Annotated in this window: 50 protein-coding genes and 1 tRNA gene (1 of these 51 only partly in view); 25 read left to right on the forward strand and 26 right to left on the reverse strand. The window is 69.7% G+C overall.

Features of this window, described 5'->3' with window-relative positions; genetic code table 11:
- Positions 1-211: 211 nt before the first annotated feature.
- Complete coding sequence (locus LZ199_RS38240; RefSeq protein WP_253998740.1) at positions 212-4,036, forward strand: DEAD/DEAH box helicase family protein; 3,825 nt, start codon at positions 212-214, stop codon at positions 4,034-4,036.
- Positions 4,037-4,039: 3 nt separating this feature from the next.
- On the opposite strand, the gene LZ199_RS38245 is transcribed toward LZ199_RS38240, so the two are convergent.
- The 3 genes from LZ199_RS38245 to LZ199_RS38255 all read right to left on the reverse strand — a co-directional run bounded on the left by LZ199_RS38245 (position 4,040) and on the right by LZ199_RS38255 (position 5,495).
- Complete coding sequence (locus LZ199_RS38245; protein WP_253998741.1) at positions 4,040-4,570, reverse strand: ester cyclase; 531 nt, start codon at positions 4,568-4,570, stop codon at positions 4,040-4,042.
- Positions 4,541-4,613 (reverse strand) — tRNA-Phe (locus LZ199_RS38250). Before LZ199_RS38250 ends, LZ199_RS38245 begins: the two co-directional genes overlap by 30 nt.
- Positions 4,614-4,700: 87 nt before the next feature.
- Positions 4,701-5,495: a sigma-70 family RNA polymerase sigma factor gene (locus LZ199_RS38255; protein ID WP_253998742.1), complete on the reverse strand. Its 795-nt coding sequence runs from the start codon at positions 5,493-5,495 to the stop codon at positions 4,701-4,703.
- A 121-nt stretch (positions 5,496-5,616) separates the two neighbouring features.
- Between LZ199_RS38255 and nhaR the strand changes: the two genes are divergently transcribed.
- The gene (gene nhaR, locus LZ199_RS38260) at positions 5,617-6,516 is read left to right on the forward strand and encodes a transcriptional activator NhaR (protein ID WP_163863185.1); all 900 of its coding nucleotides are present in this window, start codon (positions 5,617-5,619) and stop codon (positions 6,514-6,516) included.
- 12 nt (positions 6,517-6,528) lie between these two features.
- On the opposite strand, the gene LZ199_RS38265 is transcribed toward nhaR, so the two are convergent.
- Positions 6,529-8,118 (reverse strand): amidohydrolase, encoded by a 1,590-nt coding sequence (locus LZ199_RS38265; protein ID WP_253998743.1) that lies wholly within the window; start codon positions 8,116-8,118, stop codon positions 6,529-6,531.
- Positions 8,119-8,278: 160 nt separating this feature from the next.
- Positions 8,279-8,500 carry a hypothetical protein gene (locus LZ199_RS38270; RefSeq protein WP_253998744.1) on the reverse strand — a complete coding sequence of 74 codons (222 nt, stop codon included), beginning with the start codon at positions 8,498-8,500 and terminating at the stop codon, positions 8,279-8,281.
- Positions 8,501-8,736: 236 nt separating this feature from the next.
- Between LZ199_RS38270 and LZ199_RS38275 the strand changes: the two genes are divergently transcribed.
- Positions 8,737-10,101, forward strand: a complete 1,365-nt coding sequence (locus LZ199_RS38275; protein ID WP_407667309.1) for an NfeD family protein — start codon at positions 8,737-8,739, stop codon at positions 10,099-10,101.
- Positions 10,098-10,943: a slipin family protein gene (locus tag LZ199_RS38280; protein WP_253998745.1), complete on the forward strand. Its 846-nt coding sequence runs from the start codon at positions 10,098-10,100 to the stop codon at positions 10,941-10,943. Before LZ199_RS38275 ends, LZ199_RS38280 begins: the two co-directional genes overlap by 4 nt.
- Before the next feature lie 9 nt (positions 10,944-10,952).
- On the opposite strand, the gene LZ199_RS38285 is transcribed toward LZ199_RS38280, so the two are convergent.
- Positions 10,953-11,438, reverse strand: coding sequence for a DUF2721 domain-containing protein (locus LZ199_RS38285; protein WP_253998746.1), 486 nt, complete (start codon positions 11,436-11,438; stop codon positions 10,953-10,955).
- A 198-nt stretch (positions 11,439-11,636) separates the two neighbouring features.
- Between LZ199_RS38285 and LZ199_RS38290 the strand changes: the two genes are divergently transcribed.
- From LZ199_RS38290 to LZ199_RS38305, 4 genes are all read left to right on the forward strand, one after another.
- Positions 11,637-12,134, forward strand: a complete 498-nt coding sequence (locus LZ199_RS38290; protein ID WP_253998847.1) for a helix-turn-helix domain-containing protein — start codon at positions 11,637-11,639, stop codon at positions 12,132-12,134.
- Complete coding sequence (locus tag LZ199_RS38295; protein WP_253998747.1) at positions 12,131-14,746, forward strand: VIT domain-containing protein; 2,616 nt, start codon at positions 12,131-12,133, stop codon at positions 14,744-14,746. The genes LZ199_RS38290 and LZ199_RS38295 overlap by 4 nt, the downstream gene beginning before the upstream one ends.
- Positions 14,747-14,842: 96 nt before the next feature.
- On the forward strand, positions 14,843-15,973 hold the full coding sequence (locus LZ199_RS38300; protein ID WP_253998748.1) for a hypothetical protein: 1,131 nt from the start codon (positions 14,843-14,845) through the stop codon (positions 15,971-15,973).
- Between the two features lie 37 nt (positions 15,974-16,010).
- Positions 16,011-16,655, forward strand: coding sequence for a phospholipid scramblase family protein (locus tag LZ199_RS38305; protein WP_253998749.1), 645 nt, complete (start codon positions 16,011-16,013; stop codon positions 16,653-16,655).
- A gap of 20 nt (positions 16,656-16,675) precedes the next feature.
- On the opposite strand, the gene sitI6 is transcribed toward LZ199_RS38305, so the two are convergent.
- Positions 16,676-17,398 carry a SitI6 family double-CXXCG motif immunity protein gene (gene sitI6, locus LZ199_RS38310; protein WP_253998750.1) on the reverse strand — a complete coding sequence of 241 codons (723 nt, stop codon included), beginning with the start codon at positions 17,396-17,398 and terminating at the stop codon, positions 16,676-16,678.
- 102 nt (positions 17,399-17,500) lie between these two features.
- On the opposite strand from sitI6, the gene LZ199_RS38315 reads away from it, so the two are divergent.
- The gene (locus tag LZ199_RS38315) at positions 17,501-17,893 is read left to right on the forward strand and encodes an SRPBCC family protein (RefSeq protein WP_253998751.1); all 393 of its coding nucleotides are present in this window, start codon (positions 17,501-17,503) and stop codon (positions 17,891-17,893) included.
- Positions 17,894-17,897: 4 nt separating this feature from the next.
- Here the strand turns inward: LZ199_RS38315 and LZ199_RS38320 are convergent, their stop codons facing one another.
- From LZ199_RS38320 to LZ199_RS38340, 5 genes are all read right to left on the reverse strand, one after another.
- Complete coding sequence (locus LZ199_RS38320; protein WP_253998752.1) at positions 17,898-18,728, reverse strand: SDR family oxidoreductase; 831 nt, start codon at positions 18,726-18,728, stop codon at positions 17,898-17,900.
- Positions 18,729-18,841: 113 nt separating this feature from the next.
- Complete coding sequence (locus LZ199_RS38325) at positions 18,842-19,147, reverse strand: YkvA family protein (RefSeq protein WP_240356151.1); 306 nt, start codon at positions 19,145-19,147, stop codon at positions 18,842-18,844.
- An 89-nt stretch (positions 19,148-19,236) separates the two neighbouring features.
- Positions 19,237-20,292: an ABC transporter ATP-binding protein gene (locus LZ199_RS38330; RefSeq protein ID WP_253998848.1), complete on the reverse strand. Its 1,056-nt coding sequence runs from the start codon at positions 20,290-20,292 to the stop codon at positions 19,237-19,239.
- A gap of 267 nt (positions 20,293-20,559) precedes the next feature.
- Entirely contained in the window at positions 20,560-22,125 is a 1,566-nt protein-coding gene (locus tag LZ199_RS38335; RefSeq protein ID WP_253998753.1) for an ABC transporter permease, read from the reverse strand.
- Between the two features lie 10 nt (positions 22,126-22,135).
- Positions 22,136-23,119: an iron ABC transporter substrate-binding protein gene (locus tag LZ199_RS38340; RefSeq protein ID WP_253998754.1), complete on the reverse strand. Its 984-nt coding sequence runs from the start codon at positions 23,117-23,119 to the stop codon at positions 22,136-22,138.
- Between the two features lie 234 nt (positions 23,120-23,353).
- Here LZ199_RS38340 and LZ199_RS38345 point away from each other — a divergent pair, with 234 nt between their 5' ends.
- The gene (locus LZ199_RS38345; RefSeq protein WP_253998755.1) at positions 23,354-24,025 is read left to right on the forward strand and encodes a nuclear transport factor 2 family protein; all 672 of its coding nucleotides are present in this window, start codon (positions 23,354-23,356) and stop codon (positions 24,023-24,025) included.
- Positions 24,026-24,032: 7 nt separating this feature from the next.
- On the forward strand, positions 24,033-24,869 hold the full coding sequence (locus LZ199_RS38350; protein ID WP_253998756.1) for a PfkB family carbohydrate kinase: 837 nt from the start codon (positions 24,033-24,035) through the stop codon (positions 24,867-24,869).
- A gap of 156 nt (positions 24,870-25,025) precedes the next feature.
- Here the strand turns inward: LZ199_RS38350 and gyrA are convergent, their stop codons facing one another.
- Positions 25,026-27,815, reverse strand: coding sequence for a DNA gyrase subunit A (gene gyrA / locus LZ199_RS38355; RefSeq protein ID WP_253998757.1), 2,790 nt, complete (start codon positions 27,813-27,815; stop codon positions 25,026-25,028).
- Between the two features lie 232 nt (positions 27,816-28,047).
- Positions 28,048-28,821 carry a tetratricopeptide repeat protein gene (locus tag LZ199_RS38360; RefSeq protein ID WP_253998758.1) on the reverse strand — a complete coding sequence of 258 codons (774 nt, stop codon included), beginning with the start codon at positions 28,819-28,821 and terminating at the stop codon, positions 28,048-28,050.
- Between the two features lie 171 nt (positions 28,822-28,992).
- On the opposite strand from LZ199_RS38360, the gene LZ199_RS38365 reads away from it, so the two are divergent.
- Together LZ199_RS38365 and LZ199_RS38370 are read left to right on the forward strand one after the other, a co-directional pair.
- Entirely contained in the window at positions 28,993-30,354 is a 1,362-nt protein-coding gene (locus LZ199_RS38365) for a M24 family peptidase (RefSeq protein WP_253998759.1), read from the forward strand.
- Positions 30,355-30,428: 74 nt separating this feature from the next.
- The gene (locus tag LZ199_RS38370; protein ID WP_253998760.1) at positions 30,429-30,797 is read left to right on the forward strand and encodes a response regulator; all 369 of its coding nucleotides are present in this window, start codon (positions 30,429-30,431) and stop codon (positions 30,795-30,797) included.
- Between the two features lie 55 nt (positions 30,798-30,852).
- Here LZ199_RS38370 and LZ199_RS38375 read toward each other — a convergent pair whose 3' ends face one another.
- The 5 genes from LZ199_RS38375 to ung form a co-directional block, all read right to left on the reverse strand.
- Positions 30,853-32,034, reverse strand: a complete 1,182-nt coding sequence (locus LZ199_RS38375) for a tetratricopeptide repeat protein (RefSeq protein WP_253998761.1) — start codon at positions 32,032-32,034, stop codon at positions 30,853-30,855.
- The gene (locus tag LZ199_RS38380) at positions 32,034-32,981 is read right to left on the reverse strand and encodes a hypothetical protein (protein WP_253998762.1); all 948 of its coding nucleotides are present in this window, start codon (positions 32,979-32,981) and stop codon (positions 32,034-32,036) included. Before LZ199_RS38380 ends, LZ199_RS38375 begins: the two co-directional genes overlap by 1 nt.
- An 89-nt stretch (positions 32,982-33,070) precedes the next feature.
- Complete coding sequence (locus LZ199_RS38385; protein ID WP_253998763.1) at positions 33,071-33,565, reverse strand: DUF3592 domain-containing protein; 495 nt, start codon at positions 33,563-33,565, stop codon at positions 33,071-33,073.
- A gap of 60 nt (positions 33,566-33,625) precedes the next feature.
- Entirely contained in the window at positions 33,626-34,429 is an 804-nt protein-coding gene (locus tag LZ199_RS38390; RefSeq protein ID WP_253998764.1) for an acyl-CoA thioesterase, read from the reverse strand.
- A gap of 62 nt (positions 34,430-34,491) precedes the next feature.
- Positions 34,492-35,169, reverse strand: a complete 678-nt coding sequence (gene ung, locus LZ199_RS38395) for a uracil-DNA glycosylase (RefSeq protein ID WP_253998765.1) — start codon at positions 35,167-35,169, stop codon at positions 34,492-34,494.
- A 168-nt stretch (positions 35,170-35,337) separates the two neighbouring features.
- On the opposite strand from ung, the gene LZ199_RS38400 reads away from it, so the two are divergent.
- The 4 genes from LZ199_RS38400 to LZ199_RS38415 all read left to right on the forward strand — a co-directional run bounded on the left by LZ199_RS38400 (position 35,338) and on the right by LZ199_RS38415 (position 41,853).
- On the forward strand, positions 35,338-37,092 hold the full coding sequence (locus tag LZ199_RS38400; protein WP_253998766.1) for a CpaF family protein: 1,755 nt from the start codon (positions 35,338-35,340) through the stop codon (positions 37,090-37,092).
- A gap of 229 nt (positions 37,093-37,321) precedes the next feature.
- Positions 37,322-38,203 carry a hypothetical protein gene (locus LZ199_RS38405; protein ID WP_253998767.1) on the forward strand — a complete coding sequence of 294 codons (882 nt, stop codon included), beginning with the start codon at positions 37,322-37,324 and terminating at the stop codon, positions 38,201-38,203.
- Between the two features lie 14 nt (positions 38,204-38,217).
- Positions 38,218-39,921, forward strand: a complete 1,704-nt coding sequence (locus LZ199_RS46540; protein WP_267145176.1) for a hypothetical protein — start codon at positions 38,218-38,220, stop codon at positions 39,919-39,921.
- A 144-nt stretch (positions 39,922-40,065) separates the two neighbouring features.
- A complete protein-coding gene (locus LZ199_RS38415) occupies positions 40,066-41,853 on the forward strand; it encodes a serine/threonine-protein kinase (RefSeq protein ID WP_253998768.1) in 1,788 nt (595 codons plus the stop codon).
- Positions 41,854-41,893: 40 nt separating this feature from the next.
- Here the strand turns inward: LZ199_RS38415 and LZ199_RS38420 are convergent, their stop codons facing one another.
- Positions 41,894-42,664 carry a transglycosylase domain-containing protein gene (locus LZ199_RS38420; protein WP_253998769.1) on the reverse strand — a complete coding sequence of 257 codons (771 nt, stop codon included), beginning with the start codon at positions 42,662-42,664 and terminating at the stop codon, positions 41,894-41,896.
- Positions 42,665-42,722: 58 nt separating this feature from the next.
- On the opposite strand from LZ199_RS38420, the gene LZ199_RS38425 reads away from it, so the two are divergent.
- Entirely contained in the window at positions 42,723-43,415 is a 693-nt protein-coding gene (locus LZ199_RS38425; RefSeq protein WP_253998770.1) for a ferredoxin reductase domain-containing protein, read from the forward strand.
- Here the strand turns inward: LZ199_RS38425 and LZ199_RS38430 are convergent.
- The 4 genes from LZ199_RS38430 to LZ199_RS38445 all read right to left on the reverse strand — a co-directional run bounded on the left by LZ199_RS38430 (position 43,409) and on the right by LZ199_RS38445 (position 49,201).
- Positions 43,409-45,034 (reverse strand): WD40 repeat domain-containing protein, encoded by a 1,626-nt coding sequence (locus LZ199_RS38430; RefSeq protein WP_253998771.1) that lies wholly within the window; start codon positions 45,032-45,034, stop codon positions 43,409-43,411. The two genes, LZ199_RS38425 and LZ199_RS38430, sit on opposite strands and share 7 nt — an antisense overlap.
- Positions 45,031-47,196 (reverse strand): ABC transporter substrate-binding protein, encoded by a 2,166-nt coding sequence (locus LZ199_RS38435; RefSeq protein ID WP_407667316.1) that lies wholly within the window; start codon positions 47,194-47,196, stop codon positions 45,031-45,033. The genes LZ199_RS38430 and LZ199_RS38435 overlap by 4 nt, the downstream gene beginning before the upstream one ends.
- A 253-nt stretch (positions 47,197-47,449) precedes the next feature.
- Positions 47,450-48,583, reverse strand: coding sequence for a molecular chaperone DnaJ (gene dnaJ, locus LZ199_RS38440; protein ID WP_253998773.1), 1,134 nt, complete (start codon positions 48,581-48,583; stop codon positions 47,450-47,452).
- Positions 48,584-48,760: 177 nt separating this feature from the next.
- Positions 48,761-49,201 carry a hypothetical protein gene (locus tag LZ199_RS38445; RefSeq protein WP_253998774.1) on the reverse strand — a complete coding sequence of 147 codons (441 nt, stop codon included), beginning with the start codon at positions 49,199-49,201 and terminating at the stop codon, positions 48,761-48,763.
- Positions 49,202-49,358: 157 nt separating this feature from the next.
- Here LZ199_RS38445 and LZ199_RS38450 point away from each other — a divergent pair, with 157 nt between their 5' ends.
- From LZ199_RS38450 to LZ199_RS38460, 3 genes are all read left to right on the forward strand, one after another.
- The gene (locus LZ199_RS38450; protein ID WP_253998775.1) at positions 49,359-51,122 is read left to right on the forward strand and encodes an ABC transporter ATP-binding protein; all 1,764 of its coding nucleotides are present in this window, start codon (positions 49,359-49,361) and stop codon (positions 51,120-51,122) included.
- Between the two features lie 113 nt (positions 51,123-51,235).
- Complete coding sequence (locus LZ199_RS38455) at positions 51,236-51,613, forward strand: hypothetical protein (RefSeq protein WP_253998776.1); 378 nt, start codon at positions 51,236-51,238, stop codon at positions 51,611-51,613.
- Between the two features lie 92 nt (positions 51,614-51,705).
- Positions 51,706-52,707: a hypothetical protein gene (locus LZ199_RS38460; RefSeq protein ID WP_253998777.1), complete on the forward strand. Its 1,002-nt coding sequence runs from the start codon at positions 51,706-51,708 to the stop codon at positions 52,705-52,707.
- Here LZ199_RS38460 and LZ199_RS38465 read toward each other — a convergent pair.
- Positions 52,599-53,249, reverse strand: a complete 651-nt coding sequence (locus LZ199_RS38465) for a hypothetical protein (RefSeq protein WP_253998778.1) — start codon at positions 53,247-53,249, stop codon at positions 52,599-52,601. The two genes, LZ199_RS38460 and LZ199_RS38465, sit on opposite strands and share 109 nt — an antisense overlap.
- Before the next feature lie 175 nt (positions 53,250-53,424).
- On the opposite strand from LZ199_RS38465, the gene LZ199_RS38470 reads away from it, so the two are divergent.
- The 4 genes from LZ199_RS38470 to LZ199_RS38485 all read left to right on the forward strand — a co-directional run bounded on the left by LZ199_RS38470 (position 53,425) and on the right by LZ199_RS38485 (position 55,521).
- Positions 53,425-53,649, forward strand: a complete 225-nt coding sequence (locus LZ199_RS38470) for a hypothetical protein (protein ID WP_163863263.1) — start codon at positions 53,425-53,427, stop codon at positions 53,647-53,649.
- A 46-nt stretch (positions 53,650-53,695) separates the two neighbouring features.
- Entirely contained in the window at positions 53,696-54,457 is a 762-nt protein-coding gene (locus tag LZ199_RS38475) for a hypothetical protein (protein WP_253998779.1), read from the forward strand.
- Between the two features lie 3 nt (positions 54,458-54,460).
- The gene (locus LZ199_RS38480; RefSeq protein WP_253998780.1) at positions 54,461-55,021 is read left to right on the forward strand and encodes a hypothetical protein; all 561 of its coding nucleotides are present in this window, start codon (positions 54,461-54,463) and stop codon (positions 55,019-55,021) included.
- Between the two features lie 125 nt (positions 55,022-55,146).
- On the forward strand, positions 55,147-55,521 hold the full coding sequence (locus tag LZ199_RS38485) for a VOC family protein (RefSeq protein ID WP_253998781.1): 375 nt from the start codon (positions 55,147-55,149) through the stop codon (positions 55,519-55,521).
- Positions 55,522-55,537: 16 nt separating this feature from the next.
- Here the strand turns inward: LZ199_RS38485 and LZ199_RS38490 are convergent, their stop codons facing one another.
- On the reverse strand, positions 55,538-56,091 hold the 3' portion of the coding sequence (locus LZ199_RS38490; RefSeq protein WP_253998782.1) for a superantigen-like protein SSL4. 304 nt of this gene lie beyond the right edge of the window; 554 of the gene's 858 nt are visible here — the last part of the coding sequence; its start codon lies off the right edge, out of view; the stop codon is at positions 55,538-55,540.

A 56,091-nucleotide genomic window follows, 5' to 3' on the forward strand; every position in this document is an offset into this window, starting at 1 on the left:
GGCCCTCCGAAGCCCCAGGCCCTTCCGAACGCCGTCTGGATAAACAACCCCGCGCAGCTCCCCAGCTCACAGACAGCTGCGCACTAATCTCTCAGTTTCACTGTCTCATTCACGTTGACAGGTTCCGAGCCCTGAGCCCGTCCTCGCGGCGACGGTGCGCCGCACACCAGGTCCGCCCTGAAAAACCAGGTGGCTGGGATAGGGTGTCGAGGTGTCCTCCCCGTTCCTGCTGATTCCAGAATCCGAGTGGGTCGCCTCGAACACGCTCGCCTTCGCCATCCGGGATGCATCCCCCGCCAGTCCCGGTCACACGCTGGTGATTCCCCGGCGGCCCGTGGCCACCTGGTTCGACGCCACGGCCGAGGAGCAGCGCGCCCTTTTTTCGCTGGTGGACGAAGTGAAGCGGGGGCTGGACGCGGAGCTGAAGCCGGACGGCTACAACCTCGGCGTCAACGTGGGCGCGGCGGCCGGGCAGACGGTGTTCCACCTTCATGTGCACGTCATCCCCCGGTTCCAGGGTGACGTCGCGGACGCACGAGGCGGCATTCGCCACGTCATCCCAGGCAAGGGCAACTACCTGGCCACGCAGGCGAAGCCCCTCGCCACGGGTGGGATGGAGGACCCGTTCCTTCATCACCTGGAGCCGCTGTTCTCCCGCGCGTTGGACATCGCGGTGCTCGCGGCCTTCGTGCAGGACAGCGGGCTGGAGGTGCTGCGGCAGTCCGTGGATGCAGCTCTCGCGCGAGGGGCACGGGTGCGCATCCTCACGGGCGACTACCTGACCATCACCCAGGCCGAGGCCCTGCGCCGTTTGCTCGATTGGATGGACGAGGACAGCGTCCTGCAGGGAGGCGCCCGGGGCCACTTCGAGGCGCGCGTGGTGGAAGTGGAGAAGGCACGCGTGTCCTCCTTCCATCCGAAGTCCTGGCGCTTCAAGGGTCCGGGGCTCGCGGTGGCCTACGTGGGTTCGAGCAACATCTCGCGGTCCGCACTGAAGACAGGCATCGAGTGGAACCTGCGCGTCGAACAGGACCGGGACCCGAGGGCCTGGCGGGAAGTGGTCGACGCCTTCGAGGTGTGGTGGGAGCGGGCGGCGCCACTGGAAGCGGACTGGGTCGAGCAATACGCGCGCCGAGCTCGCATCACCGAGCGCGTTGTCGCCACCGTAGAGCAGGAACCCGCGCTCCCGCCACGCCAGCCGCACCTCCTCCAGCAGGAGGCCCTGCGTGCGCTGAGGAGCAGTCGAGGAGAAGGTCGTCGGCGCGCGCTCGTGGTGCTCGCGACGGGGCTCGGCAAGACGTGGCTGGCCGCGCTGGACGTCGCGGCCTTCGGCGAGGAGCGTGCCGCGCAGCCACGCGTCTTGTTCCTGGCCCATCGAGAGGAGCTGCTCGTCCAGGCCGCGGAGACGTTCCGCCGCCAGTTCCCGTCGCTGCGCTTCGGTTGGTATGTCGGAGCGAAGTCGTCACTCGCGGGCGAGCTGGTGTTCGCCTCGGTCCAGAAGCTCTCGAATCCCGACGGACTCCAGGCTCTGCGGGAAGCGGCGCCCTTCGACTACGTCATCGTGGACGAGGTGCACCATGCCGCCGCCGCGAGCTACCGCGCCATCCTCTCGCGCCTCGACCCGGCGTTCCTGCTCGGACTGACGGCGACTCCCGAGCGCGCGGACGAGGGTGATGTCCTGGGGCTGTTCGATGACCACCTGGCCTATCGAGCCGACCTGGGCGAAGGCATCCAGCAAGGGTTGCTCACACCCTTCGCCTACTTCGGGCTGAAGGACGACATCCCGTACGAGAACATCCCGTGGCGCAGCCGGAGCTTCGACCCGGAGGCGTTGACGTTGGCGGTCCAGACGGAAGCGCGCATGAAGACGCTGTGGCGCGCCTGGGAGGAACACGCGGCGAGCAGGACCCTGGTGTTCTGCGTCTCCGTCTCCCATGCGAACTATGTCCAGCAGTGGCTGAGCACGCAGGGCGTGCGGGTGGCGGCGGTGTACTCGGGGCCTGGCTCCGCGGACCGGGCACAAGCGCTGCGAGAGCTGGGGAACGGCACGCTGGACGCGGTGTGCGCGGTGGACCTCTTCAACGAGGGCGTGGATGTGCCAAGCATCGACCGTGTGGTGATGCTCAGGCCCACCGAGTCCTCCGTGGTCTTCCTTCAGCAGTTGGGCCGAGGCCTGCGGAAGCACGACGGCAAGCAGCGCGTCACCGTCATCGACTTCGTGGGCAACCATCGGATGTTCCTCGACCGGGTGCGCACCCTGCTGGCGCTGGGCCGGAGCTCCATCTCGCTGCGGGACTTCCTGGTCCATGGCAAACAGCCCGAGTTGCCTCCGGGCTGCTCGGTACAGGTCTCGCTGGAGGCCAAGAAGCTGCTCCAACACTTCCTGGCCCCGGGGGAAACGGATGCCGCACGCGCCTATCGCGAGCTGCGAACCCTGCGGGGGCAGCGTCCCACCATTGGTGAGCTGTATCGCTCGGGCCACTCCCCTGCCTCTCTACTCAAGCGGGATGAGTACGCGGGTTGGTTCCACTTCGTGGGAGCGGAGCGGGACCTGACGGAAGCGCAGGCACGCGCCCTGAAGCAAGAGTCGGGTTGGTTCCGGAACCTCGAACTCACACCGATGAGCAAGTGCTTCGAGATGGTGTTGCTGGAAGCCTTGCTCGAAGCGGAAGCCCTATGGGGAGGATTGTCATTGCCCGAGCTTGCTCACCGGAGTCTGTCCATCCTCCAGCGCTCACCCGAGTTGCTCCAGGACCTCGAAGGCGTCACCGCGCTGGACGACCCACGGGAGCCAAGCACATCGAAGTTCCTCGCTTTCTGGAAGACAGAGCCAGTCCGTGAGTGGACGAAGGACGGCAAGTGGTTCCGCATCGAGGGAGACAGGCTTGTCCCGCGCTTCACCGTGTCCGAGGACACGCGAGAAGCCTTCGAGGAGATGACCCGAGAGCTGGTCGAATACCGACTGGCGCAGTACCGACGTCGCCGACTCATCCAGGGTCAGGTTCCAGGGACGGCCTTCGAGGCCCAGATCATCTCCAACGGGCGTCATCCGATTCTCAAGCTCCCCGACCGGCAACAGCGTCCGGATCTCCCCAGCGGCCTCACCGATATCCGGCTTCCTGACGGAACACTCTGGCGATTCAACTTCGTGAAGATCGCCGTCAACGTCGCGAAGTCGGTTGATGCGGCGGAGAACCAGCTCGCAGTGCTCCTGACGCAATGGTTCGGGGACCGCGCTGGCAAGCCCGGCACTGCGTTTCGCGTGCGCTTCACGCCACGGACGGAGGGATGGTCGGTCGAGCCCGTGAACGCCGCGGTGATTGCCTTCATGCGCCCGGTGCGATTGGTCGCGTTTCCCACCCTGCGTGCCGCTGCGGGAGCCGCGAGCCATGCACTTTCGCTGGAGGAGGCCCCCGATGCGGAACATGTCCGGCTTCCCATCCAGGCACAAGGTGACGGGCTGTTCGTGGTGAGAGCCTCTGGGGACTCCATGAACGGAGGAGAGCGGCCCATTCGGAACGGCGACTGGCTGGTGATGCGCTACTCACGCGACCTCTCGCTCCAGGAGATGGAAGGAAAGGTGGCGCTCATCCAGGTCCCGGATGCAGCGGGATATGCCTATCAGGTGAAGCGGCTCGTGAAGGACAAGGGCCACTGGGCTCTCCGGTCCGACAATCCCAACCACGCCACATCGGAGGCAGGTGCGGACATGGTGCCCATCGCCCTGCTGGTTGAGGTCGTGCCCCCTGAGCGCGTGGGCCCCGAGCGCGGAGCGCAACTCACCGATGAGCAGCTCATGGCTCGCTTCGGACTGACCAAAGTCCCGAAGACCGGACGACACGAAGGCCACCTGTTCCTCTTCGCCACGGGAGAAAGTGCGTTCACGGAACCCGGTGTCCTGGCGTCGCGCATCGCGGAGCGGAGGCCCGGGGAGACCGCGTTCGTCTTCACCCGAGAGGCGCCTGAAGCCCCCTGGCACTACCAGGGAAGCGCTCACTGGGATGAACAGACAGACCGTTGGACTCTCGCCGACTGATGGTCAGCGGGGCTGACCGGCGCTGAGCTGCTGGCGCAGGGTCGCCTCGTCAATGAGTCCCCAGCGCTCCAGCAGCTTGCCGTCATCGGAGAAGCGCAGGATGTCTATGACCGTGTAGGAGATGGTCCGGCCCGTCGGGGCGAAGCCCAGGAAAGGCCCGTGATGGGTGGCTTGGGTCGTAACACGACAGGCGACCTTGTCCCCTTCGGCGACGAGGTCCTCGATGGTGAAGCGGATATCGCTCATCGCGGTCCGCAGTCCGGCGAACCCCTTCTTGATTCCATCGCGCCCCAACTCCATGTCCGGGTCCGGGTTGTGGTCGACGGCATCGAGCTGGATGACTCCATCGAGGACGTCGAAGTCGCCGGTCCGGATGGCCTCGTCGAGCTTCGCGTAGAACCGACGAACGGCGTCCTTGGGGGAAGTGGTCGTTCGTCCGGCACTCCGGGCAAAAAGAAAGGGCCCTGAACCGAAGTCCAGGGCCCCAAACTTTTCAACTCTGTGTGCCCAGGGGCGGAATCGAACCACCGACACGGGGATTTTCAGTCCCCTGCTCTACCGACTGAGCTACCTGGGCGTACGGGTCACCGCGAGAGGCCGCGCTCTCATATCGAGCACTTCCCAGGGCCGTCAAGCACCCTTTTCCCGGCGCCCCCTCCCCTCGTCATGCGGCACGGGACATGGCCTCCGCGTCCCAGGTCGTCAGACTCGCGGTGAGCCTCTTCTTCAGCTTCGCCCTCAGCCCCTGTTCGATCTGCCGGATGCGCACCGCCGTCACCCCGAAACGCCGAGCCAGCAGCTCCGCGCTCGCCGCCTCCTCCGCCAGCATCCGCTCCTCCACCAGCGCCCGCTCCCGTGCGTCCAGCTCCGGCCACGCCGCCTCCACGCTCGCCCGCAGCCTCGCCGCCCACTGCGCCCGGTCCACCACCTCCTCCTGCGGCTCGCCCTCCCCCTCCAACACCTCCAGCCGCGTCACCTCACCGTCCTGCGTCACCGGCGCGTCCAGCGACAGGTCCCTCGCCAACGACTCCGTCGCACGGACCACGTCCTCCTCCTTCTTCCCCAGGGCCCCCGCCAGCCGGCGCACCACCTCCGGATGACCCTCCCCCCACCGGGCCTCCAGCCGCGCGCGCTCCCGCCGGAGCTGGAACACCACCCACGGCGCCCGCCCCCCCGCCATGCTCCAGTTGCGGCTCACGTACGCCCGGATGCGCGCCCGAATCCACTGGCTCGCGTATGCCCCGAACGGAATCCCCCGCTCCTCGAACCGGCCCGCCGCCTCCATCAACCCCACGTTCCCCTCCGCCACCAGCTCGTCCAGCGGCAACCCCGTCCACCGGTACTTCCACGCCAGCCGCTCCACCAGCACCAGGTGCTCCCGAACCCGCGTCTCCACCGCCTCGCGGAGCACCTCAAGCTCAAGGGACTCGCAGGACTCGCTCACGTTGATGGCTTCCATGGACCTCCTCCGGTCTCTTCGGGGCGAAGAACTCGTCCGCGAATGCACGTAGAGATAAGCCAGGACCATTCTTAAGAAAATTAGGTAGTTTGAACGCAACCCATCGGTTATCTCTATGGGTATGAGCTGGCTCAACTACCACCATCTCCTGTATTTCTGGACGGTTGCGCGGGCGGGCAGCATCGCCAAGGCCGGCGAAGAACTACACCTCGCTCAACCCACCATCAGCAGCCAGCTCAAGCTGCTGGAGGAGTCGCTCGGCCACAAGCTCTTCGAGCGACAGGGCCGCAAGCTCGTCCTCACCGACGTGGGGCGCACCGTCATGCGCTACGCCGATGAAATCTTCCGCCTGGGCAACGAGCTGAAGAACGTGGTCGCTGGTCTGCCCCCCGGCCAGCAGCTGCGCCTCAACGTGGGCATCCTCGACGTCATTCCCAAGCTTGTCGCCGAGCAGCTCCTCAAGCCCGCGCTCGAAGCAGGCCCTTCGCTGCGCATCATCTGCCGCGAAGGCCCCTTGCCCCAGCTGCTCGCCTCGCTCGCCCTGCATGAACTGGACGTGGTGCTCGCCGACGCGCCCAGCTCCGAGCCCGTCAGCGTCCGCTCCTTCAACCACCTGCTCGGCAAGTGTGGCGTGTCCTTCTTCGCCGCCGACAGCCTGCGGCATCTCAAGAAGGACTTCCCCCGCTCGCTCGACGGCGCGCCCATGCTGCTGCCCTCGGACGAGTCCTCCGTGCGCCGCTCGCTGGACCTCTGGTTCGAGCGCCAGGGACTGCGTCCCCTCATCGCTGGCGACTTCGACGACAGCGCCCTGCTCCAGGCCTTCGGGCAGAGCGGCCACGGCGTCTTCGCCATGCCCTCCGTCATCGAGTCGCAGATGGAGCGCGAGTACAACTGCTCCGTCATCGGCCGCACCGACGAAATCGAGACCTGCTTCTACGCCATCACCGTGGAGCGACGCCTGCGGCACCCCGCCGTCGTCGCCATCGCCGAGGCGGCCCGCTCGCAAATCTTCAGCGTGTGACGTCCTCGGTGCTCACGGCGAGGCGCGATAGACCTCCACGCCCGCCACCACCGTCGCCAGCACCTGCGCATCCACCAGCGCCCTCGCGGGCCCCTCCACCGGATCCACCGACAGCGCCACGAAGTCGGCGTCCTGCCCTGGTGCCAGCCCGCCGCGCCGGGCCTCCTCGAAGGACGCCCACGCCGGCCCCCGCGTGAAGCCCTCCAGGGCCTCGTACCCCGACAGCGCCTCCTCCGGCAGCCAGCCACCCTCCGGTCTGCCCGTGGCGTCCTGCCTGGTGCGCGCCGCGTACAGCCCCGCCAGGACGTCCGGGTTCTCGATGGGGAAGTCGCTGCCCAGGGCGAGGTTCGCCCCCGCGTCCTTCAGGCTGCGCCACGCATAGGAGCCTCGGAGCCGCTCTCGGCCCAGCCTCGCTTCCGCCCAGGGCATGTCGCTGGTGGCATGGGTGGGCTGCACGCTCGCCACGAGGCCCGCCGCGCCCAGGCGGGTGATGTCCTCGCGTCGCAGAATCTGGGCGTGCTCCACGCGGTGCCTCAGCGCCTTCGTGCCCGTCTCCTCCGACACGCGCGTGAGCACGTCCACCACCAACGTATTGGCACGGTCTCCAATGGCGTGGATGCAGACCTGAAAGCCCCTGGCCATGAAGGCGCGGCTCCGGGACTCGAGTTCCTCGGGCGACATCAACAACAGCCCGCGCTGACCGGGCTCGTCACAGTAGTCCTCGTGCAGAGCCGCGCCCCGACTGCCCAGCGCACCATCCGCCAGGAACTTCACCGCGCGCATCGTCAGCATCCGCCCCTGCCAGGGGCCCTGCTCCAGATAGGCGTGCCGCTCGTCACCCTGGCCCGCCGCCATGGCGTAGATGCGCAGCGGGAGCGTGCCCTCGGCGTCCCACTGCTGAAGCAGCCGGAATGCATCCAGGTCCATGCCGGCGTCGTGAACTCCCGTCAGCCCCACCCGGGCACAGCGCTCCAGCGCCGCGCGGAGCCGTGTCTCCAACTGCGCCTTGGTGGGCGGTGGCATCGCCGCGGCCACCACGTCCATGGCGTTGTCTACCAGCACTCCCGTCGGCTCACCCTTCGTGTCCCTCAGGATGCGGCCTCCCTCGGTGTCCGGCGTGTCACGAGAGATGCCCGCCCTGCGCAGGGCCTCACCGTTCACCCAGGCCGCGTGGTGGTCCACTCGCGTGAGGAACACGGGCGTCGTGGGAAACAGGGCATCGAGCTCCGCCCTTCCAGGGAAGGCTCCACCGGGCCACTCGTTCTGGTCCCAGCCCCTTCCCAACAACCAGTCACCTTGGAAGCTGGAGGCGGGTGCCTGCGTCAGTCGGCGCAGCGCCTCCTCCACCGACGGCGCCTTCTCCAGTCGCACCGTGGTCAGGCTTCGCCCCAGGCCATGCAGATGCGCGTGGGCGTCCACCAGTCCCGGCACCACCGTGGCGGCTCCCAGGTCCACCTCTCGCGCACCGGGCGCGGCGGCCCTCACCTCGTCGCGCGTGCCCACCGCCACGACACGTCCGTCTCGCACCGCCAGGGCTCGCGCCAGCGGGCGCGTCGCATCCAGCGTCCAGATTCGCTCTGCCAGATAGACTGTCGTCTCCACCGTGCGCCTCCGCCTGCCCCGCGTCGGGCTTCGTCTCCACGCGAGTCGCGAGAACTGTGCGCGAGCGGAGGGGCGGTGTCACGAGGACCGTCGGCCCCCGTGCACGGAGACGGCACGGCCGGGAGCATGCTCCTGGCTCGCGACTCGTCGCGGCGCTCCGTTACTGGGGCTGTGTCTGCGTCTCCGTCGTGCCCGCGTCGGGCTGGTCGGGAAGAGGCGTGGCGGGCCCGGGCGGATTGTCCGGCACGGTCTGCACGGGCTCCCTCACCTGGTCAGGTCCCTGAAGCGGCTCCTGCTCATCAGTTCCGGCGGGCTGCGTGGTCTTGCAAGCCATCGGCACGGCGGCCAGGCAAAGGGCGGCGATGAGAACGACGCGGCGCATGAATCCTCCCCTTCGAGTCTTGGCGAGCAGCAAATCTGCTGCCTCTCGTTCGCACCGACCACCCGGAAAGCATCCCGGCGTGCGAGCGCTCACTCCCCGTGCCCGATACCAGACATGCGCGAGCCGACTCGGGAAGCTTGAGCAAGGCATGACCACCGTTGCTCGGGAGTGTCCTCACACCTCGGAGCTTCGGGCCATGCGGGTGGTGGGCAAGCGTTCGCTTCAGGAGGTGTGACTTGCCACGCTCACGCCACAGCCAGTTGGGGAGAATCAGGGCCGCTTGTGCCCTGATGATGCTGGCCCTGGGGCTGCTCGCGGCGAGACCACTACCGAGCACTCCGTCGGACTCCTCCACCGTGGCGCGCTGCGAGCTGGAAGGCGTGGTGGACACCGGCTCGGGCGCCTATCTGGCCGACTGCGTTCGGCGCGCGGAGCAGGGGGGACACTCGGCGCTGCTGGTTCGACTGGACACTCCCGGCGGCTCGCTGGAGGCCACTCGCGCCATCGTCCGCGCGTTCCTGGGTTCCACCGTGCCGGTGCTCGTCTGGGTGGGCCCCTCCGGTGCGCATGCGGGCAGCGCGGGCGTCTTCATCACCCTCGCCTCCAATCTGGCGGCCATGGCTCCCGGCACCAACATCGGCGCGGCGCATCCCGTCGCGGGGGTCACCGGACAGGACCCGGAGGCGGCGGGTGGCTCGCAGCTCGCCCGGAAGGTGGAGAACGACACCGTCGCCTTCGCCGAGAGCATCGCGCGTCAGCGGGGCCGCAACGCGGCGTGGGCCGCCTCCGCCGTTCGCGACAGTGTCGCCGTCAGCGCGAACGCGGCCGTCGAGCTGCGCGTGGTGGAGCACCTTGCTCCCAGCGAGTCGGAGTTCCTCTCCTGGGCCGATGGACGCTCGGTGCAGGTGGCGGGGGGCGACACGGTGCGGCTGTCCACTCGCGACGCTCGACTCGTGGAGCTGACTCCGAGCCTCTCCCAGCGCGTGGTCCATGCGCTCGCGCATCCCGCGCTGGTCTACCTGCTGTTCCTCATGGCCGCGCTCGGACTGGTCGTCGAGCTGGCCCATCCCGGCGGCATCGCTCCCGGACTCCTCGGCCTGGTGGCGCTGGTGCTCGCGCTGGTGGCCTCGTCAGCGTTGCCCGTGAGTGCGGGGGCCTTGCTGCTCCTCTTGCTCGGCGCGGCGCTCATCGTCGCGGAGCTGTTCGTCACCAGTGGACTGCTCGGGGCCACGGGTGTGTTGTTGCTGGGATTGGGAGGGCTGTTCCTGGTGGACCGCTTCGACCCGGACTGGTTCGTGGACCGGTCCTTCCGCGTGTCGTGGGCGTGGCTGATTCCCACCACGTTGGTCCTCGCGGGTGCGGCGGCCTATATCGCGTGGCGGAGCGCTCAGACGCGGCGCCTGCCCCAGCGCGGTGGAGACGCGGGACTCGTGGGCGAGGAGGGCACCACGCTGGCCCCCGTCTCTCCCGAGAGCGGTGAAGTGTTCGTCCATGGTGAGCGCTGGCGCGCCACCTCTCCCTCCCCCATCCAGCGCGGCGCCCACGTGGTGGTGCGGCGCGTGGAAGGGCTCACCCTCTTCGTCGACGAGGTGAAGACATGACCAACGTGTTCGGGCTGCTCGGGTTCCTCATTCCGCTGGGCATCGTCTTCCTGCTGTTCATGTCAGGCGTGCGAATCGTCAACGAGTACCAGAACGGCGTGGTGTTCCGGCTCGGCCGCTTCGTGGGATTGAAGCGCGCGGGCTTCCGCTGGCTCATCCCCTTCGTGGAGCGCATGGTCATCATCGACCTGCGCACCGTGGCTCGCGACGTGCCGCCCCAGGACGTCATCACTCGCGACAACGTCAGCGTGAAGGTCAACGCCGTCGTCTACTTCCGCGTCATCCATGCCGACAAGGCCGTGCTCGAGGTGGAGGACTATCTCTACGCCACCAGCCAGCTCGCGCAGACAACGCTCCGCGCGATTCTGGGACAGGTGGAGCTGGACCAGCTCCTCAGCGAGCGCGAGCGCATCAACCACGAAATCCAGCAGGTGCTCGACGCGCGCACGGACCCGTGGGGCATCAAGGTTTCCAACGTGGAGGTGAAGCACATCGACCTGCCCCCGGAGATGCAGCGGGCCATCGCTCGACAGGCCGAGGCCGAGCGCGAGCGTCGCGCGAAAATCATCGCCGCCGAGGGCGAGCACCAGGCCGCCGAGAAGCTCGCCATGGCCGCGGACGTGCTCAGCCGCAACCCCGCCACGCTCCAGCTCCGTTATCTACAGACGCTGGTGGAAATCACCACCGGCGGCAATCACACCATCCTCCCCATCCCGCTCGACATCCTGCGCGCCGTCGGCGCCGCGGCGGCTCGCAGCGGCTTCGGCTCGGGCGAGGATGACAGACGCCACTCCAATGGACACGGCGACGAGGACGGGCCTCCCGCCGAGAACCTCACCTGACGCGGGCCACTACAGGCGCGGGGGCGGGCGCGTGATTCCGAAGAGTTCCTCCCGCTCCAGGGTGATGGCCAGCCGGCTCAAGCGCAGCGAGGCCAGCGCGAGCACCGCTACCGCGCCCAGCAACAACACGCCGATGGCGAAGGACACCACCGGCAGCGACTCCGGGATGTCGAGCTGACGCTTCGTCAGATACAGCAACGACGTCACCACGAACGCCAAGAGCGCCGTGTACGTCAGCGCGATGGCCCTCGCGAGGATGGCGTGCCGCCGGTCCAGGATGACCACCTCCTGCCGCAACAAGTCCCGCCGCGAGCTCCCGTCCGGCAACTGACGCGCCTCCCTCAACATCTCCCGCATCCGCGTCGTCATCCGCGCAATCTGGTTGTCCAACCCCGTCGCCACGATTCCGCACGCCGACACCATCACCGCCGGCGTCACCGCCGTCCCAATCAGCCGTATCGACGAGAGGTCCAACCCATCCGACACACCGTTCATCCCCCCTCTGTTCCACCCCTCCCCTCCCCCATGCAACCCACCCTTCGCCCCCCTGCTCCCCTCTGAACTCGACAGTCCATCTCGACACTCGAACTGCGCAGTCCGACATATGCCCACCCGGACATCTTGACACTACGCCCGCAGAAACTCGACACTGATGACTTGACACTTAAAGTGTCGAATCATACTGTCTGCTTCGTGAACACGCGGAAGACACAGAGTGAGTGGAAGCTGGCGGAGCTGGCCGAGGAGGCGGGCGTCTCGCCACGCACGGTGCGCTACTACGTCCAGCGGGGTCTGCTCCCCGCGCCGCCCTTCCGGGGTCCGGACACCGTGTATGGCGAGGAGCACGTCGTCCGCCTCAAGGCCATCCGGGTCCTTCAAGCCTGGTTCCTGCCCTTGGATGCCATCCAGGCGGAGCTCCAGCGCCTGTCGCTCGACGAGCTGCGCAAGCTCGCCGAGTCGGACGTCACCCCGACTCCGCCCACGTACGGGCCGACGAGCCCCACCGATTCACAAATCGTGGCACCGCCGGCCACCGGCCCGCGTCCCACGACGACGACTCGCTACCAGCGCTGGGAGCTCATCCCCGGACTGGAGCTGCACGTAGCGGATTCAGCGGATGCCAAGGTTCGTGCCCTCGCCGAGCGCGTGAGGGCCCTCATCGAAGAGTTCCAGGACAAGGAGAAGCCATGACGAAAGAGCATGCAGGGCTGTTCACTCGCGAGGGCGCGCAGGTCCCCCTCCAGGGCGTCGAAGTCACTGGTGAGCTGCTCGGCGGACATGCGCGCGTGCGCGTTCGCCAGCGCTACCGCAACGACGAGCAGCGCCCCATCGAGGCCGTCTACACCTTCCCCTTGCCCTCTGACGGCACCCTGTCCGCCTTCTCCATGACGTGCGCGGGCCGCCGCGTCGAGGGCATCGTCAAGGAGCGCGAGGAGGCCTTCCGCGCCTATGACGACGCCGTCACCGCGGGCCATGGCGCCGCCCTGCTCGACGAGGAGCGCTCCAACGTCTTCACCGCCCAGGTGGGCAACCTCCTCCCCGGCGAAGAGACCCTCATCGAGGTGGAGTTCCTCCAGGCTGTCACCGCCGAGGAGGGCAGCGTCCGGTGGATGCTCCCCACGCTCGTCGCCCCGCGCTACATCCCCGGCAACCCCGCCGGAGACCGCACCGGCCACGGCAGCGTCGAGCCCACGCAGCGCGTCCCCGACGCGGACCGAATCTCTCCTCCCATCGGCCAGGTGCACTACGGCCTGCGCATGGACCTGCTCGTGGACCTGGGCCGCGAGGTCATCGTCGAGAGCCCCTCGCACGCCATCACCGTCACCCGCGAGAGCGGCACCCGCGCCCGGGTGAGCTTCTCTCGCGGCGAGGTGTCCCTGGACCGCGACCTGGTCCTCTCCCTGCGCAGCTCCGATTCGAGCGCCGTCTTCACCCCGCTCGCCACGCACCGCAAGGGCGACAAGCCCGGCACGTTCGCCCTCACCGTGGTGCCCGACCTGCTGGGCATGGCCTCCGCGCCCCCCAAGCAGGAGGTCATCTTCCTGGTGGACGTCTCCGGCTCCATGGACGGCGAGAGCCTGCCCCAGGCCCAGGCCGCGCTCCGGCTGTGTCTGCGCCACCTGCGTGAAGGCGACCGCTTCAACGTCATCGCCTTCGAGAGCTCCTTCCGCTCCTTCCAGCCCCTGCCCGTGCCCTTCACCCAGCGCATGCTGGAAGAGGCGGACCGGTGGGTAGCGGCACTCCGGGCCGACGGCGGCACCGAGCTGCTCGGGCCCATGCAGGCCGCGGCTCGCACCGCGCCGGACGGCGTGCTCGTGCTCCTGACGGACGGACAGGTGGGCAACGAGGAGGAGATCCTCCGCGCCGTACTCGCCGAGCGGAAGTCCGCCCGCGTGTACTCGTTCGGCATCGGCACCAACGTCAGCGACGCGCTGCTGCGTGACATGGCGAAGCAGACCGGCGGCGACGTGGAGTTCATCCATCCGGGCGAGCGCATCGACGACAAGGTCGTCGCCCAGTTCTCCCGCGCGCTCGCGCCTCGCGTCACTGAGTTGCAAGTCACCTTCGAGGGAATCGAAGGCACGGAGCTGGCTCCCGCCGAGCTGCCGACGATGGTCGACGGCGTTCCCTGGACCCTGCTGGGTCGCTACCCCACGCCGGGCACCGGCAAGGTGACGCTGCGGGGCCGCTCCGGCCGCGAGCCCTTCGTGCTCACCGTGAACGTGAACTTCCTCGCCGAGTCGGACCGTCCGGCGGTGGAGAAGTTGTGGGCCGCCGAGCGCATCAAGAGCTGGGAGGCCGCGGGCCTCACCGGCCGCCGCGCCGAGTCCATGAAGAAGCGCATCGTCGACCTCGCCGTCGAGCACCAGATTGTCACGCGCTACACGTCCTTCGTCGTGGTGGAGGAGCGCACTGGTGACAGGCGCGCCTCGGGTCAGCCGGAGACGCGCGTCGTCCCGGTGAATGCTCCCGCGGGCTGGGCCATGTTCGGCACGCAGAAGAACGAAGAGGCCGAGGTCGCTCCCGTCGTCCAGCGCCCCGGTGCTCGCGGCCGTGGCGGGCCGCACCAGCCCGTCATGCCGCCTCCCGGGGCGCCGATGCGAATCCCGGCTCCTGCGCCCATGGCCGCCGCGCCCGCCATGGCTTCCGCGGGAGGGCCCCCGCCGCCCCCCGCACCGCTCGCGGACTCCGCTCCGAGCTTCGAGAGCCGGAGGATGGTCAGCAAGTCGGCCCAGGCCCCCGACATGGCGAAGAAGAAGAAGGACGGCGGCCTGCTGGGAGCCATCTTCGGCGGAGTCTCCCGGAAGGAGTCCCTGGCGGCCCCCGAGTTCTCCGACGATGACGACGCCTCCGCGGTCGGCCTGGCCTCCGAGCAGGAGGAGGGCGCCTCCGAGCGCTCCCGTGACGTCGCCTCCCACGCAGCGGGCGCGGAGGCGCTGCTGGGACGACAGCTCGCCAACGGACTGTGGGCGGGGACCGGCTCCGGGCCGGAGCCCGTGCAGCAGGCTCGAGCCACCGCGCTCGCCCTGCTGGAGCTGCTGCGCGAGGGCATCACCAGCAGCCACGCGCTGCACGGCGCCCAGGTGAAGAAGGCGGTGGAGGCCCTGCTGACCCTCGCCTCGCAGCTCACCGGCAGCCCCGACGTCGCGGAGCTGGCCCTGGGCGTGGCCTGGCTCGTCGCGGCGGGCCCGCGCACCCGGGGTCGCATCGAGCAGGCCGCCAAGCCCCTCGCCGGGCTCAACGGCCGACTGGGCAACGACGCCGAGCTGCGTCAGCACGTCGATACCCTCGCCGCTCGCTGACGCGGCGCGCCTGAGACACATCACCCGAAGTCCCCGGCGACCTCGGCCTCTCCCTCGTGGACGGGCCGGGGTCGTCGCATAGAGTGGGTGACGCCCATGATGCTCACCACCCTCCTGCTCGTCGCGCTCAGTGCCACCCAAGTCGTGGATGAAGCGCGGACCGGACCTGATTCCCCAGCGGGGCTCTCCCCTGAGTCCCTGACGGCTCCGCCGCTGATGACCTCACCCGAGGCGTGCCCTCCCGAAGCGGAGGCTCGCTACAACGAGGGCTTCGACGCGCTCATCCGGGGCAAGGACAGCGAGGCCTCGGAGGCCTTCGCGGAGGTCCTCTCCGTCTGCCCGCAGCACCCCTACGCCTCCGAGCTCGGCCGGCTCACCCGGGCCCGGCTCAAGCCTGGCGCGAAGCTGGCGCAGGCCGCGGTCTACGAGAACACGGAGCGTCGCTCGGGCGGCGCCGTCGCGTCGCTGACGGTGGTGCAGACGCTGCACGGCGCGACGCAGGGCCTCCTGCTGTGCGCCATCGCCGAATGCAGGGACCAGAACTACGTGGCCGCGTCCATGCTCGGAGCGGGCGCAGGTGTCACCAGCGCACTCCTGCTCTCGCAAGGTGGAATCACTTCCGGGCAGGCGGCCGTCATCAACTCCGGCACTGTGTGGGGGTTCTGGTTCGGCATCGCGTCGATGCTGGCCTTCGACCTGGAGGACGATGATGCGCTGGGGGCCGTCATCGTCGGCGGCGCGAGCTTCACCGGCGTGGGCGTCCTGCTCGCCAACCTCGTGAATCCCACGGCGGGTCAGGTGTCCATGGCCAACTCCGGCGGCCTGTGGGCTGGCGTGGTGACGGCCCTGTTCCTGGCGACGTCGGAGAGCGACAACACGAAGTCCTTCTTCGCCGCCGAGCTGGCCGCGACGTCCGCCGGCATCATCGGCTTCGCCGTGCTGTCGCGCAGCCTGCCGGTGTCCCGGGGCCGCATGCTGCTCATCGACGCGGGCGGCATCGTCGGAGGGCTGCTCGGCGCCAGCACCATGTACACCTTCGCGGGAGGCAACGACGGCGACAACGGCGACGCCATCCTCATCAGCGCGGGCGTGGGTGCCCTGGGCGGACTGGCCCTCACGGCCTATCTCACGCGCAACTTCGATGCGCCTCGGCTGCCCCAGGTGATGTTGACTCCCACCCTCATGGGCAGGGAAGGCGCGGGCATGGCGCTGGCGGGTCAGTTCTAATCACGCCGTCTCGCAGTGCCCTGCCCGGAAGGCGCCCATGACCGTCGACTCCACCGCCCTCGCGTCCCTTCAACATCAGCGCGCGCTGCGCGTCCGTCAGGTGAAGGAGTGGGGAGAAATCCTCACCGGCTTCGAGGGACGCAACAAGTACCAGGTGGTGGGGGACGACGGAGAGACGGTCTTCTTCGCGGGCGAGGTGGGCAGCGGGCTGGGCCTGCTGCTCCTGCGCAACTTCTTCAAGGCCAAACGCCCCTTCACGATGGAGCTGAAGTCGCCCTCGGGCGCCGTCGCGTTGCGGCTGCGCCGGCCGTGGCGCTTCTGGCTGGCGCGCATGGACGTGGAGGGCGGCGATGGACGGCTGCTGGGGAGCGTGAGGCAGCGCTTCCGCTTCTTCACACGGGCGTATGACATCCTCGGGCCGGGTGGAGAGGAATTGGGACACTTGAGGGGTCCGCTCTTCCGTCCGTGGACGTTCGTGATTGAGGAGGGCGGGCGCGAGGTGGGCACCATCGCCAAGCGGTGGAGCGGCTTCGGCAAGGAGATGTTCACGGACGCGGACAACTTCGGTGTCCAGTTCGACGGGGCGCTGCGCGGCTCGCTCCTGCGCACCCTGGCCGTGGCCGCCACGTTCCTCATCGACTTCGTCCACTTCGAGAACCAGCGCGAGAGCGGCAAGGATTAGCTCACGCGGGGCTCGTGGTTCTAGCGCGTCGGGAGTTCGCGGAAGGTGAGGCCGTCCAGGCCGAGGCGGAGCACGGCGTCCTTGAACCGCTCGGTGCCGATGACCATCGTCGCGAAGTTCGCCAATCGGAACAGGTCCAGCTCCGGGGGCAGTGAGGCTGCGTCCAGGATGGGTTCATCGGGTCGACTGAAGCCCGCTCGGCCGCAGGTCGCGCACGGAGGGGGTTCCTCTGGTGGGATGCAGTCGGCGTGCAGAATGCCATGCGGGCCCACCTGGAGTTCCACCAGCTCCGGTGGGTTCTTCTGTTTGAAGCGCAGAGCCGTCGGGAAGGCCTGAAGCCCTTGCAGTCCTCCGATCTGGAGTTGCTCAACCATCTCTTGGTCAAGCAGCAGCACATCGAGGAGCCACACGAAATCCGGGAGCTTTCCGACCGAAGTGCCCACCAACGGACCGAAGCTCGTGCCTGGAGGAAGCGCGGCCTGTGGAGGCACCAGGGGGCGTACCAGCTCTCGAAGGCGCGTGAACTCCGGGAAGGGCTCGGGTCTGGCCTTCTCGAACTCTCGATGCTCTGGCAGTTGTGTCAGGTCCACGCCGGGGAAGTGGTGCCCCAGGCCTCCCCAGGTTGCTCCGCACGTGGGGCACTTCAACAAGCCCGGCAGACCCCATCGGTGTGACGCATTCACGTACCCCCGGTACTTCGCGGTAACGGCGTAGTCCTCATCCACCCAGAAGAAACGGCGCATCGCTCCTCACGCTCCTGGCTTGGAATAGTAGGCCGCAAGATTCTCCAAGAGGAACTGGCGAGCACCTTCTACAAGCAGGGCTCACCTCAGGAGAACACACACATGGCTTCCATCCGGAAAGAAATCACGACGAGCGCCACGCCCGAGTTTGTCTGGGATGCAATCCGAGACATCGGCGCGCTCCACACGCGATTGGTTCCCGGGTTCGTGGTCGACACGCGCCTGGAGCCGGGAGCCCGCGTGGTCACCTTCCGCAACGGCATGGTGGTCAAGGAGCCCATCGTGACGGTGGACGACAAGGAACGGCGCCTCGTATGGGGCGCGGAAGGTGGACCGCTGACCCACTACAACGGAGCAGTCCAGGTCTTCGCGGAGGGCACGGGGAGCCGGGTCGTCTGGACCGCCGACTTCCTGCCCCACGAGGCCAGCGCCGCTGTCGGCCCCATGATTGAGGAGGGCATGGCCGCCATGAAGAAGGCGCTCGACAGGGGTTGAGCGCTCAGCGCCGCTTCAAGCCATACATCGACATCAGGATGCCCTCGAAGGTCTTCGCGGGCAGCAGCACCTTCGCCACCAGGGCCGCGCGCTGCGCCAGCTTCCCCACCGAGTACCTCACGTCTGGCTCCTCCGCCTCCATCACCTCCAGCACCCGCCGCGCCACGTCCTCGGAAGGCACGCCCTGGCGCTCCTCCTTCTCGATGACGGCCAACACCTTCTCGAAGGACTCGCGGTACGCCGAGCCCTCGCAAGACGCCGCCGCGCGCACCCGGTTGTCCGTCAGCCTCGTGCGCACGTCTCCGGGCTGCACCAGCGTGGCGTGAATGCCATACGCCTCCACCTCCTGACGCAGGCTCTCCGTCAGGCCCTCCAACGCGAACTTGCTCGCGCTGTAGAAACCCTGGAACGGCAACCCCACCGCCCCACCCAATGAGCTGATGTTGATGATGCGGCCCGAGCGCCGCTCACGCATCGACGGCAACACCGCCTGGCAGACGCGCAACACCCCCAACACATTCGTGTCGAGCTGCCGCCACGCCTCCTCCACGGAGGTGTCCTCCACCGCCCCCGCCAACGCGTGGCCCGCGTTGTTCACGACGACGTCGATGCGGCCCTCTCGCTCCAGCACCGTCTGCACCGCGCGGCGCACGGACGCGTCCTGCGTCACGTCCAGCTCCAGCATCCTGTAGCCCACCGACTCCTTCGTCGGCGGACGACGACTGGTGCCATAGACGATGTGCTTGCGCACCGTCAGCAGCTCGACGCACGCCTCGCCAATACCCGAGGAGGCTCCCGTGACGAGGACCACCTTGCTTCCCTGGGACGTGTCCATGCACGCCCATGATTCCGCGTCCCCTCCGCGCACACCACGGGAACTCGCGGACGCGCGGCGTCAGATTCCCGGGACACTGCTGGAGCCTGGAATTCCGGGCGGAACTTTCCGGCTCAGACGTGCTTTCGCACGGTGGGCGGCACGCGCTCGTGCCCCTCCGCGTCCCTCGGGACGCCGTCCCAGGGCTGCTCGGGCCGGTAGCGTTGGACCTCACGCACCATGAAGAACGCCGCCGCGGACAACATGCCCAGGTCGTCCAACCAGCCCAACACGGGGATGAAGTCCGGCACCGCGTCCACCGGCGACAGGAAGTAGACCACCGCCACCACTCCGGCCAGCTTCCGCCAGAGCGCTACGCGAGGGTCCCTCACGTACTGAAAAAAGCGGGTGCCCATGCCACGAAGACCTGCGATGTTCATACCCACCTCTACGCACGGGGAGGCCGGGTGATTGCACCCCGGGAGCCGCCCCCAGCGTACGCCGCCTGCCTGCTCGGAGGACAGCCAACCTAGTCGGGACTGTCCTCCAGCACGCCCGCCTTCCCCACGATTTCCAGCCGGGCCCTGTCTCCTGGCCGCAGCGGCGACTCCGGCGCGCCACGCACCACCAGCTCCATGCCGCCACAGGCCACGGTGTACTCGGCGCTGGGCCCCTGGAACTCGCGCGACAGGACCTCCGCGCGCAGTGCCCCACCCACCGCCACCGCGTCCTTGTCCGGCACCAGCCGCAGGGACTCCGGACGCAGCGACAGCAGCACCTTTCCCTTGGCAGTCCCCAGCACCGGCAGATTGCCCAGCACCGTGCGCGCCCCGCCCCCGAAGCCCATGCCAGGCAATAGATTCGTGCCTCCCAGGAAGTACGCGACGAAGGCCGTGCGCGGCGCGGAGTAGACGGACTCGGGCGTGCCCACCTGCTCCACCTTGCCCGCGCGCATGACGGCCAGCCGGTCCGCGAAGGCCATCGCCTCGCCCTGGTCATGCGTCACGAGCACCACCGTGGCGCCCAGCGACTTGAGCACCCGCCGCACTTCGATTCGCGTGGACGCACGCAGCCCGCTGTCCAGGCTGGAGAAGGGCTCGTCCAACAGCAAGACGCGCGGGCCCGGCGCCAGCGCGCGCGACAGCGCCACCCGCTGCTGCTGCCCTCCCGAGAGCGCGTGCGGCATGCGCGAGGCGAACTCGCCCAGGCCGAACATCGTCAGCATGGCGCGCGCCTTGTCCTCCGCCTCGCGCCGCGACAACTTCGACAGGCCGAACGTCACGTTCTCCAGCACGGACAGGTGCGGGAACAGGGCGTAGTCCTGGAACACCATGCCCACGCTGCGCTGCTCTGGAGGCACGAAGGCCCCCGGCCCCGCGAGCACGCGGCCGTCCAGGGTGAGCATGCCCGCGCCGGGCCGCTCGAAGCCCGCGACCAGGCGCAGCGTCGTCGTCTTGCCGCAGCCGGAAGGGCCGAGCAAGGCCACCACCTCACCGGGCTCCACCGACAATGACAGACCATCCACGGCGGCGGTGCCGCTGGGGGTGTAGCGCAGGGACAGGGCGTCGAGCGTGAGCAGGGACATGGCGAAGGCGCCGCGCACCCTACCTCGTTCCGCCGCGACTTCCAGGGCGGCCGAGCGGCCATCCGTGTCTCGACGTCCACCTTCACGTTCTCGTCGACGCTGGGGCCGATGCCTCCGGCCGAGCGGCCATCGACGTCCGCATTCGCGTCCTCGTCGAACCTGGAGATGAGGCCGGCCACCAGGACTCCCGACGGCAACAGTGCGAGCCGCGACGTGAGGGAGCCTCCGCTGTGTGTCGCGAGCCTCGCAAAGCCCGAGCACACGAGGTCATCCCCGGGGTGCGTCGCCCTCCTGCGACACGAGCAGGCCCACCCCCAGCGCGGAGATGGCCATCAGCACCAGGGCGGGCAATGCGGCCTCCGCGAAGCGCCCCTCGGCCGTGGCGCCCCACACGCGAGTGGCGAGCGTCTCGAAGCCGATGGGCGCCAGCAGCAACGTGGCCGGCAGCTCCTTCATGGCCGTGAGGAAGACGAGCACCGCGCCCGCCAGCAACCCAGGACGCAAGAGCGGCGCGGTGACGCGGCGGAACACCGTCGAAGGCGATTGCCCCAGCGACGCCGCGGCCTCCGTCAGGTGCGGATTGAGCTGGAGCAGCGCCGAGCGCACCGTGCCCACCGCCTGCGGCAGGAAGCGCACCACGTACGCCAGCACCAGCATGACCAGCGTGCCGTAGAAAAACGGCAGCGCGCGCACGCCCAGGAAGACGAGCGACAGCGCCAGGACGATGGGCGGCAGCGCATAACCCACGTAGGAGACTCGCTCCATCGCCAGGGTGAGCCGTCCCGGATATCGCACCGCGAGGAAGGCCAGCGGCAGCGCGCCCAGCACCGACGCCACCGCGCCCAGCACCGACGCGAGCACCGAGCCGAGCGCCGGCGCCATCATCGACGCGCTCTCCCCCACCAACCCCCGCACACCCCAGTACACGAGCACGCCCACCGGCAGCACCACGCCCACCGCCACCACCGCGCCACACAGCAGCAGCGCGGGCCACCGCCAGCGTCCCAGCGACACGGGCGAGAACACCCGCGCGGCGCCCTTCGCGCTGCGGTGATAACCCGCGCGCCCTCGCAGCCGCACCTCCAGCACCAGCACGGCCGCCGTCACCACCACCAACGCCAGCCCCAGCAGCGCGGCGTAGGTCCGGTCATACGCGCCCTCGTACTGGACATAGATGGCGCGCGAGAAGGCGTCGTACTGGAGCAGCGCCACCGCGCCGAAGTCCGACAACACATACAGCCCGACGAGCAGCGCGCCGGACACGAAGGCCGGACGCAACAGCGGCGCCGTCACCTTCCAGAACGCCCGCGCCGGACCCATGCCCAGACTGCGCGCACCCTCCAGCCAGGCGGGGTCCTGCGAGAGCAAGCCCGCGCGCAACGCGAGGAAGAGATACGGATACGTGGACACCGTCAGCGCCAGGAGCGCGCCGGGAAAGCCATACACCGAGGGCACCGGCAGCCCCCAGCGAGTCAGCGGCTCCTCCAACACGCCCCCATTGCCAAACGTCGCCAGCAGCACGTAGCCGCTGACGAAGGTCGGCACCGCGAGCGGCACGCACAAGAGCACCGTCCAGCCACGTCGTCCCGGGAGGTCCGTGCGCGTGGTGAGCCACGCCAGCGGCAGGGCCACCAGGGCGGCGCAGACGGTCACCGCCACCGCGAGCCCCAGCGTGCGCCACAACAGGCCCCACGTCTTGTCACGCCAGAGCAGGGCCCAGGTGTCCGCATCGGCTTCCGCCGCGCGAACGCCCAGGTACACCGCTGGCAGCACCGCGAGCGCGGCGACCACCAGCCCCGACACCAGCAACCACCCCGGAGGACGACGTGTCACTTCACTGGCCTCAGAGGACGCCGGTGTCCTGGAGCAGCTTCACCGTGCCGCGCAGGTCGTCGAGCTTGGACAGGTCCAGGTCCGGCGAGCCCACCTTCGCGAGCGTCGGCAGCGCGTCCGCCGTCTTCACGCCCTTCACCAGCGGGTACTCGTACGTCTCCTGGGAGAAGTACGTCTGCGCCTCCGGCTCCAGCAGGAACGCGGCGAACTTCTGTGCCGACTCCACCTGCTTCGTCCCCTGGAGGATGCCCACGCCCGCCACGTTCACCAGCGCGCCCGGGTCTCCCGCCGCGACGAAGTAGTTGGCCACGGGCAGCTCCGCGTTGCTCTTCTTCGCGGCGTACAGGTAGTAGTGGTTGACGAAACCCGCGTCGATTTCACCGCGGCCCAGCGCTTCGACGACGGCCGCGTTGTTCTTGTAGACGCGCGGCTCGTTGGCCTTCACGCCCTTGAGCCACGCGGTGGCCGCCTCGTCGCCCTTGAGCAGCCGCAGCGCGGTGACGAAGGACTGGAAGGACGCGTTGGTGGGCGCCCAGCCCAGCCGGCCCTTCCACTTCGCGTCCGTGAAGCCGAGGATGCTCTTGGGCAGGTCCGCCGGCTTCACCTTCTTCGTGTTGTAGGCCACGACACGCGCGCGACCGCTCGCGCCCACCCACAGCCCCGTCGGCGAGCGGAAACGCGCGTCCACCTTGTCCAGCGTCGCCTTGGGCAGCGCCTGGAGCCGACCCGCGTTGCCGAGCGCGCCGAGCGCTCCCGCGTCCTGCGCGAAGAACACGTCCGCCGGAGTCTTGTCACCTTCCTCCAGCAGCGTGGCGGCGAGCTGTGGCGTCTCGCCGTAGCGCACCTTCACCTCGATGCCGGTCTTCTCGGTGAACTTCTTGAGCAGCGGTCCCACCAGCTTCTCGTTGCGGCCGGAGTAGACGGTGAGCGGCTCCGCCGCCAGCGCGGTGGAGGACACGGACAACAGCAAGGTCAGGAGGAGTTTGCGCATCATGGCGGGGCACCCTAACGGACACTCCCCCACGGTTCCACCCGTTGCGCGCACCCGCGGGCGCCACCCTTCGTCCACGAGAGCGTCGTCATCCAGGAGGCCGTGGCCTTCGGCGCTGCCTGCACGGACTGTCGAAGCGCGAACATCGACTCCTGACCGCACGCGGCATCAGACAGTTTCAAGGACGTCGGGTTAATCTGCCGCGCGGTGCTTCTCGACGTCTTGGAGGTTCATCCCATGCATCGTCTGTACACCGCAGCGTGCGCCGCGGCTTTGTTGCTCGCAGCTCCGTCATTCGCCCAGGCATCGGCGGCGCCCGCCCCCGCGACGGGAAGCTCCGCCGCGAAGCCCCAGGCCCCCACGAGTCCAGCCACCGCCCCCAAGCCCGCGACGCCCAGCCCGATGAAGCTGGCGGCGGAGAAGACCCAGGCGGCGCTCCAGAAGGCGCCCCAGGCGCGCCCCGAGGACGTGAAGACGCAGGACGGGCTGCTCACCGCGCTCTACGACTCCATCAGTGGCCCCGCCGGCAAGCCGCGTGATTGGCAGCGCTTCCGCTCCCTCTTCTATCCCGGCGCGCAGATGGCCTCCGTCCAGCGCCCCAAGCCCGGTGGTGCTCCAGGGGTCGCCCCCATCACCCCCGACGACTACGCGACCTGGGGCGAGGAGTTCTTCAAGACGCGCGGCTTCTTCGAGAAGGAGACGCACCGGCAGGTCGCAGGCTACGGAGACCTCATCAACGTGCTGAGCGCGTACGAGGCGCGCGAGACGCCCGAGGGCCCGCCAGTCACTCGCGGCATCAACAACGTGCAGCTCATCTTCGACGGCCAGCGCTGGTGGGTGCTGCACATCTCGTGGACGGACGAGAAGTCCGCGGGCGCCCCCGTTCCCGCGTCCTTCACGCGCAAGTAGGCCCACCATGCCGCCTCGGTCCTCGTGTGACGCGCTGGTCGTGGGCAATTATTGCCATGACGTGTTGTCGCGAGGACCGGGAGACACGGTGCACACGCTCGGGGGCTCGGCGGCTTACATCTCGTCGGTGTTCACCGCCATGGACGTGGACCACGCGGTGGTGGCCGTCGCGGGCGAGGACTTCGCCTACGCGGACCGCGTGCGATATCCGCCGCGCATCGTCCCAGGCACGCGCACCACGCGGTTCGTCGCGGACCTGAGCCAGGAGGAGCGCGTGCTGCGGGTCGACGCCCGCTCCGAGCCCATCCGCCCCCAGGACATCATCCTCGACGCGCGCGTGGCGCTCGCATGCGGCGTCATGGGAGAGGTGCTGCCCGAGACGCTCATCCGTCTGTCGTTGCACGCGACGAAGGTGCTGGCGGATGCGCAGGGGCTGCTGCGGACCCTGGATGCACACGGGCGCGTGCTCAATCAGAGACTTGAGGACACACCCTTCGCGTCGCTTTTGGGGCACCTGCACGTGCTCAAGGCGAGCGAGGAGGAGGCGCGTGTGCTGGACATCGACGCGGTGCGCGCGAAGACGTGTCTGGTGATTACGCGCGGGCCCCAGGGATGCACGCTGCTCACCGCACGGGAGACGCTCCAGGTGCCGTCATGGCCCGTCACGGAAGTGGACCCGACGGGCGCGGGGGATTGCTTCCTCGCGGGCTTCACCCTGGGCCTGCTGCGGGCCTGGCCGCTGGCGCGCTGCGCGGAGCTGGCCAACTGGTTCGGCGCGCAGGCGGTGACACAGGTCGGCGTACCCCGGCTGGATGTCTCGAAGCTCCCCGAGGCCTTGCGCTGAGGCTCACTCGCAGGTCCGGCCCGCGCAGGCGCTTCTGACCACCGCCAGCCGACGTGTGCTGGCTGACGAGGCCCTACGGGCATATCCCTCCCATGAAAAAGCCCCTCCCTCCCAGCATGGGAGAGAGGGGCTTGGACTGCTCAGCTCACGCCAGCGTCAGGCCTGCGGCTCCTCGGAGCCACCGCCCTCGTCGGCCACGGGCTCCTCGGCGGACGCCTCTGGCTCGGATGCGACGGACTCGGACTCAGACCCGGCCTCGGCGGCCACGTCCGTGGCGCCAGCGACCTCGGCCGGAGGCGTCGTCCCCTCCTCCTCGGACTCCTCGCCCTCGGGCAGCTTGGAGAGGGCCATCACCTTCTCCTGGTCGTTCTCCAGCGCAATCAGCCGCACGCCCTGCGTGTTGCGGCCGATGACGGAGATTTCCCGCACCTTCATGCGGATGAGCATGCCGCCGTTGGTGACGAGCATCACCTCGTCGGACTCCTTTACTTGGAGAAGGCCCACCACCTTGCCGTTCCGCTCGGTGGTCTTGATGTCGATGATGCCCTTGCCGCCACGGCCCTGCTGCCGGTACTCGGCCTCTTCCGTCCGCTTGCCGTAGCCGTTCTCCGTCACGGTGAGGATGGCGGCGTCCTTCTCCACCACGTCGGCGCCCACCACCTGGTCGCCCTCGTCCAGCGTGATTCCCTTCACGCCGAAGGCCTGGCGGCCCATGGAGCGGACCTCCGTCTCCGGGAAGCGGATGCTCATGCCGGACGCCGTCGACAGCAGGATGTCCTGCGTGCCGTCCGTAATCATCACCGCCACCAGCTCGTCGCCCTCGTCGATGCCGAGCGCGATGATGCCGCTGGAGCGCACGTTCTCGAACGCGCTCAGGTCCGTGCGCTTCACCACGCCCAGCTTCGTGACGAAGAAGACGTACCGGTTCTCCGGGAAGTCGCGCGTCACCAGCACCTGCGCCAGCCGCTCGCCCTCGCCGAACTGCACCAGGTTCACCATCGCCTTGCCGCGAGACGTCCGGCTGGCCTGCGGAATCTGGTGCACCTTGAGCGAGTACAGCTTGCCCTTGGTGGTGATTGGCATCAGGTACGCGTGGGTGCTGGCCACGAACAGCTTGCTGACGAAGTCGTCTTCCTTCGTCGCCGCGCCCGTCTTGCCGCGTCCACCGCGCTTCTGCGCCCGGTACTCCGACAGCGGCGAGCGCTTCACGTAGCCGGTATGCGACAGCGTGACGACCATCGTCTCCTCGGCGATGAGGTCCTCGCTGGTCATGTCATCCACCGCGCCGATGATTTCGGTGCGGCGCTTGTCGCCGTAGCGCTCGCGAATCTCCAAGAGCTCCGTCTTGATGACGGTGAGCAGGGAGAGCTCGTTGGCGAGGATGTCCTGCAGGCGCGACACGTCGCGCACCAGGGCAATCAGCTCGCGGAACAGCTCCTCGCGCTGCAGGCCGGTGAGGCGCTGCAGGCGCATCTCCAGGATGTTCTGCGCCTGGTCCTGGCTGAAGCCCGCGCCCTCGTACTTGTGCGCGAGGCCCTGGTAGGCGGGCTCCTCGTTGCGCGCGCGAGAGACGAGCATCTCCATCTGCGCCTTCGCCTTCGCGTAGTCGATGCGCTGGAGGTTGGCGAAGCGCTCGTGCTCGTAGAGGTTGGGCGACAGGATGTTCATCAGGCCCCAGCGCGCTTCATCCGGGTCCCTGGACGCGCGGATGAGGCTCACGACGAGGTCGATGAGGTCCTGGGCCACCAGCAGGCCCTCGACGATGTGCATGCGCGCCATCGCCTTGCGCAGCTCGTAGCGGCTGCGGCGCGTCACCACGTCGCGGCGGTGCGCCACGAAGCGGTCCAGCATCTCCTTCAGGTTCAGCGTGCGCGGCTGCCCGCCGTCGATGGCCAGCATCACCGCGCCGAACGTCGTCTCCAGCGCCGTGGAGGTGTACAGGTTGTTGAGCACCACCTGCGAAATCGCGTCGCGCTTCAGCTCGATGACGATGCGCATGCCCTGACGGTCGCTCTCGTCACGGATGTCGCTGATGCCCTCCAGCTTCTTCTCGCGCACCAGCTCGGCGATCTTCTCGATGAGCCGCGCCTTGTTCACCTGGTACGGAATCTCCGTGAAGATGATGGCCTCGCGGTCACCCTTCTTCGACGTCTCGATTTCCGACCGGGCGCGCACCGTAATCTGCCCGCGGCCCGTCTCGTAGGCGCGGTGGATGCCCTCGCGGCCGGTGATGAACGCGCCGGTGGGGAAGTCCGGGCCGGTGATGAACTCCATCAAGTCCCGGACGGTGCACGTCGGGTGGTCGATGAGGTGCAGCGTCCCGTTGATGACCTCCGTCATGTTGTGCGGCGGGATGTTGGTGGTCATGCCCACCGCGATGCCGCTGCTGCCGTTGACGAGCAGGTTGGGGAAGCGCGCCGGCAACACGAGCGGCTCTTCCAGCGAGTCGTCGTAGTTGGGGCCGAACTCGACGGTCTCCTTGTCGATGTCCGCCAGCAGCTCCTCGGCCAGGCGGTCCATGCGCGCTTCGGTGTAGCGCATGGCGGCCGGCATATCGCCGTCCACCGAGCCGAAGTTGCCCTGGCCGTCCACCAGCAGGTAGCGAAGGCTCCACGGCTGCGCCAGGCGCACCATGGCGTCGTAGACGGATGAGTCGCCGTGCGGGTGGTACTTACCGATGACGTCACCGACCACGCGCGCGCTCTTCTTGTAGGGGCGGTTGTGGTAGTTCGCCAGGTCGTTCATCGCGAACAGCACGCGGCGATGCACGGGCTTGAGGCCGTCGCGCACGTCGGGCAGCGCGCGCCCGATGATGACGGACATCGAGTAGTCGAGATACGAGCGTCGCATCTCGTCTTCGATGTTGACGGGAATGAGCTCGCCAGCGCCGCTGGGAGGCGGAGGCGAGGAGGGCGGTGCCGGCTTGTCGGTGGTGTCGTCGGCCATGGGCTCTGGGAGTGGTCGCGGAGGGACCCCGCGAGGGGCCGCCATCCAGTGTGGGAGCGTTCGTAACCCCTGGATTTCCCTACGTCAACAGGGGAAACGAAGGGGTGACGACTCGAGCGTCGAAGGGGTTCGAAAACACGTCGATGGGGCGAAAAAAAGCGCCCCCTACTGAACGCTCGAACACCCCCGTTTCAGCCCGCTTTTCGCGAGAAAAAATGCCCCTCCGGAGGCCTCAGCCGGGGCGCCAGGTCCCCGCGGGGCGCAGGGGGGCTGCCAGGCGCTCGGCCTCGGCTCCCAGGGGCCCCTCGGCATCTTTCGCCTTGGCCTTCTCGAAGGCGGCGAGAGCCCCCTCACGGTCTCCCTTGAGCTTGAGGGCCACGCCCACATTGAGGTGCGCGGCGGCGGAATCCCGGTCCATGGACACGGCCTCGCGGAACAGTGTCAGCGCCTGGTCCACGTCACCCGACAACAGCGCCTCCTTGCCGGCCTGGACGCGCTTCTCCGCGTCGTTCACCAGCTCCACCTGGAAGACGCTGCGGCCCACCACGTTGGCGATGAGCACGCGCAGGATGCCGCCCCAGTAGAAGGTGAGGCCCTCCGCCGCGACGACGGCCGCCAGCGGGAGGTCGGGGAGCAGCTGCTTGCCCCGGAACTTGAAGCGCACGCGGGTGTAGCGCCCCTTGTTGGCCCAGTGCACGACTTCACCCTGGAGCTTGCGCAGCCCTTCCTCCATGCGCTTGGGGTCGATTTCGAAGGGCAACACGCGGCCGGTGCCCTCCTCGCCCGAAGGCAGGGCCTTGGGCGCTTCGATTCCGGGCTCGTCGGTGAAGACGGGCTCGGCTTCGAGGACGATGGGCGGCGCAGCCTTGGAGATGGGCGCCGGGGTGCGCGAGGCGGCGGGCTTCGCCGGCTTCGTCGCCTTGCCCTTCCGGGGAGCGGCGGCACGGGCGGCGGGCTTCTTCACCTTCACCTTCGTGGCGGACTTGCGGGAGGAGCTCTTGGCCATGGTCATCACCTTAAACGAGCCACGGCGCGGACGCTTGCGTACGCGGGTTTGTCTGGACTGACAGAGAGCATCTTCACGAGGGCTCGATAGGACTTCACACCGGGGCGGTCCTCGACGCGGACGAGGTCGTGGATGATGGCCGCGCCTTCCCCCCGAAAGGATTTCCGACGCATGAAGCGCGCCCGGCACGCCCTCCTCTCCGCCCTGCTCCTCTCCGCTCCCCTGGCGGGCGCGGCCGGGGCAGACCCTGTCGTCACTGGCGACATCTGGCCTCGCATCCGCAAGGAGCGCATCCAGAAGCTGCTGCCCCAGGCCATGGCCCGCGCCAACGTGGACGCCTGGGTGGTGTTCTGCCGGGAGAACGACAATGACCCGCTGGCCATCCATGTCGGCGGGGAGAACGCGGGCGGCACCGCGGCCTTCCTGTTCCTGCGCCAGGGCGACGCCGTGCGCGCGGTGGCGCTGTCCCCCGCGGGCGAGGCCACGGCGCTGCGCGAAGTCGGGCCGCTGGACGAAGTGGTGCCCTTGGAGCGAGGCGTGGACCTCTACGCGCAGGTGGCCACGAGGCTCGCCGCCGCGAAGCCCGCGCGCATCGCCATCAACGCCTCCACCTCCGTGACGGTGGCGGACGGGCTGTCCTCCTCGCAGCGCGCCGCGCTGGAGAAGGCGCTGTCACCCGCGCTGCGCAAGAAGCTGGTGTCGTCCGAGGACGTCGTCTCCGAGTGGCTCTCCGTGAAGCTGCCCGAGGAGGTGGACATCCTGCGCAAGGCCGCCGCGCTCACCTCGCAGCTGGAGGTGGAGGCGTACCGCACGGTGGTGCCGGGCAAGACGCGCGACGTGGACGTGGCGCGCTTCCTCAAGAAGCGCATGGCGGAATTGGGCGTGGGGGACGCGTGGGCGCCGGACCAGAACCCCAACGTCAACAGCGGGCCCACGCGCGGCCACTCGCACGCCACCGAGCGCGTCATCCAGCCCGGTGACTTCATCCAGACGGACTTCGGCATCCGCGTGGGCGGCATGTGGGTGACGGACATCCAGCGCTTCGCCTACGTGCTGGCCCCGGGCGAGACACAACCGTCACAAGCCGCGCTGGAGAAGTGGGAGAAGGGCAAGAAGGGCAGCCGCATCGCCCTGGCGGCCCTCAAGCCCGGCGCCAGCGGGTGGGACGTGGACAAGGCCCAGCGCGACTGGATGCGCGAAGCCGGCTCCGAGCCCGTCATGTGGGGCACCGGACATCCCGTGGGCTACTGGGCGCATGACGTGGGCCCGGCCCTCTCCGGCGGCGCGAAGCCCAAGCCCGCCAAGGGCCAGTCCCTGCGCATCGTCCGCCCCGGACAGGTGTTCGCGTTCGACGGCTTCTTCGCCTGGCAGGACGGCGCCCCGGACGCGCAGCGCATCGTCTCCGTGGAGGAGATGGCCGTCGTCACCGAGACGGGCGCCGAGTACCTCATTCCTCCCCAGGAGGACCTCGTGCTCATTCCCTCCACGCCCGTGGCGGGGCAATCGGGACCCGCTGCTCCCAAGCCGCGCTGACGAGTTGCGTCGCGCGCCCTACCCTCCAGGCCGGCTCGGCTCATAGGATGAACCGGGCTTGCCGGGAGAGCGCGATGCAGACCGTGCTGGTAATCGATGATGATTTGTTCGTGCTCTCACTGGTGACAGACATCGTCCAGAGCGCGGGTTATCGCGTCGTCACGGTGCAGTCGCCGGAGGCGGCCTTCGAGCAGGACCTCGGGGCCATCTCCGCCATCCTCTGTGACTACAACATGCCGGGGATGAACGGCGCGGATGTGCTCATCGCCATGCGAGAGCTGAAGGAGTGCCACGCGCCCTTCATCTTCCTCACCGGACACGAGCAGCTCGACGACCTCATCCCCGTCGCCATCCGCTACGGCGCGGAGCTGCTGCCCAAACCCATCCATCCGGTGGAGTTGATTCGACTGCTCATGAAACAGCTCGCCAACGTCGCGGCTTGAGACAAACAGGCCCGAGGCGAGACATCGCCCCGGGCACTGTTTCATCCAGCCTGTGTCAGGCCAGCGCCTGGAGGAGTCGCTCGGCCTGCTCGCGCCACTCGGGCGCCAGACGGGGCAGCGCCAACAGCTCGCGCGCCAGTGCCTTCGCCTGGTCCTTCTGCCCCAGCCGCGCGTGCACCACCGCCAGGTTGAGCCGGGGCTCGGGACGCTCCGGCGCGCGGCGCTGCGCCTCTTCCAGCACTTCCAGTGCCTGCTGTCCGGCGCCCGGGAGCTCATCCTCCGGGATGCGCATCAGCAGATTGCCCAGGTTGTTGGCGGGGGCCCAGTCGTCCGGAGACAGCTTCACGGCCTCGCGCCACGCGGTCAGCGCGGCGGGGATGTCCACCGGCTCCGTGGCCTCCAGCGCCATGCCCTCCACCATGCGGCTCTGCGCGGTGGCCTGGCCTCGCGACGCCAGCTTGCGGCACAGCTCCAGCGCCTCCGGCAACCGGCCCTGCGCCAGCCGCAGCCGCGCCAGGTTCCCCTGCGCCGCCGGGCTGTCCGGCTCCACGCGCGCCAAGGTCTCCGCCGCCTTCACCGCGCCAGCCAGGTTGCCCCGCGCCAGCAGCACGTTGCACAGCCCGTTGAGCAGGTACGGGTCGTCCGGGAGGACCTTCAGGCCCGTGGTGAGCAGCTCCTCGGCGGCTTCCAGTTCGCCACCCGCCTGGAGCGCCACCGCGAGCACCAGGTAGCTGGGCCCGTGCCTCGGGTTGAGGCGCAAGGACTCCTGGAGGTGGTGGAAGCCGTCCTTCAGCTTCTCCTGCGCGAAGAGCACGCGCCCCAGGTGGAAGTGGTGGATGCCCGCGTCCGGAGCCAGCTTCACCGCGCGCTCCAGCGCCGACTGCGCCGCCGCGTTGTCGCCCGCTTCCGCGAGCAGGTAGCCCTGGCCGAACCACGCCTCGGCGCGGTTGGGCTGCGCCTTCGCGACCTTCCGGTAGAGCGCCAGCGCACCGGCCGCATCGCCGCGTCGGGTGAGGAGCGCGGCCCGGACGAGCTGCACGCCCGGCTCTTCCGCGCTCAGGCCCACCAGCCACGACTCGGCCTGGGCCTCGTTGCCATCGAATGCCGCGAGCCGGGCGAGCGCGACCCGGGCCGCCTGGTCCGAGGCATCGCGCTTGAGCGCGGCCTCGGCCTCACGGCGTGCCTGGTCCAGCTCCCCGGCTGCGAGAAGTGCGTCGTACCTGGCGGTCTCCGCCATCAGCCAAACAGCCCCTTGAAGAAGTTGCCGACGGACTTCACCACATCTTTGACCACTTCGACCGGCTTCTCGATGACGCTCTTCACCGCGTCGGCAATCTTGCCGAAGTTGATGTCGACGTCGAAGCCCAGCTTGAAGCCGATGCCCAGGGCCGCGCCGAAGTCCACGCGGGCCTTGAAGCGGCCGTTGTCCCAGCTCGCCTCGGCACGGGCAGACACACCGACACCGGCCCACGCCTCCGCGCGACCCGTGACGCCGCCGTAGTCACCCAGCTTGACGTTGCCCGTCACACCGGCGCGGGCGCCGATGAAGGCGTCACCACCGACGCGGGCCGCGTACTTGCCGTTGATGGGGTCCAGCGTCACTTCGCCGTGCAGGCCGGCCTTGGCGCCCACCCAGGCCTTGCCCTGGAGCTCCGCCTGAATCGGGCCGACGCCCGCGCGCAGGGTGCCTTCCGCGTCAATCAGCGTGGCCTTCGCGTCCAGGTCACCCCGGGCGAACACCTTGCCGCCCTCGATGCCGACCTCGCCGGAGCCCTTCAGCTCCGCCTCGAGGACGCTCATCTTGCCGTAGCCCTGGGCCACGCTGTTGGCGTCGCCGAAGCCGCCCTCGAACTTCTTGACCGCCGCGCCCTTGGTGAACTGGCCGTCGATGCCGACCTTCGGAATCTGACCCAGCACGGTCGCCATGAGCCCCGTCACGCGCCCGGAGGACTCGTGCTGGGACTCAGTGCTGTAGCTGGTGTTCCAGTTCTGCGTGGTGCTCTTCTCACGCTCGAAGTGGCTCTGGAGGCGGCCGTCCTTGAAGGAGGTCTGGACGCCGGTGTTGGTGTCCTTGACCACCTTGTCCGTGGTCGTGTTCTTCACCACCGGGGTGTTCTGGGCGGTCTGCGTGGAGGACCGGACCTGGGGCTGCTGACCGCGGCGGATGGAGGAGCGATCGCTCATGAGAGACCTCGGAACGGGGACGACCGAAAGAGAATGTGAGGGATTCTCGGCCCCGACGCGGATCAGTTGCGTCCTGGACGGAGATTTTCCTACACGCGCGCCATGAACCAGCGGGTAATGAAGGGAATGCAGATTCCCACGCCCACCAGCCCCAGGCCCACGACGAGCCGCACGAAGCTGGGCGCATGCGCCCCGGGCTCCAGCACCGCGTCCGTCGGGTCCTCTGGGTTGTAGGCGACCCGGACCGCCTGTCCCGGAGGATAGCGACGCAGGGTGGCCTGGGCGTCGTCGGGGTTGGTGCGCGCGGCGGGGTCCACGCGCAAGGTGGCGGTGCCGACGAGGACGCGGCCCACGGAGTACTCGTACTGGACGCGGGCCTCGTAGTGGACGCGGGGCTCCGTCTGACCGGGCACGGGGAGGCGGTGTTCGACCTCCTCGGCGGACAGGACGGTGCCGGGCACGGTGGGCCAGCGGCGGGAGTGCAGGGCTCGCAGGACGTCCTTGAGCCCGGCGAAGACGAAGACGAAGCCCGCCGCCGCGAGCAGCGCACAGATGATGCTGATGATGCCCCAGAGCACGCGCACGGCGAGGACACTACCAGAAGGCCGCGCGTGGGCAGGCCCCGGGGCCCGTGCCTCGGCCCGTCATCCCATCACCGCGAAGAGCTGCCGGCACTGGGCCAGGAGCTGGCCGTCCTGGGTCCAGAGCTGCTGGAAGTCCTCCGCGTACCCGCCCCCGGCCTGGAGGGAGCGGCCGGTGCGCAGGAACTGGGCGTCCGGCTTCAGGCCCGCCTGGGGCAGCGCCTGGAAGAAATGCATGGTGAAGTCCACGGTGGCGGCCGGGCGGAAGCCGTCCACGCGCGACAGCACCGCGGGCGGAAACGCGTCCATCAACCCCACGCACAGGGGCGCGTCCAGCACCGTGGGCTCGCGCGGGCGCAGCCAGCCGCCCGTCTCCGCCACGGCGGCCCCGGAGTACGGCGCCGAGCCGAGGCAGAAGCGGAACTCGAAGAAGCGACAGAAGTCCGGCATGGGGATGTCGTCCGGCGTCACCGGCACCTCGTGCGGCGGCGGGACTTTCGGTGGCGCCATCTCCAGGTATTCGATGGCGCCACCACGCGTCGCGCCGAACGTCGCGCTGCCCATGGCCACCACGCCGGCGTCGTTCTCCACGCGCACGGTGGCCTGCGTGACGAGCTTTCCGGCCCGCTCGATTCGCGTCGTCACCCACGCGTCGCCCTCCACCGCGGGCGCGCAGAAGTGCATGGTGAAGGAGCGCACCGGCCGGGCCGCGTCCCCCACCGTGTGCTCCAGCGCGCGAAGCGCCGTGCCCGCGACCAGCCCTCCATACGCGCCCCGCCCCTGGTACCAGGGCGAGGTGAAGCGGATGCGGTAGCGGTTGGGCCCGACGGACTCGGGCGTGGAGGCGGCGAGGAAGGCGGCGGTCATGTCGCGACGCACCGTATCAAGCCACCGCCCGCCGCGAAGGGACTGTCAGCGCGAGGCGCGACTCACCGCGACAGGCGCCAGTCGATGGGAGGCCGGCCCTTCGACTCCAGGGCCTGGTTCACCGCGCTGAAGGGCTTGCTGCCGAAGAAGCCGCTGCTGGCCGACAGGGGGGACGGGTGCGTGCCCTCGATGACGACGTGGCGCTTCGCGTCGATGAGCTTCTTCTTCTTCTGCGCGTACTTGCCCCACAGCAGGAAGACGACGGGCTCCGTCTTCTCGCTCACCGCGCGGATGACGGCGTCGGTGAAGTCCTCCCAGCCGTGGCCCGCGTGGCTGTTGGGCTTCGCCTGTTGCACCGTCAGCACGGCGTTGAGCAGCAGCACGCCCTGCTCCGCCCAGGCCATCAGCGAGCCGTCCTTGGGACGCGGCACCTTCACGTCCGCCTCCAGTTCCTTGAAGATGTTCACCAGCGAGGGCGGCGAGGGCACCCCGGGCTTCACCGAGAACGCCAGCCCATGCGCCTGTCCCGGCCCGTGGTACGGGTCCTGGCCCAAGAGCAGCACGCGCACGTCCGCGTAGGGCGTCAGCCGGAAGGCGGAGAACAGGTCCTCCTCGGAGGGGAAGACGGTGGCCTCCTTGCGCTCCTTCGCCACGAAGCGCTCCAGCTCCTGGAACGAGGGCGAATCCAGCGAGGCCTTCAGCGCCTGCTTCCAGTCCTCCGGCAGCTTGTCCTTCAGCATGTGCGTTCCTCCCCGACCCACGCGCGGCGGGGCATTGAAACATCCCCGTCCCACGGGGCCCATCCCTTTCGTGTCCGCGTCAAAGGGCCGACAGCGCCCCTGGGGCAGGCGGGCGGGCACGGCGGGTTCTTGGGGGTTGGGACCAGCCGCGCTAGCCTGGGGGGCGCCATGACGATGTACACCGAGTCACTCCGCGCCTTCCTCAAGCCCGTCCTGCCCTATCTGGACGACGAGGCGGTGTCGGAGATCATGATCAACGGCCCGACCGACGTGTGGATCGAGAAGAAGGGCCGCCTGTCGCGCACGGACGCCACCTTCACCGAGGAAGGCCTCATCGGTGCGGCGCGCAACATGGCCCAGTTCGTCGGCCGCATGCTCACCGAGGAGCGGCCCCGCCTGGACGCGCGCCTTCCGGATGGAAGCCGCATCCACGTGGTGATTCCGCCGATTGCCCGCAAGGGCACCACCATCTCCATCCGCAAGTTCTTCAAGGAAAAGCTCACCATCAATTCCTTGTTGAAGTTCGGCTCGCTGACGCCGCAGATGGCACGGCTCATCGAGGCGGGCATCGCCACCAAGCTCAACATGCTGGTGGCCGGCGGCACGGGCTCCGGCAAGACGACGCTGCTCAACATCGTCTCCTCCCTCATCCCCGACGAGGAGCGCATCCTCACCATCGAGGACTCGGCGGAGCTGCAGCTCAACCAGACCCACGTCGTCGCCTTCGAGAGCCGTCCGCCGGACAAGTTCGGCAAGGGCGGCGTGGACATGGGAGACCTGCTCCACTCGGCGCTGCGTCTGCGGCCCGACCGCATCGTGGTCGGCGAGGTGCGCGGCGGCGAGGCGTTCCACCTCATGCAGGCGATGAACACGGGCCACGGCGGCTCGCTGGCCACCACGCACGCCAACACGCCCACGGACACGCTGCGCCGCGTGGAGTCGTTGTGCCTGATGTCCGGCATCGAGCTGCCCATGGTCGCCGTCCGCGCCCAGGTGGCCAGCGCCATCAACTTCATCATCTGCTGCGAGCGCTTCCACGACGGCAGCCGCAAGACGAGCGCCCTGGCGGAGGTGCTGCCCCTCACGGAGAAGGGCGACTACCGCACCCAGGACATCTTCGTCTTCACGCCCGTCACCAAGGACGAGGAAGGCCACATCCTCGGCTACCACGCGCCCACGGGCATCCTCCCCAACTTCGTCGCCAAGGCGAAGGCGTACGGCTTCAACGACTTGGACGAGTCCTTCTTCGACCCGGCGACGTACGGCATCCCGCCTCCGCCCGTCTTCCACGCCGGCGAGGCGTACACCGTGCGCTGGGCCCCCTCGCTCAAGCACCGTGAGGAGGGACGCCCGGACCCCGACCACTTCAAGCGGGAGTGGTCCGACTTCGAGGAGAAGCTCCGGCAGGATGCTCGCGACGCCAAGGCCAAGCCGCCCGTGCAGGTGCAGGTGCCCGCGAGCCTCCCCGCGTCCGTGTCCAAGCCCGCCACGCCCGCGCCCCGGCCCGCCACCGCCACGCCGCCCGCTGGCCACGTCGCCGCCACCCCTGCCGCTGGTACCCCCGCCCTCAAGCCCGCCGCCTCCGCGCCGCGGCCTCCGCCTCCGCCCGACATGGGAGATGACGACCGGACGCCGCCGCCCACCCGCAACCCCTTCGCCAACGAGGCCAAGGTGGAGGTGGACGAGGAGCTGCTCACCGACGCGGGCCGCCCTCCTCCGCCGCGCCGCCCCGGCACGCCGCCGCCCAGGCCTCCGCCCTCCAACAGCGCCCGTCCCGCCGTCCCCGCGCGCAGGCCTCCGCCGTCCATCCCCTCCCGTCCCGCCGACGAGGATGACGAGGACACCAACGCCCCCTCCTCCGAGCTGAAGACCTCGGAGAAGACGCAGATTCGCCCCGCCCCGCCCGAGCGGCCCCGTCGCTGAGGGCCGGAGGACGTGGGTCGGCTACTCCCGCCGTCCTACCTGGGCGGTGGGGTCAGCTCCCACCGCACGCACCGGGAGCGCGCGCGATGCACCCCGAGGCAAGCAGCCCCTGATTCCCGGCCTTGCGAGGAGGTCCTGTCAGGGGGAAAGTGATCGTGTGTTGATTACCCTCGTCGCCGTTCTCTCCGTGGTCGCCCAGGCGCCCGCAGCGCTTCCGCCGCAGGGGCCCGTGAGTGTGCTGATCGCCCCACCGGATGCGACGGGAGCCCCTTCCCACATCGTCGAGTTCGCACAGGGCCACCTCGCGGAGCAGCTCGAGTCGCGCGGGCTGCGCGTCATCCGCATCGAGAACGTCACCCGCAAGCTCCCGGCCGCGCGACGCCGCGCGCTGCTGCGCTGCAAGCGCACGGAGGCGCCGTGCCTGAAATGGCTCGGCACGGCCAGCAAGGCGGAGGTCGTCCTCGTCACGGAGCTGGACCTGAAGTCGGGCGGCTACCGCGCCGGGGTGCGCAGCCACCTGGCGAAGGACGGCACGCTCATCGCGAAGCACTTCGCCGACGACGTGCCCCAGGACACGCTGCTGGATGCGCTCACCCAGGCCCTGGACGTGGTGGTGCCCGACACGCAGCGCGCGCTGCGCGGCCTGCCCCCCGCGCCGCCCATCGACGACGTGCCCCCGCCCACGCGGCCTGCTCCTCGCCCCTCCGTGAAGGACGTGCCGCCGCCGACGGAGGTCGCCGCGCCGCCGCTGGTGGAGACCGCGCCCGCCGTCGCCACGAAGTCCTCCGCGCGCCGCTGGGCGTGGCTGCCCGCCGCGGGAGGCGTGGCGCTGGCGGGAGTGGGCACCGTCTTCTACCTGAAGGCCAAGGACCGCTACGACACGCTGGAGCAGGCGACGGTGGACGCGCCCGTGCGCGACTCGAAGGCGCTGGTGTCCGAGGGGAAGCAGGCGCAGACGGTGAGCCGCGTGACGCTGGGCCTGGGCGCGGCGGGCCTCATCGCCGGCGCGGTGATGTTCCTGTGGCCCGATGACGCGCCCGCGCAGGCCGTCCCCTCCGCCGCCGTGAGCTCCGGCGGCGCCATGGTGGGACTGTCAGGGACGTGGCCGTGACTTCGAGGATTCCCATGCGAAACACCTGGACGCTCGGAGCGATGGGCGCGGCGCTCGCGGCGGTGCTCGCCGCCGGTGGCTGCTACGACTTCGACGCCGCGCAGAAGCGCTGCCGCGACGAGGGACGCTGCGAGCAGCAAGTCATACCGGACGCGGGCTGCACCCCCACCTCCACGTCGGAGGACTCCCCGGACGACGCGTTCGCGGACTCCGACTGTGACGGCGTGGATGGCCGCGCCAGCTCCGGCCTCTTCGTCGACCCCGCGAATGGCAACGACGTGTCCGGCACGGGCACCCGCGAGGCCCCGCTGCGCACCGTGGGCCAGGCGCTCGCGCGGCTGCGTCAGTGGGACGGTGGCGTGCCGACGCGGCTCTACCTCGCGGGCGGTACCTACGCGGAAGGCGAGCTGGTGCTGGACGTGCCCGTCTCCCTGCACGGCGGCTACTCCGGACGCGATGGTGGCTGGGGCCGCACCGGTGACCAGGTGGCCGTGCTGGACAACGGCGGCGCCACGGGGCTCACCGTGCAGGGCGTGACGGACGCGGGAATCGTGCTGGAGTACCTGCGCATCCGCTCCGCGGACGCCGTGGAGCCCGGGCAGGCCTCCGTGGCCCTGCGCGTCCTCGACAGCTCCGGCGTACTCCTGCGCCACACCGTGCTGGAGGCCGGACGCGGCGGGACGGGCTCGGAAGGCACCCCAGGCGATGAGGGCACGCCGGGCCCCGTCGGCGTCGAAGGGCAGCTCCCCCTGGGCAACCCGGCGGTGTCCCCGGGAGACGGAGGCGCGGGCGGCGTCAACACCGCCTGCCCCGGACCCGATGACCGCTCCGGAGGCCGAGGCGCGGATGGCGTGTCCCGAAGCGCGGGCATGGCTGGAGACGCGGGCCAGCCGGACCCCACCTCCGGAGCCACCGTGACAGGCGGCGCTGGTGGGACAGCGGGGAGCAGGGTCGAGGTGACCTGTCCACCCTCGGCGATCTGCATGTGCGCCGGGACGGACGGCTCGGATGGCGATCCAGGCACCCAGGGCGACGCGGGCAGCGCGGGCTCGCCCGGCGGCGCGAGCCTGGGAAGCTTCTCCGAGGAGACCCACACCTGGTCGCCAGGCACCGAGCAGCGAGGTGGCGCGGGCGAGTCAGGCGAGCCGGGGAGTGGCGGCGGCGGTGGCGGCAGTGGCAGCGGCTGCATCCTCACGAACAGGCCCACGACACCCGTGGCGGCCAGCGGCGGTGGCGGTGGTGGTGGCGCGGGGGGCTGCGGCGGACTGGCGGGGTTGGGGGGCGGCGGTGGCGGAGCCTCCATCGGGCTGCTCGTGTTCGACTCCCAGGTGGCCCTGGAAGCCAGCTCGCGCGTCGAGACACGCGGCGGCGGCACGGGCGGCAAGGGAGGCCCGGGCGGAAGCGGCGGGAACGGCGGCGACGGGGGCACGGGCGTCGACCGCATTGATGCCAGAGTCTTTGATGAGAGCCCGGGGGCCATCACCACCAGCGGCAAGTCAGGCAGCGGTGGCGGCGGTGGCGCGGGAGGCAACGGCGGCCCGGGCGGCGGTGGAGGAGGAGGCCCCTCCGTGGGCATCTGGTGCCAGCGCGCCCAGCTCACCCTGGATGGCGGGGTCACCATCGCCCAGGGCCCGGGCGGTGCGGGGGGCGAAAGCGACGGCACGGCGGGAGGAGCGGGCGAATCCCTGCCGATGACGGGGTGCGTCCCCATCCAGTAGGGTCATCCGTCGGCTGTCCGACGCTGTCGGTCAAGCCGACACCGTGGGGTGTGCGCTGCCTGAACGCTCGCCCTGCACTCAGGTCCGAACCACATCGCGTCATTCTCCCCGTCTTGGTACGCTGACCTTTCTTCCTGGCCCGAGATGGCTTCCGAGTTGAACTGCGAAACCTGTGGTTTTCCCGTCCCCGCCGACACCGGTGTGTGCCCGCGGGACGGCACCGTGGCACTCGCTTCGTTCCACGTCCCACCGCCGGTCCCGGCATCGCCGGTGGCCGACGAGCCGAAGGTCGTCGTGCAGAGCACCCTGGAGGCCCTGACGGACGTGCCGAAGGATCCGCTCATCGGCCTGAAGCTTGGCGAGTACGAGCTGCGCGCTCGCATCGGCGTGGGCGGCATGGGGCTGGTGTACGAAGGCATCCAGCCGCTCATCGGCAAGCGCGTGGCGGTGAAGGTGCTGCGTCCGGAGCTGGCCCACTCCAACGAGCAGGTGGAGCGGCTCTTGGCCGAGGCCCGCGCGGTGAACGCCATCCGCCACCGGGGCATCATCGACATCTTCGGCTTCGGCCAGGTGCCCGACGGCCGGCAGTACATCGTCATGGAGTACCTGGACGGTCAGCCGCTCGACGCCGTGCTGTCGGAGAAGAACCGGCTGCCCGTGCTGGAGGCCCTGCCCATCCTGGACGAGGTGCTCGCCGCGCTGGCCTCCGCGCACGGCGCGGGCGTGGTGCACCGCGACCTCAAGCCGAGCAACATCTTCCTCGTGCGCCAGCCGGACGGCTCGCGCTACGTGAAGGTGCTGGACTTCGGCCTGGCCAAGCGGGGCCAGGGCCCCACCGGCCGCACCGCGCAGACGCGCACGGACATGGTGGTGGGCACGCCGGAGTACATGGCTCCGGAGCAGGCGCGAGGCCAGGAGGTGGGTCCGATGACCGACCTCTACGCGCTGGGCGTGGTGACGTTCGAGATGGTGACGGGCCGGCTGCCCTTCGTGGGCAGCTCGCCGGTGGACCTGTTGATGAAGCACGTGGAGGCGCGCCCGCCGAGGCCCTCCGAGTTCGTCTCCGACCTGCCTCCCGCGCTGGATGCGTTCATCCTCCAGATGCTCACGAAGGACCCGGAGACGCGTCCCAACTCGGCGGACGCGCTGCGCCAGCAGCTCCACAAGCTGCGCCGCTCGCTGCGCTCCACCCGCTCCAATCCCAGCGCGCTCGCGCCCACCCACGAGAAGCCGCCTCCGGCGGATGACTCGGCGTCGCGGCGCCCCACCACGCCCGTCGCCGTGCCGCCGCTGGAGCAGCAGGCCTCGCCCGCCCCTTCGCCCATCCGTAAGTATGTGCCCGTGGCGGTGGCGCTCGGCGCGTCGGTGGCGCTGCTCGCCGGCGCCGCGGCCATCGTCTTCCAGGAGCCGGCCCGCGCCGTGTCCCTCACGCCCGCCCCTCGTGAGGAGCTCCCTCCGGCCCACGTCCGCGCCGAGCCTCCCGCGCCCCCAACGCTCCTCGGCGGCGAGGCCCCGAGCAGGCCGGGCGGCAGCGGTCCGGTCGAGGCCGCTCCGGTGGCCGAGGACAAGGTGGAACCGGCGGCTCCCGGCATGGGTGGCGCGATGGCCGCCACGGCTCCCTCGGAGCAGGCAGCTCCTCCGCCCACGGAGACGGCCTCCCCACTCCCTCGCGCGGGACGCCCCGCGGGCACCTCCAAGCCCTCGGCCAGCACCGACGGGCCGTCGCGCGGAAGGCTCCTCAAGCGCATCGACTCGCTGGAGGAATCGATTCCCGAGTTCATCGATCAGGGCCGGGTGACCAGCCCCGATACCATGCTCGACTACCTGGCGAAGTACCGCCGGGAAGCCAGAACGGCCGAGGACACGGAGACCCGCCGCGCCATCAACATCAAGCTCAACGAGTTGGAGAGCATGTTCATCAAGAAGCCCTGAAGGCAGGGCTCGTCGACGAAGCACTCCGACGCGAGCCTCGCTACTCCAGGCAGCCCAGTGGCTCCGTCGTCGCGTTGCGAGCCCGGTCCTCGCTCACCAGCTTCCAGCCCGCCAGGTCCGCCAGCAGCGTGTCGCGGTCCTGCCGCAGCACCGTGGGGTTCTTGCACTGGCGGATGTCCCAGTAGCGGTAGAAGGGCGGCAGCGCGAGCTGGAGCTCCGCCAGCTCCGAGAGCTGCAGCTCGTTGAGCTCCTTCTTGAAGAGGGTGAAGGCCACGTCCTCCACGCCCACGACGCCGCGCTCGAAGTAGACGATGGCCAGGTCGTAGGCGATGAGCTGGTCCTTCTGCATGAAGGCGTGCAGCCGGTGCGCGGCCACGGTGAGCTGGAGGTTGCCGGAGATGCCCAGGCCCTGGGCGATGCGCATGGCCAGCAGGCGCTCACAGGCGCCCTCTCCCGGAGGCGCCGTCCCCGCCGTCGCGCCCACGAAGAGGCGCCACGCCCACGCCGCTCCGTCCTCGCGCGGCGTCTGGAAGTAGCGGGGGCACTCCATGTGACGGATGTAGAGCGCCACCAGGTCCTTGGGCAGGCGCGAGAAGTCCGGACGGTTGAAGGTGATGGGACGTGGGTTGCGCTCGAACTGCCCGGCCCGGAGGCTCATCCGCTCGCCTTCGATGCTGTGCTTGAGCAGCTTGTCGACGTCGAACTCGCTCTCCAACTGGGGCAGCTTGCTGGCCGTATAGAGATACGTCAGCGGAATGAGCACGCCGGCCAGGCCGAGCATGAACAGGACTATCCAGAGCAGACTCTTCACCGCCCCAGGCTACCAGGGGCAGCGCTCTCCCGGCACACGGGTTAAAACCGCACTCACCATGCCCGACTGGCATCCGGCCATCGTCACCTCTCGCTCCCCCGCAGCCGACGGGCTCACCGACCTCGTGCTCGACATCCAAGGCACGCCGCTCGTGGGCACCCACGCCCACCCGGGGCAGTACGTCAGCCTCTGCCTGCCCGGAATGGAGCCGAGCCTGTTCGCCATCGCCTCCCCGCCCGAGCCCCAGGGCGGACGGTGGGAGTTCCTCATCAAGGACGGCAGCCCCCTGCCCGACGCCCTCGTCCGCCTGTCGCCGGGCGCCCAGGTGCATGTGTCCGCACCCAAGGGGAAGGGCTTCCCGCTGGAGCGCGCTCGCGGGCATGACCTGCTCCTCTTCGCCACCGGCACCGGCATCTCCGCCATCCGCCCCGTCATCGCCAGCGTGCGGCGCGAGCGGGAGTCCTTCGGCCGCGTGAAGCTCTACTTCGGCGCGCGCACCCCCGGCGCCTTCGCGTACCAGGGAGAGCTGCATTCCTGGGAGGAAGGCGGCATCCAGGTGGTGCGCACCGTCAGCCAGCCCGGCGCGAGCGGCTGGCAGGGCCTCACCGGCTACGTGCAGGCCCACCTCGGCGAGGACACCGTGCAGGACGCCATGGCCTTCGTCTGCGGACAGTCGAGCATGTCCCAGGGCGTCATGGATGCCTTGAAGGACAGGGGCATGCCCCGAGGCCACATCTTCTTCAACTACTGAGGAGCGGGCGCACCGGGAGTCACCACCGAGGCGCCCTCCGCGTAGCGCACGTCGAGCAGCACCGCGGACGGGTCGCTCTCTCCGGTGCGGCTGGCCACCTGCGGCGTCCACGCGGCCACGCCCACCAGGCGCCCGTCCGGGCTGAAGCGCACGCGGCGCACGGACCAGTCGAAGCCGTGGCTCCCTCGCGCGGTGGACTCGCCCTCCGTGAAGAGGTGCACCTTCTTGTCCCAGCCTCCGGAGACGAGCGAGCGCCCGTCCGGGGAGATGGCCGCGGTGGACACCACGCCCCGGTGCACCGGCCACTTGTGCAGCACCTGGCCTGAGGTCGCGTCCACCACCGCGCCCGCGTTGAAGAGCCCCTGCGGCTCCTCCACGCCCTGGCGCTCGCGCTCGTACACGGCCCTGTCGCGCTCCGGCTTCTGCTCGGAGAGGCCCACGCCCAGCCGCTGCCCGCGCGCGTCCACGGTGACGTCGCTGACGTACGCGGGGAAGGTGAAGTCCGAGCGCGCCGCCAGCACCAGCGTCTCCACGGGCGCCGTGTCCTCTGGCGTCGGCGACTTCAGCGTGAGGAGGGCCTCGTGGTTGACCTCGTCGAAGGACACGCCGACCCGCTCCGAGAAGGGCGCGCCCAGCACGCCCTGCACGCCCTGGGGCACGCACGCGTCACACACCGCCACGTCCACGCCGCGCACCACCAACGACTTGAAGCGCAGGGACTGGCCGCGCGCCAGCCGCGCCTGGGTGATGCCCAGCGGGCCCGGCACGTCCACCGTCTCCTTCAGGAAGGCCACGTCGATGCCCGCCGCGGTGGCCGCCTCGCCGGTCACGACGATTGCAGGCACGCGCGCATCAAGCGCGAAGCTGACGGGTGCCTTGCCATTCACCGAGCCGCCCACCACCGCCGAGCCGCCCCGTCGCTCGAAGCGCGCGCGCGTCCCCTGCGAAGCCATGGACTCCAGGCCGGTGCGCCACGCGCGCACGTGCTTGTCCCAACCGCCGGAGTACAGCGTCCCGTCCGAAGCGAAGGCCACCGCGCTCACCGGCCCCTCGTGCCCGCGCTCCTCGGAGGCATGGGCCAGGTCCGGCACGGACAACACGGTGAGCAGGCCCTTGGCGCCGCCCGCCACCAGCCAGCGTCCGTCCGGATGGAAGGCCACACTGGTGAGCGGCTCCTCGGTGACGCGCACGCCGCGAGCCTCACCCGTGGCCGCGTCGAACAGGCGCACCGCGCCGTCACGTCCCGCGGTGGCGACCAGGCCGCCGTCCGGCGAGAAGGCCACGCCCTCCACGTCGAACTCGTACGCATTGACGAGCGGGTCGCCCAGCTTGCGGGGCGGCGTCTCCAGCGCCCAGATGGACAGGAAGTAGGAGCGCGCGCCCAGCCGCGTGTACGCGACGCGGCGCTGCCGGGGCGAGAAGTCCAGGCCCCAGATGAAGTCCGACTGGTTGAGGATGGCGCCCTTCTCGAGCCCCGCCGTCGCTCCGGTGAGATACGCGCCGGGCGTCTGGCCCAGCCGCGCTTCCACGTCCGGCGCCAGCCCCGCCGCGTGGTGCGCGCACCCACCGCCCCCCGCCGCCAGCAATCCCGCCGCCAGCAGCCCCGCCGTCCACCTCATGAACCCGAGCCTCCCGTCGCCGCCTTCTCCCGCTCCTTGTCCACGTTGATTTCGGTGACGCCCTTGTTGTCGATGGACAGGAGGAACAGCTGCTTCACCGCCTCGCGCTTCTCGTTGAACGAGGTGCGGCCGGTGGCGCCGTCGAAGTCCTTCAGGTTGGACAGCGCGTCACGCATCTGCGCGCGCGTGCGAGGCCCGCCCTCCTTCTTCTCCACCAGCTGCCGCAGCATGCGCCCGGAGTCGTAGCCAATCGCCTCCAGGAGCCCCGGGTCCTTGCCCGTCTCCTGCTTGTAGGCCTCGCGGTACTTGCGCACGAAGGTGCGCGTCGCCGGCCGCTGCGAGTCCACGAAGAAGCCGTCCACGTACACCGAGCAGGTGACGAACTTGCCGCCGCGCTCAATCAGCTCCGGCAGGCCCGAGCGCCCCTTGGGGCTGCTCCACTGGTTGGCGCCGAAGAGCGTCACCGTCTTCAGCTCCTTCTTGCCCGTCGTCTTGCGGATGCGCTCCAGGTCACGCGGCTCGCACGCGTTGGTGACGATGTCCTCCACCGCCAGCGCCGGGGCCACCAGGCTCACCCGCCGCCAGTCGTCCGGCATGAAGATGGCCTCGAAGTCGATGATGGGCTCCACGCCGCTCTTCACCTTCTCCAGCGCCTTGCGGCGACGGAAGGCGTCCAGGTTCTCCCCCTGCAGGTCGCGCACGCCCTCGACGTAGTCGCCGCGGTCCTCCAGGTAGTAGCGGCCCACCAGCTTCTTGGCCTCGGTGGTGAAGGTCGTCTGGTCATGCGAGTAGCGCTCCGCGCCCCGGACGACGCCGCCGCGCTCCAGCACCTGGTCCCAGAACGCGTCCGCCAGCTCCACGCCGTAGGGGATGTTCGGGTACAGGAGGGCGAACTTCTTGTAGCCCTTCACGTTGATGGCGTAGTCCGCGATGGCGTCCGCCTGCGCGGCGTTCGTCAGCATGTTGCGGAACACGTAGGGGCCCAGGTCCGTGACGCCCTCCTGGCGCGTCATGGTGAGCAGCGGAAGCTGGAGCTCCTCGGCCGCCAGCGCCGCGCGCTTGGAGTCGTCACCGAGCAGCGGCCCCAGCACCGCAATCGCGCCGTCGTCGAACGCGAGCTGCTCCATCGCCTGGCCCGTCTTGTTGACGTCGCCCTGCGTGTCCTTCACCACCAATTCGATATCGCTGCCCTCCAGCCCCAGCTGGATGCCGCGCAGCACCGCCTCGCCGATGGGCTGGTAGCGGCCCGTCATGGGCAGGAGCACGCCCACCGTCTTGGGCTTCGCCTCCACGCGCCGCGTGGCCCGCGCGAGCAGCTCCCGCGCCTGGGGCGCGAAGGGGCTCTGCGGTGCCTCCGCGAGGAAGCGGTTGAGCGTCTCCTCCAGCCGCGTCCACTCGCGCAGGTGGTAGTAGACGCGCGCCAGCTTGAAGGTGAGCACGGGCCACGCCGGGTTGGACGAGGGCAGCCCCTCCGCCACGCGGGCGATGTCCACGAAGTCCGCGCGACCCTCCACCAGCGCCTCCACCCGGGCCACCGCGGCGTCGCGCTCCTGCTGCGTCTTCGCCTGTCCCGCCTGCTCCACCGCCATGGTGAGCGACTGGCCGTACAACCCCGCGCCCTCGGCCGCCCGGGCCGCGTCGCGCAACAGCTGCTCACGCTCGGCGCCCTCGGCGCGCTCGGCGAGGCTGGACAGCGTCTGGTACGCGTCCCGGTAGGCGCCCACCTCCATGGCGGACAGCGCCAGCTTGCGCTTGGCGTCCTCGGCCTGGTTGTAGAGGGGGTTCTCGAAGAGCAGTTCGTTGAAGGACTTGCGCGCGTTGACGTAGTCCTTCGACTCGAAGAAGAGGACGCCGGCCTGGTAGAGCGCGTCCTGGCCCGCCGTCGTCGCGGGGTACGCCTTGCGCACCGACAGGTAGGCCTCCGCGGCCTTCTTCTTGTCGGGCGCGGCCTGGGCCGTCTGCCTCGCCTGGGCGAGCGCCGCGTCCGCCGTCGCGTCCTTCTTCGCTTCGACGGTGGGCCGCTTCGGGAAGGGGTCTCCCGTGGGGACCTCCTCCCCCGTGTCTCCACCGGCGGGTGGGGTGCGTGAGGGTCGAGGACAGGCCGTCAGCAGCAGGGCCAGCGCGACGAGGAGCGAGCGGCGCAAGATGGGCAGGACTTCCATGGCAGTGGGGTGCATAGCAGCGGCGATGCGCCTCCGTCGACAACGGAGCGGGGAGAAGATTCCTCGTGGAACCCCTCCCGCTGTGCACCCCTCGTGCCCGACCGCCCACGCCCCTGGGACGTTGACTTCCTCACGTTGGCGCGGCGCCAGGGCCACGCCCCTGCGGCCCCGAAGCCACGACAAGCAACGGCCGCCCTGCCCTGCTCCTGGGGCGAGCGGCCGACCCTGACTCATGCGTGCCGCACGGCGTTGATCAGCCGAACAGCTCCTTCACCTTGGCGAAGAAGCTCTTGGACTGCGGATGGGACTCCTCGCCGGACAGCTCCGCGAGCTTCTCCAACAGCTCGCGCTGCTTGGAGGACAGCTCCGTGGGCGTCTCCACGACGACGCGCACGTGCTGATCTCCCCGCTGCTGGCTGTGCAGGTGGGGGATGCCCTTGGCCTTCAGCCTGAACACTTTTCCGGACTGGGTGCCGGCGGGGATGGTCATCTTCACCTTCCCGTCGAGCGTGGGGACGTCGATCTTCGCCCCCAACGCCGCGTGGGTGAAGGAGATGGGCACCTCGCAGAAGACCTCGTACTCCTCGCGCTGGAAGAGCGGGTGCTCCTTGACGATGACGGTGACGTAGAGGTCTCCCGGAGGACCGCCCCGGTCTCCCGGCTCACCCATGCCTGTCAGCCGCACCCGCGTGCCGTTGTCCACGCCCGCGGGGATGGCGACCTCGATGACCTCTTCCGAGGGCGTCTTCCCGGAGCCCTTGCAGCGCGCGCAGGGGTCCGGCACCACCGCGCCCGTGCCGCCGCAGTCCCCGCAGGGACGCGACACCGCGAAGAAGCCCTGCGTGTAGCGCAGCTCTCCGCTGCCACCGCACGTGCCGCACGCGCGCGGGCCCGCACCGCTCTTGCTGCCGGAGCCGGTGCACGTCTCACACTTCTTCGGCCGGGGAATCGTCACCTTGGGACGGCTGCCGAACGCGGCCTCCTCGAAGGTGATCTCCAGGTTGTAGCGCAGGTCCGCGCCACGCGAGCTGGTGCGGCGCCCACCTCCCCGGCCACCGCCGAAGATGTCGCCGAAAATCTCGCCGAAGATGTCGTTGATGTTGACGCCCTGGAACCCGCCGCCGGCGCCACCGAAGCCCTCGAAGGGATTGCCCGAGTGACCGAAGCGGTCGTACTTCGCCCGCCGCTCGGGGTCGCTCAGCACCTCGTAGGCCTCCGAGGCTTCCTTGAACTTCTCCTCGGCCTCGTTGTTCCCCGGGTTGCGATCCGGGTGGTACTGGAGCGCCACCTTGCGGAACGCGCTCTTCAACTCCTGCGCGGAGACGGTCTTCTGGACGCCCAGGATCTCGTAGTAGTCGCGTTTCTGACTCGCCGCCGCTGCTGGCATTCGCTTCAACCCCTGGAATTTGCTGGACTTTTTAACGCTGCGTAAAACTCTGAGTCACTATAACGCAGCGAAACGCGCCAGCAATCCGAGGGGGCAAAACCAAGGCCGCCCGGGAGCCATGGAGGCCACCGGGCAGCGGAAAAAGGGAAGAAGGCGGATCAGGTGAGGGCGGGTGGGCTAGACGGTCCACACGCGGTTGGCGGTGAGCTCCATCCGAGCCAACCTGCGCTTGAGCGCAGGGTCCACCGCTCCGGTGGACGCCCACTTGGGCACCACGAAGTGCAGCTCCGCGTTGTAGAGCTTCGCGGCGCTGGCGAGCAGACTCCACCGGTTCTCCGCGGTCGGCTCGTCCACCATGCCTGGGGTGACAATCTCCAGGATGATGGGCGTGCGCGCCGAGTCGGACTGGCGGCAGGTGAAGTCGGGTCGAGCGTCCTCGATGGTCCCCGACAGGATGGGAGGCGGCATGAATCCGGGGAGGCGGGCCTTGATGTCCGTGTACCCGATGGTGCGGAAGTACTCGGCCATGAGCCACAGGAGCCGGCGACGCTCCTCGTCTTCAACCACCGGTTCGCAGCCCGGATTGAAAAGGACCTCTTTTTCGTTATTGGTGTCCATGGCTCCCCTGAACCTGTCCGCAGGGACGAAGGGGGGCAACGGAACGGGCCTGCCTGCTGGCCATGGCCGGTGGGAAAGCAGCCGACGAAGCTCGACGTCTGGCATGCCTCTAGACTTGGACCTCTGACGACTCAGTGACAGAGTCCGCCGCCAAACAGTGGCTCCCCGTCCCTCCCCCCACGTCTACCGCCGACTCCTCGGCTACCTGCGCCCCTACCGCCGACTGCTGGCGGCGGGTGTCTGCGCGTCACTCGTCGCCGCCGCGGCGACCTCCGCGTATGCGTGGGTCGTCGGGCCGCTCCTGCGCGCGGTGCTCACGGACCAGCCCGTCACCGTGGCCGGTGTATCGCTGCCAGGTGATGTGTTGCTGCGGCGATTGCCGCTGGTGGTGGTGGCGCTCGCGCTGGTGAAGGCCTTCGCCCAGTTCCTCCAGGGTGGCCTTATGCAGCGGCTGGGCCAGCGCGTCATGGCGGACCTGCGTGGGTTTCTCTACGGACGACTGCTCGGCCAGCCGCCCGCGTTCTTCGAGCGGCGACACTCGGGCGAGCTCTTGTCGCGCTTCACGTCCGATGTGCCGCTCGTCGAGTTCTCGATAACGCAGGCGTTGTCATCGTACGTGAAGGATGGGCTGCAGGCGGTGGCGCTGCTGGCGACGTGCTTCCTCATCGACGCGAAGCTTTTCCTCTTCACGTTCATCGTGGTGCCGGTGACCGTGCTGCCCATCAATCGCTTCGCCCGCTCGCTGAAGAAGGTCGCCGCCCGCTCGCTGCAGAGCCTGGGCGCGCTGACGTCGCTGACGGCCGAGCAGCTGCAGAACCTGCCGGTGGTGCAGGCCTACGGCGGGCAGGCGCGCGCGCTCGAGTCCTTCGACGTGGAGGCGGACAAGTACCTGGGCGAGATGCGCCGCTCGCTGTTCCTGCGCGGCGCGGTGAGCCCCACGGTGGAGCTGCTCGGCATCGCAGGCGTGGCCATGGCGGTGGCGTGGGGCGCGCGCGCGGTGTCGGCCGACCCGGAGCTCGCGGGACGGCTGCTGTCCTTTCTCGCAGCCGCGTTGCTGTTGTATCAGCCTGTCAAGTCGCTGAGCGGCACGCTGTCCCAGGTGCTCACGGGCCTGGCGGCGGCGGAGCGGCTGTTCGCCATCGCGGACGAGCCGGCGCCGCCGGACACGGGTGACGCGGCGGGCCCGCTGTCGCAGGCGCTGGTGCTGGAGGGCGTGAAGGCCACGTACCAGGACGGACGCGAGGCGCTGCGGGGCGTGGACCTGGTGGTGCCCGCGGGCAAGCGCGTGGCGCTGGTGGGGCCGTCCGGCGCGGGGAAGACGACGCTGTTCTCCGTGCTGCTGGGCTTCCTGCCGTCGTCGGGTGGACGCGTGCTGTGGGACGGAGTCCCGCTGGAGTCGCTCAAGCCGTCGAGCGTGCGAGGCCAGGTGGCGTGGGTGCCGCAGGAGCCGGTGCTGTTCTCCGGGACGGTGCGGCACAACCTGCGGCTGGGCCGGCCGGAGGCGACGGACGCGGAGCTGTGGGAGGCGCTCGCGCTGGCGCACGCGGAGGACTTCGTGCGCGCCCTGCCCGGTGGGCTCGACGAGTCCGTGGGCGAGCGCGGCGGCCGGCTGTCGGGTGGACAGAAGCAGCGGCTGGCGCTGGCGCGCGCGTTCCTGTGCAAGCCGTCGGTGCTGCTGCTGGACGAGCCCACCAGCGCGCTGGACGCGGCGAGCGAGGCGGCGGTGGGCGCGGGGCTGGAGTCGCTGATGCGCGGGCGCACGGTGCTGGTGATTGCGCATCGCCTGTCCACCGTGCGCGACGCGGATGTGATTGCCGTGGTGGAGGCGGGCCGTGTGGTGGAGTCCGGCACTCACGCGGAGCTGCTCGCGCTGCGAGGCCGCTACCTGCGGCTCCTGGGTGAAGGCGCCGTCGCGGCGTAGCGGCGCGGAGTCGAGACGGGTTGGCCCGAGCCCCAAGAAGCTGAACGGGAGACACCCCACCCACCGAGCCGCTTGCCTGCACCCGTGGGCTCTGCCAGCGTTCCCGGCGTCTGATGCGTCACCGGGAGCCCCTGTCCCTCAACGCGTTGCTGCTCGTGCCCGCACTGGCCCTCGCGGCCGTGGGGTGCGTCGCCGTGTCCGCGCGTCACCTGGCGCTCGCCGCCGCGGCCACCGGCACCCTCTTCCTGGTCCCCATCGTCTTCCGACTGTGGACACGCACCTGGTACCGGGGCCTCGTCCTCCGCGGCGCCGGAGTCTTCCTCATCGGCATGCACGTGCCGCTCCTGCTCGGCGGCGCCCTCGCCTACGGCCGCATCGGATGCGCCGAAGGCGACTGTCCCGGACTCTACCTGCTGGGTGTGCTCGTATCCCCCATCGTCGGCGCCCTCTCCAGCGTCGTGTACTGGCTGGTCGGTCGTCCCCCAGTCTGAATTCCAAGAATTACCAGGAGAGACTACTCTCTCCTGGAATGCTTGTTACTCTGCGGCTCCGTTTCGCGCCCGGGCTCTCCGTGGCCTCGTCCGTGCCTGTCACGGTGTTCTTGTGGTGCTTCACGCTCGCACCCCTGCTGCACGGGCCGCAGGCCCTCGCGGGCACCGTGGATGCCGCCGGTCCGTTCGCCGCCGTGGTGGCGTTGGCACTACTCGTGGAGTTGCCTCTGCTGTCGCTCGCCCTGGCCAGCATCGGCCTGGGGCGCCGTGTGCCGCTCGCCGTCATGCTGGGCATGGCCACCCTGCCGTGGATGGTGGGCCTCCTGGGCACTGAAGTCCTGGTGGGCCGCGCGATGTCCGGCCTGACGCGACTGTCCACCCACGACACCGCGCTGGACGTCGCGATGAGCACCGGCCACGCCATGGCGCCCCGCCTCCTGGGGGCGTGGACGAGCGCCGCGCTGCTGCTGGGGCTGTCGGTGGGGCTCGCGCTGGCGCGCTTCGGCCCGTCGTGCGCGGAAGACGCGGCGGGACTCAGGCGGGGGCGGGGGCTGCTGCTCGCCAGCGCCGTGACGGCGGCGCTGGCTTCAGTGGCGGCGGTGGGGGCGCTGGAGGCGCGACACTTCCTGGAGATGCTCACCGGCATGGGCCAGGTGCCCGAGTCGATGCGCGAGGAGTGGGTGGCGACGGGCATGGAGGCCGCCGCGCGGCTGCGCGAGGTGCGCTGGCTGTGCACGTCCCTGCTGGCCGTGCTGGGCCTCATGCTGCTGGCGCGAGGCGCCACCCGCCGCGAGACCTCCCATCCCACGCCTCGCTGGGCGCTCCGACTGGTGCCCGCGGCCGCCGTGACGGCGCTGCTGGTGATGGACGTGCACCCCGTGCGGTCCGTGGCCGAGAGCGCGCATATCACCCTCCCCCGGAACCGGGCCGCGGCGCCCACCACGCTGGACATGCTGCGTCTTTTGGGGCTCGACGTCGCTCCGGCTCAGAGCAGCCAGATGAGCAACAGGAGACCCACCACCACGCCCACGCCGAACACGGCGAGCATCACCAGTCCCTCGGAGCCGCGTGCCTCCGGCGGCACCACCTCCTGAGGGTGAGGCGCGCCGTAGACGAACAGCGACTGCTCCACGGGCGCCGGGGCGGGCATGGGCGCGGGCTCCAGCGACGGCAGCGTGGGCTCCGACGGGCGCTGCGCCTCTCGAGCGATGATGCCCGCGCCGGCCATCTCCAGTCCCTCGCGGGCCAGCGCCAGCACCCGCTGCATGTGCAGGATGTAGCGGTCCTGTCCGGTGTACGTCCCCATGGCCTGCGCGGCGCGCACCAGCCGGTGGGGGACGAGCTGGGGATCCGCCTTCACCACCGCCGCCGCGGGACTGGGGCGCGCGCCTTCGGACTCCACGCGGCCGGTGCGCACGCCCTCGCCGCTGGCCCACATGTAGTGGTCCTCCAGCAGCGTCAGCTCCTGCCGCCGCACCCGGCCGTCGGAGTCCACCTGCGACATCAGCTCCGCGCCGTCCATGCCCATGTGCCAGACGGTGCGCAGGCCATTCTCTCCCGGAGGGCCCTCCACCGCGTGGACGCGGGAGAGCGCTTGCACCGCGGTCTTCAACGTCTCGGGCGAGGACTCGGCCATCAGGAGTCGGAGACTAGGGGCGCCGCGTCGGAAACGGAAGGCGGCCGTGCCCCTGCCCGCTCGCCCCTACCCGCTCCCGCGCTCGCGTCCGTCTGCCCAGCTTGAGGAAGGAGGCGGGGGGCGCGTGCGCCAGCGGACATCTGGCGCGGGTGCGCCTGCCGCACGGAGCCCCACCATGGCCATCATCATCCCCGACGAGCCCCTGGACACCCCTTTCACGCTCCCCGGCAACCGCGCCGAGGTGACGGGTGAGCCGGACGAACACTTCCTCACCGCGCAGGTGAGCTGGGACGGCGAACGCCAGCACGGCGGCGGCCATGTCCCCGAGGATTTCGAATGGACCTCCAATCCCAAGGAGCGCCAGGACGCGCTGATGGGCGAGTGGCCCGAGGAGCACTGATGCCGCGTGCGCTCGGCTGTCCGCCGGGGTAAGCGTCCCCGCCGCCATGAGCCGCTCCAAGGACAGAGGTCAGGACTTCACGCGCGAGTTCGAGGGCGCGCAGACACTCGATGGACTGCTGGAGGTGTCCGGCAGCGCCTGCGACACCGCGGAGGTGCTCGCCCGCATGCAGGCGGCCCACGCCGAGGGGCGCCCGCACAGCGACGTCATCCCGGGGCTGTTCGAGGAGGAGCCGCGCTTCCCCTCGCCGGACGTCGCCCGGCTGCTGTACCAGAACCTCCTGGGCCTCTGGGACCTGGTGGAGGAGGGGCGCGCGGTGCGGCTGGAGGACGGCCCTCGCCCGCCCCGGCCGAAGAAGGTCAAGGCCAGCCAGCCGCCGGCCTTCCACCCGGACGAACCCACGGGCGAATTCGTGGAGGCGGCCTGGCGTTACCTGGAAGACGACGAGAAGGCGCGCACGCGGCTGATGCACTCCTTCGAAAACCGGCAGGATGCCTTGCTGGGCGCGCTTGACGCCGCGGGGCTCACGGACGAAGGATACGGGGTCGCCCGCCACCTGCTCTTCGAGCTGTACGCCATGCTGGAGCTGGGGTGGTCGCCGGGAGTCGCTTCGGTGCGCTCGGCGGCGCTGGTCGCGGACACGACGGCTCCACCGGTGCCCCAGTCCCTGCGGACGTATGCGGACGAGGCGCTCTTCGAGGCGGAGCAGGACGAGGAGCAGCCCCTGACCGCACAGGAGCTGGAGGCGGTGCGCACCCTCGTCCGCAGTGGACTCGCGGCGCTCTGGGGCGCACGCAAGGGGAGATGAAGGATGGCCAAGGACAGGGACGACAACGGCGGCGGCTTCTCCGGGAAGCGCGACAAGACGTGGCGAGAAATCGACGCGGGGCGCGCCAAGGGCAGCAAGTACCACTCCCGCCAGGATGACCCCGCGCAGCAGAAGATTGAGCGCAGCGCGAGCTACCAGAAGTACAAGACCGCCGCGGACGCGCTCTTCACCGGCGGCGAGCTTCCCGAGGGGCTGGCGAAGACGTTCGACCCGGAGGGCAAGCGCAAGGCCCAGAAGCAGGCCATGCAGAAAGTCACCGAGTCCGAGACGCGCGCCGACTGGGTGAAGGCCGTGGTGGACTACCTGGAGAAGTACCCGGAGCTGCCCGAAGACGCGTACTTCCTGGACAGCCTGCTGGACCATCCGCGCGAGCGCATCGTCGACAAGGCGCTGTCCCGGCTGGAGGGACTGGCCGAAGAGGGCAAGCTGCCGAAGAAGGTGCCGCAGAGCCTGGACCAGCGGCTGAAGTCGGTGGAGCTGACCAGCATGGACCCCGACATGCAGGGCCGCGCCAAGGCGCTGCGCGAGAAGCTGCGCGCCTGAGTCCGGAGTGTCGCGAAGGCGTTGGACGCCGCGCCGTCGCGAGCGACAAACCTGACACGAGGCTGACAGGAACAGGGGCCATGCTGACTTCGCTCGGGCACTTCGCGCCGGGCGGGAGACACGTCATGGCCCATCGAGTGAACTGGTTCGAGATTCCCGTCGTCGACCTGGCGCGCGCCACGCGCTTCTACGAGGCGGTGCTGTCCACCACGCTGAAGGTGGAGGACTTCCACGGCACGCGGCTCGCCGTCTTCACCCGGAAGCAGGAGGGAGATGTGACGGGGGCGCTCGTCCACTCGGCGCACCTGCGGCCCTCGTTGGAGGGGAGCCGGGTGTACCTGGACGCGGGCACGGATTTGGATGGCGCCATCCGCCGAGTCCCTCAGGCCGGCGGCAAGGTGCTGGTGGAGAAGACGTCCATTGGAGCGCTGGGTGCGTTCGCCGTGGTGCGGGACACCGAGGGCAACGCGGTGGCGCTTCATGCGCACGTGACGGCGTGAGCGAAGTGGAGCGGTGTCAGGGCGCGACGCTGCTTTCGGGTGCGCGGGCGCGGCCCCGGTACACGAGGACGACGGAGCGCAGTCCTCCTTCGGCGGGCTCGTGCATGACGCGCAGCTCCTCGCCGGAGCGCGTGTACACCGTCGTGTCGCCGTCCTCGCGGCGCCATCCGTCGCGACGCAGGGCCTGGGCGTAGAAGGAGTCCACCTCTCCCGCGGACATCGGCACGAGGAAGGACATGGTCCTCGAGCTCTCTTCATTCACGCGCAGGACTTGTTGCGCGCCCGGGGGCAGCGTCGCGATATCGCCGACGGCACCCGGCTCCCTGCGGAGCGCGTGGTTGGCCTCGCCCAGGTAGACGAGGGTGATTCCGCCCTCCTGCGGCTGGAGGATGACGGTGAAGGTGATGCCCCGGTACATGTCGACGGCGGTGAGCATGGCCGCGCCGCTCGCGAGCTGGGGCTGCTCGTTGCCTGGTGGGACGTGCAGCCCTCCGGCACGGAAGGCATCCGCGAAGCGCTGGACCAGGTCTTCGGCGCGCTCCTTCACCACCACCGCGCGAAGGACCACCG

Source organism: Myxococcus qinghaiensis, assembly GCF_024198215.1.
GTDB classification, from domain to species: domain Bacteria; phylum Myxococcota; class Myxococcia; order Myxococcales; family Myxococcaceae; genus Myxococcus; species Myxococcus qinghaiensis.

What these genes read in the sequence shown, in the direction of transcription:
- LZ199_RS38320 (WP_253998752.1), bottom strand. Translation starts at nt 18,728, where the DNA reads ATGGACACGTCCCAGGGAAGCAAGGTGGTCCTCGTCACGGGAGCCTCC.
- LZ199_RS38445 (WP_253998774.1), bottom strand. Translation starts at nt 49,201, where the DNA reads ATGGACACCAATAACGAAAAAGAGGTCCTTTTCAATCCGGGCTGCGAA.
- LZ199_RS38480 (WP_253998780.1), top strand. Translation starts at nt 54,461, where the DNA reads ATGGCCAAGGACAGGGACGACAACGGCGGCGGCTTCTCCGGGAAGCGC.
- LZ199_RS38400 (WP_253998766.1), top strand. Translation starts at nt 35,338, where the DNA reads ATGACGATGTACACCGAGTCACTCCGCGCCTTCCTCAAGCCCGTCCTG.
- LZ199_RS38280 (WP_253998745.1), top strand. Translation starts at nt 10,098, where the DNA reads ATGACCAACGTGTTCGGGCTGCTCGGGTTCCTCATTCCGCTGGGCATC.
- LZ199_RS38305 (WP_253998749.1), top strand. Translation starts at nt 16,011, where the DNA reads ATGACCGTCGACTCCACCGCCCTCGCGTCCCTTCAACATCAGCGCGCG.
- ung (WP_253998765.1), bottom strand. Translation starts at nt 35,169, where the DNA reads ATGCTGAAGGACAAGCTGCCGGAGGACTGGAAGCAGGCGCTGAAGGCC.
- LZ199_RS38485 (WP_253998781.1), top strand. Translation starts at nt 55,147, where the DNA reads ATGGCCCATCGAGTGAACTGGTTCGAGATTCCCGTCGTCGACCTGGCG.
- LZ199_RS38365 (WP_253998759.1), top strand. Translation starts at nt 28,993, where the DNA reads ATGAAGCGCGCCCGGCACGCCCTCCTCTCCGCCCTGCTCCTCTCCGCT.
- LZ199_RS38270 (WP_253998744.1), bottom strand. Translation starts at nt 8,500, where the DNA reads ATGCGCCGCGTCGTTCTCATCGCCGCCCTTTGCCTGGCCGCCGTGCCG.
- nhaR (WP_163863185.1), top strand. Translation starts at nt 5,617, where the DNA reads ATGAGCTGGCTCAACTACCACCATCTCCTGTATTTCTGGACGGTTGCG.
- LZ199_RS38470 (WP_163863263.1), top strand. Translation starts at nt 53,425, where the DNA reads ATGGCCATCATCATCCCCGACGAGCCCCTGGACACCCCTTTCACGCTC.
- LZ199_RS38465 (WP_253998778.1), bottom strand. Translation starts at nt 53,249, where the DNA reads ATGGCCGAGTCCTCGCCCGAGACGTTGAAGACCGCGGTGCAAGCGCTC.
- dnaJ (WP_253998773.1), bottom strand. Translation starts at nt 48,583, where the DNA reads ATGCCAGCAGCGGCGGCGAGTCAGAAACGCGACTACTACGAGATCCTG.
- LZ199_RS38285 (WP_253998746.1), bottom strand. Translation starts at nt 11,438, where the DNA reads ATGAACGGTGTGTCGGATGGGTTGGACCTCTCGTCGATACGGCTGATT.
- LZ199_RS38435 (WP_407667316.1), bottom strand. Translation starts at nt 47,196, where the DNA reads ATGGAAGTCCTGCCCATCTTGCGCCGCTCGCTCCTCGTCGCGCTGGCC.
- LZ199_RS38475 (WP_253998779.1), top strand. Translation starts at nt 53,696, where the DNA reads ATGAGCCGCTCCAAGGACAGAGGTCAGGACTTCACGCGCGAGTTCGAG.
- LZ199_RS46540 (WP_267145176.1), top strand. Translation starts at nt 38,218, where the DNA reads ATGCGAAACACCTGGACGCTCGGAGCGATGGGCGCGGCGCTCGCGGCG.
- LZ199_RS38370 (WP_253998760.1), top strand. Translation starts at nt 30,429, where the DNA reads ATGCAGACCGTGCTGGTAATCGATGATGATTTGTTCGTGCTCTCACTG.
- LZ199_RS38375 (WP_253998761.1), bottom strand. Translation starts at nt 32,034, where the DNA reads ATGGCGGAGACCGCCAGGTACGACGCACTTCTCGCAGCCGGGGAGCTG.
- LZ199_RS38340 (WP_253998754.1), bottom strand. Translation starts at nt 23,119, where the DNA reads ATGATGCGCAAACTCCTCCTGACCTTGCTGTTGTCCGTGTCCTCCACC.
- LZ199_RS38330 (WP_253998848.1), bottom strand. Translation starts at nt 20,292, where the DNA reads ATGTCCCTGCTCACGCTCGACGCCCTGTCCCTGCGCTACACCCCCAGC.
- LZ199_RS38325 (WP_240356151.1), bottom strand. Translation starts at nt 19,147, where the DNA reads ATGAACATCGCAGGTCTTCGTGGCATGGGCACCCGCTTTTTTCAGTAC.
- LZ199_RS38345 (WP_253998755.1), top strand. Translation starts at nt 23,354, where the DNA reads ATGCATCGTCTGTACACCGCAGCGTGCGCCGCGGCTTTGTTGCTCGCA.
- gyrA (WP_253998757.1), bottom strand. Translation starts at nt 27,815, where the DNA reads ATGGCCGACGACACCACCGACAAGCCGGCACCGCCCTCCTCGCCTCCG.
- LZ199_RS38415 (WP_253998768.1), top strand. Translation starts at nt 40,066, where the DNA reads ATGGCTTCCGAGTTGAACTGCGAAACCTGTGGTTTTCCCGTCCCCGCC.
- LZ199_RS38455 (WP_253998776.1), top strand. Translation starts at nt 51,236, where the DNA reads ATGCGTCACCGGGAGCCCCTGTCCCTCAACGCGTTGCTGCTCGTGCCC.
- sitI6 (WP_253998750.1), bottom strand. Translation starts at nt 17,398, where the DNA reads ATGCGCCGTTTCTTCTGGGTGGATGAGGACTACGCCGTTACCGCGAAG.
- LZ199_RS38430 (WP_253998771.1), bottom strand. Translation starts at nt 45,034, where the DNA reads ATGAGGTGGACGGCGGGGCTGCTGGCGGCGGGATTGCTGGCGGCGGGG.
- LZ199_RS38295 (WP_253998747.1), top strand. Translation starts at nt 12,131, where the DNA reads ATGACGAAAGAGCATGCAGGGCTGTTCACTCGCGAGGGCGCGCAGGTC.
- LZ199_RS38390 (WP_253998764.1), bottom strand. Translation starts at nt 34,429, where the DNA reads ATGACCGCCGCCTTCCTCGCCGCCTCCACGCCCGAGTCCGTCGGGCCC.
- LZ199_RS38255 (WP_253998742.1), bottom strand. Translation starts at nt 5,495, where the DNA reads ATGGAAGCCATCAACGTGAGCGAGTCCTGCGAGTCCCTTGAGCTTGAG.
- LZ199_RS38350 (WP_253998756.1), top strand. Translation starts at nt 24,033, where the DNA reads ATGCCGCCTCGGTCCTCGTGTGACGCGCTGGTCGTGGGCAATTATTGC.
- LZ199_RS38315 (WP_253998751.1), top strand. Translation starts at nt 17,501, where the DNA reads ATGGCTTCCATCCGGAAAGAAATCACGACGAGCGCCACGCCCGAGTTT.
- LZ199_RS38360 (WP_253998758.1), bottom strand. Translation starts at nt 28,821, where the DNA reads ATGGCCAAGAGCTCCTCCCGCAAGTCCGCCACGAAGGTGAAGGTGAAG.
- LZ199_RS38300 (WP_253998748.1), top strand. Translation starts at nt 14,843, where the DNA reads ATGATGCTCACCACCCTCCTGCTCGTCGCGCTCAGTGCCACCCAAGTC.
- LZ199_RS38380 (WP_253998762.1), bottom strand. Translation starts at nt 32,981, where the DNA reads ATGAGCGATCGCTCCTCCATCCGCCGCGGTCAGCAGCCCCAGGTCCGG.
- LZ199_RS38425 (WP_253998770.1), top strand. Translation starts at nt 42,723, where the DNA reads ATGCCCGACTGGCATCCGGCCATCGTCACCTCTCGCTCCCCCGCAGCC.